This window comes from Kitasatospora sp. NPDC059577, from assembly GCF_042735475.1.
Taxonomy (GTDB): Bacteria; Actinomycetota; Actinomycetes; order Streptomycetales; family Streptomycetaceae; genus Kitasatospora.
Window position 1 is genome coordinate 272070 of record NZ_JBHWBZ010000002.1, and the last position, 57671, is coordinate 329740.

Annotated in this window: 24 protein-coding genes and 3 pseudogenes (1 of these 27 only partly in view); 10 read left to right on the plus strand and 17 right to left on the minus strand. The window is 73.9% G+C overall.

Translation table 11 applies throughout. The features are described from left to right. Positions 1–119 precede the first annotated feature (119 nt). Complete coding sequence (locus ACFV0O_RS03800) at positions 120–1274, minus strand: tyrosine-type recombinase/integrase (protein ID WP_380335899.1); 1155 nt, start codon at positions 1272–1274, stop codon at positions 120–122. A 95-nt stretch (positions 1275–1369) separates the two neighbouring features. Between ACFV0O_RS03800 and ACFV0O_RS03805 the strand changes: the two are divergent. The 3 genes and pseudogenes from ACFV0O_RS03805 to ACFV0O_RS03815 form a co-directional block, all read left to right on the plus strand. Next, positions 1370–1543, plus strand: a pseudogene (locus ACFV0O_RS03805) (pirin family protein); the annotation flags it as partial. Between the two features lie 469 nt (positions 1544–2012). Continuing rightward, entirely contained in the window at positions 2013–3095 is a 1083-nt protein-coding gene (locus ACFV0O_RS03810; protein ID WP_380335902.1) for a site-specific integrase, read from the plus strand. A gap of 824 nt (positions 3096–3919) precedes the next feature. Beyond that, positions 3920–6865 carry a tetratricopeptide repeat protein gene (locus tag ACFV0O_RS03815; protein WP_380335906.1) on the plus strand — a complete coding sequence of 982 codons (2946 nt, stop codon included), beginning with the start codon at positions 3920–3922 and terminating at the stop codon, positions 6863–6865. A 12-nt stretch (positions 6866–6877) separates the two neighbouring features. Here ACFV0O_RS03815 and ACFV0O_RS03820 read toward each other — a convergent pair whose 3' ends face one another. From ACFV0O_RS03820 to ACFV0O_RS03830, 3 genes and pseudogenes are all read right to left on the minus strand, one after another. After that, the gene (locus ACFV0O_RS03820) at positions 6878–7336 is read right to left on the minus strand and encodes a hypothetical protein (protein ID WP_380336035.1); all 459 of its coding nucleotides are present in this window, start codon (positions 7334–7336) and stop codon (positions 6878–6880) included. Between the two features lie 374 nt (positions 7337–7710). Continuing rightward, positions 7711–8133, minus strand: a pseudogene (locus tag ACFV0O_RS03825) (transposase family protein); the annotation flags it as partial. Between the two features lie 309 nt (positions 8134–8442). After that, on the minus strand, positions 8443–8982 hold the full coding sequence (locus tag ACFV0O_RS03830; RefSeq protein ID WP_380335908.1) for a GNAT family N-acetyltransferase: 540 nt from the start codon (positions 8980–8982) through the stop codon (positions 8443–8445). A gap of 491 nt (positions 8983–9473) precedes the next feature. Here ACFV0O_RS03830 and ACFV0O_RS03835 point away from each other — a divergent pair, with 491 nt between their 5' ends. Continuing rightward, positions 9474–9812 (plus strand): hypothetical protein, encoded by a 339-nt coding sequence (locus tag ACFV0O_RS03835; RefSeq protein WP_380335910.1) that lies wholly within the window; start codon positions 9474–9476, stop codon positions 9810–9812. 109 nt (positions 9813–9921) lie between these two features. Further along, positions 9922–10065 (plus strand): annotated as a pseudogene (locus ACFV0O_RS03840) (three-helix bundle dimerization domain-containing protein); the annotation flags it as partial. A gap of 194 nt (positions 10066–10259) precedes the next feature. Here the strand turns inward: ACFV0O_RS03840 and ACFV0O_RS03845 are convergent. The 3 genes from ACFV0O_RS03845 to ACFV0O_RS03855 form a co-directional block, all read right to left on the minus strand. Next, positions 10260–11042, minus strand: a complete 783-nt coding sequence (locus tag ACFV0O_RS03845) for an oxidoreductase (protein WP_380335912.1) — start codon at positions 11040–11042, stop codon at positions 10260–10262. A gap of 81 nt (positions 11043–11123) precedes the next feature. Beyond that, positions 11124–11567 (minus strand): SRPBCC family protein, encoded by a 444-nt coding sequence (locus ACFV0O_RS03850; RefSeq protein ID WP_380335915.1) that lies wholly within the window; start codon positions 11565–11567, stop codon positions 11124–11126. Positions 11568–12054: 487 nt separating this feature from the next. Continuing rightward, positions 12055–12537, minus strand: a complete 483-nt coding sequence (locus ACFV0O_RS03855; RefSeq protein ID WP_380335917.1) for a ribosome-inactivating family protein — start codon at positions 12535–12537, stop codon at positions 12055–12057. A gap of 336 nt (positions 12538–12873) precedes the next feature. On the opposite strand from ACFV0O_RS03855, the gene ACFV0O_RS03860 reads away from it, so the two are divergent. Beyond that, positions 12874–15642, plus strand: a complete 2769-nt coding sequence (locus ACFV0O_RS03860; RefSeq protein WP_380335919.1) for a BTAD domain-containing putative transcriptional regulator — start codon at positions 12874–12876, stop codon at positions 15640–15642. On the opposite strand, the gene ACFV0O_RS03865 is transcribed toward ACFV0O_RS03860, so the two are convergent. After that, entirely contained in the window at positions 15591–16280 is a 690-nt protein-coding gene (locus ACFV0O_RS03865; RefSeq protein WP_380335922.1) for a hypothetical protein, read from the minus strand. The genes ACFV0O_RS03860 and ACFV0O_RS03865 overlap by 52 nt on opposite strands. A 230-nt stretch (positions 16281–16510) precedes the next feature. Between ACFV0O_RS03865 and ACFV0O_RS03870 the strand changes: the two genes are divergently transcribed. Then, on the plus strand, positions 16511–16804 hold the full coding sequence (locus tag ACFV0O_RS03870; RefSeq protein ID WP_380335925.1) for a hypothetical protein: 294 nt from the start codon (positions 16511–16513) through the stop codon (positions 16802–16804). Next, on the plus strand, positions 16801–18030 hold the full coding sequence (locus tag ACFV0O_RS03875; protein WP_380335928.1) for a hypothetical protein: 1230 nt from the start codon (positions 16801–16803) through the stop codon (positions 18028–18030). Before ACFV0O_RS03870 ends, ACFV0O_RS03875 begins: the two co-directional genes overlap by 4 nt. 606 nt (positions 18031–18636) lie before the next feature. On the opposite strand, the gene ACFV0O_RS03880 is transcribed toward ACFV0O_RS03875, so the two are convergent. Both ACFV0O_RS03880 and ACFV0O_RS03885 read right to left on the minus strand, forming a co-directional pair. Then, the gene (locus ACFV0O_RS03880; protein ID WP_380335931.1) at positions 18637–20613 is read right to left on the minus strand and encodes a hypothetical protein; all 1977 of its coding nucleotides are present in this window, start codon (positions 20611–20613) and stop codon (positions 18637–18639) included. 216 nt (positions 20614–20829) lie between these two features. Next, positions 20830–23235 carry a BTAD domain-containing putative transcriptional regulator gene (locus ACFV0O_RS03885; RefSeq protein ID WP_380335934.1) on the minus strand — a complete coding sequence of 802 codons (2406 nt, stop codon included), beginning with the start codon at positions 23233–23235 and terminating at the stop codon, positions 20830–20832. A 439-nt stretch (positions 23236–23674) separates the two neighbouring features. Between ACFV0O_RS03885 and ACFV0O_RS03890 the strand changes: the two genes are divergently transcribed. Continuing rightward, positions 23675–26587, plus strand: a complete 2913-nt coding sequence (locus ACFV0O_RS03890; RefSeq protein ID WP_380335937.1) for a BTAD domain-containing putative transcriptional regulator — start codon at positions 23675–23677, stop codon at positions 26585–26587. On the opposite strand, the gene ACFV0O_RS03895 is transcribed toward ACFV0O_RS03890, so the two are convergent. The 5 genes from ACFV0O_RS03895 to ACFV0O_RS03915 all read right to left on the minus strand — a co-directional run bounded on the left by ACFV0O_RS03895 (position 26524) and on the right by ACFV0O_RS03915 (position 33838). Then, positions 26524–27114 (minus strand): sigma-70 family RNA polymerase sigma factor, encoded by a 591-nt coding sequence (locus ACFV0O_RS03895; RefSeq protein WP_380335940.1) that lies wholly within the window; start codon positions 27112–27114, stop codon positions 26524–26526. The two genes, ACFV0O_RS03890 and ACFV0O_RS03895, sit on opposite strands and share 64 nt — an antisense overlap. Positions 27115–27333: 219 nt before the next feature. Continuing rightward, positions 27334–27732, minus strand: coding sequence for a hypothetical protein (locus tag ACFV0O_RS03900; protein WP_380335943.1), 399 nt, complete (start codon positions 27730–27732; stop codon positions 27334–27336). Between the two features lie 216 nt (positions 27733–27948). Further along, positions 27949–29154, minus strand: a complete 1206-nt coding sequence (locus tag ACFV0O_RS03905) for a S8 family serine peptidase (protein WP_380335946.1) — start codon at positions 29152–29154, stop codon at positions 27949–27951. Continuing rightward, entirely contained in the window at positions 29151–32504 is a 3354-nt protein-coding gene (locus ACFV0O_RS03910; RefSeq protein WP_380335949.1) for a right-handed parallel beta-helix repeat-containing protein, read from the minus strand. Before ACFV0O_RS03910 ends, ACFV0O_RS03905 begins: the two co-directional genes overlap by 4 nt. Before the next feature lie 62 nt (positions 32505–32566). Next, on the minus strand, positions 32567–33838 hold the full coding sequence (locus ACFV0O_RS03915) for a hypothetical protein (RefSeq protein ID WP_380335951.1): 1272 nt from the start codon (positions 33836–33838) through the stop codon (positions 32567–32569). Positions 33839–34575: 737 nt separating this feature from the next. Here ACFV0O_RS03915 and ACFV0O_RS03920 point away from each other — a divergent pair. Continuing rightward, entirely contained in the window at positions 34576–36528 is a 1953-nt protein-coding gene (locus ACFV0O_RS03920; protein WP_380335954.1) for a hypothetical protein, read from the plus strand. 221 nt (positions 36529–36749) lie between these two features. Here the strand turns inward: ACFV0O_RS03920 and ACFV0O_RS03925 are convergent, their stop codons facing one another. Together ACFV0O_RS03925 and ACFV0O_RS03930 are read right to left on the minus strand one after the other, a co-directional pair. Beyond that, positions 36750–37184, minus strand: a complete 435-nt coding sequence (locus tag ACFV0O_RS03925; RefSeq protein ID WP_380335957.1) for a hypothetical protein — start codon at positions 37182–37184, stop codon at positions 36750–36752. Further along, positions 37181–57671, minus strand: the 3' portion of a protein-coding gene (locus ACFV0O_RS03930) for a toxin glutamine deamidase domain-containing protein (RefSeq protein ID WP_380335960.1). Its footprint extends 932 nt past the window's final position; the window shows 20491 of its 21423 coding nt (coding positions 933–21423); its start codon lies beyond the right edge, outside the window; its stop codon occupies positions 37181–37183. Before ACFV0O_RS03930 ends, ACFV0O_RS03925 begins: the two co-directional genes overlap by 4 nt.

Here is a 57671-nt window from a genome sequence, read left to right on the forward strand (position 1 = left end):
GCCCCCCCCGAGATATCCCCCTCTCTTGGCGTCGGCCGGGTCTTTGGTTTATAACAGACTGTGGGGGGGGGGATAACGTGGGGGGCCCCTGTTCGGCGACGAACAGGGCCCCACGTGTTTCAGGCTGCGAGGCCGAGGTCGAGGACCTGGGCGGCGTGGCCGATCGAGCCGGGCATGAGATGGCGGTAGATCTTGAAGGTGACGTCGATGCTCTTGTGGCCCATCCACTCGGCGACGTCCGTGATCGGGATGTTGTGGCTGAGGCAGTTCGAGGCGAAGAAGTGCCGCAGGCCGTAGAGCGTCATGCCTTCGGGGATGTCGATGTCGCCAGCCCGCTTGATCCGGTCCCACTGGTTCTGCAGGTAGTAGGACGGGTACGGCTTCGCGATGTCCAGCGGGTGGCGGAGGAGGTAGCCGTCGATGGTGCCGAAGGTGTCCGCGTACGAGAGCAGGATGAGTCGCGTACGGGTCGGCAACGGGACGTCCCGGTAGACGCCCCCCTTGCGGTGCTTGAGCGGCGCGTAGTCCTTGGTCGTCTGGTTGACCTGCTCGGTGACGCGGTAGACGTCGTCGGCCACGATGTTGTTGACGTTGACGGCGAGAGCCTCGCCGTTGCGCAGCCCGCAGCCGCTCATGAGCTCGGCGACGAGGTTGAAGGTCTCGTCGCCGGCTTCGCGTATCCCCCGGAGCTGGAGCGGGGCCGGGATGACCGCGCGTTTTGGGTCGTACTGGGGCGGGGTGACGCCGTCGAGCGGGTTCTCCGGGTAGAGGCCGAGGCGGTGGGCGTCGAGCAGGATCGACTTGAGCTTGTCGAAGGCGTTGGACTGGGTGGCCAGGCCGACGCCGTTGCGTTCCATGGTCCGGATGAAAGCGTCGACGACCTTGTGGTCGAAGGTGGCCATCCGGCGGCTGTGGAAGGCGGGGTAGAGGTGGTGCTCCAGCAGGGATTCGAGGTGCCGCAGCGAAGCCGGGGCGAGCGAGCGCTGACCGGCCTTCCACTCTTCGGTGTAGGCGCCGAAGTTCATCGCGCCGTACTTGCGGTTGCGCTCGGCCTTGCTCTGGCCCCAGGGTTTCTCGCGCTTGGCCCGGTAGATCTCGGTGAGTCGGTCGATCGCCTTGTCCTGGGTGGCGAAGCCGGACTCCTCGGTCTGCCGCCCGGAGGCGTTGCGGAACCGGATCACGTAAGTGTGCGGACACTTCGACCACCGCGACTGCGGGTGCTCACAGGTCTTGAAGAAGGTGCCCATGCCGCGGGCCAGGGTCCTGAGGGCCATCGTCTGCGGTCTCCATCCCGTCCGATGCTGACGTTCTGCTGAGCGCAGATGGTCCGCCACACCTCTGACCTGGGAAGAAACGCAAATCACGTGGTATGTGGTGGAACTTCATCGGGCGGTCCCACGAAGACATCACCCGAGCCCGCGAGGAGTGGATGAGCTCCGCGAACCCCGACCGCTTCGGCGCCGTCGAGGGCTACCCGGGCGACCGCCTGCCCGCCCCGGAGCTCCCGGGAATCCCCCTCAAGCCCCGCGGACGCACCCGCTGACCTGCGCGTTACGCAATCGGGGGTGCGGCGACCAGGTCCGCCGCACCCCCGAGGCGGAGCCCCCCTGCGCTCAGCCCAAAGTCCCCCTGTCGGCACTCGCTTCCGCACTCGACGTATGACACCGTTCGACCATCCCCGACAGCGTCTGACAGAACCAATGCTGACCCAATGCCGAGTTTACTGACGCTCCATCAGAACCGACCGCGGCACTCACGGAGCCCGGGCAGTCATCGCCGGGCGCCGCCGCGAGAACCGGCGGATGCCCGGCACGGCCCCCTTGCCGGCTGCCGAAGGACGGTCACCACCCGAGCGGCGCGGGCCGGAGAAGACAGCCACCATGCCGTCCGCTGCCCTCACCGGCGATCCTGCTTCAAGCCAGTTATTAGATCCGAGCCCTGCGAGATCTTCCGAGCCGCCCCTGCCGGCAAGAGCCCACCGTACGGCCCCGAGTCGGCGCTAGGGTGACCTCATGGCGGACGCCCCGACGACAGCAGCACCCTCGGTCGAGGCGCTGGACGCCCTGGTCGAGCGTGCCTGCGAACCGCCGACCGGCACGTCCCGGGCGAAGCAACTGCGCTGGGTCGCCGGCGAACTGCGCACCGCCCTGGAGCGCGGCGCGATCGTGCCCACGGCCGCCGGCTCACTCGCCCTGCTCTTCGCGCCGAACACCCTCGCCGACTACCTCACCGCCGCTGAGCGGGGCCTGCTGCGGCGCAAGCCCGCCGCACGACCGGGCCGAGCCTCACCCGCCTCCATGCGCGTCCGGGAGGACTGCCTCCGCATCCTCGGCGCCCTGGCCGGCATCACCGTCACGCTCCCGGACCGCAACCCGCCGCCGGTCGAGCTCCGGCCCGTGGTCGCCGCCCGACCGCGCAGCATCCTGCTCGGCCACCTGGAACACCCAGCCCGCCCCGGCCGGTCCGAATCCCGCAGCCGGATCCTCGCGATCATCGGCACCGTGCTGGACACCGGCTGCCGCGCCGGCGAACTCTGCGCCCTGCGCACGCACGACGTCGACCTGCACCGCGGCACAATCCGCCTCACCCGCCTCCCCCAGCACCGCAACCCGCACACCACGCCCACCACCATGACGGTCGGCCTGTCCGCCCCCACCCGGGCCGCGATGCGCCACTGGCTCACCGTCCGCAGCCACCTCGTCGCACGCGACACCACCCAACCCGTCGGCCCGGGCAACGAGACCACCGACGCCCTGTGGGTGAGCATCGCCCCCAGCGGCCACCCCCGCCCCGGCCTGCCCCTGCACTTCCGCGGCCTGGCCCGCGCCTACGCCCGCGCGATCAACGACCTCAACACCGAGATGGCCGCAGAACCCGGCTGGCACCCCCTGCCCCGACGCATGGAACAGCTACGCCGCGCCATCGAGCTCGAACCGGCCGACCCCAACGGTACGACTCCCCTCCTCCGCACCCGCGCGCCTGCAGGCAACCCCGAAGCAGCGGCACCGGACAGTCGGGTCGGCCCAATGAACCGGCCCTATCCCGTAATGCGGGTGGGAACCACGGTTTCCGCGGCACCTGCGCAGAACCGGTGAGCCAGTTGGTCTCCTGCCCTGGTACGGGCACGACGCCCGGCACGAGGGCGCCGGACTTCTCGGCCAGGTAGGCGAGCGGATCGCCGAGCCCGCACGCACCATGGTGAGCAGCGAGGCTGGGACGGTGGCCCGGCGCTGGACCGAGCCGGGTCCGGCGTCGGCGGCAGGGCCGCGCGGTCGGCAGGCTACCGATCAGACCGTCGAAGCCTCCAGCCGTTCGAGCCGGCTACCGGCGAGGACAGCTTCGCCAACCACCCCGCGCGCATTGTGTCCGAGGCCTTCCTCACCGCGTGGAGCCGACAGAAACTCGGCAGAATGGCGACGCAAGATGGACTCACTCCAGGCCGCCGCGACCGGACTGATCACGTTGCAAGCCCTCCAGGGCTGATCACGACCCGAGGGTAAAGCCCCAGGTCAAGCTCCACCAACCTGCCACCATCGCCCACATCAGCTGTCCGCGCGGGCGCCCCGACGCCGACTGTGCCCTTCAGGCCGCCGGGCGGGTCGTCGCAGGGGCCGTATCCACCGCTCACAGCGAGCTGCTGGAGGCGGCAGGGCGTCCGGGCGACGGCATCCATCATCGACCCCAGCAGGCCGGGTCGAAGCCGCACGAGCCCGCTCGGCGGGCGCTCCCTCACCGACCATGGCCGGCCGGACCAGGGACCGGGATCGGGCGGGCGACGGACGGCGGGCGTCGGGCAGTAACCAGCAAGCAGCGGAGCAGACTTGTCCGCTGCCCTCCCCGCACCAGGCCCGGCCCGCTAGGGTCTATCCGACTTCCCATCACATGCCGGGTGGGCATACCGAGCAGGGGCAGGTGCCTCGTGAGCGACGCCGACCGCAACTCCGACGACTCGCAGCCGCTGTACGTCCAGAACGTGATCGCCGTCAGCGGCTTCGCGTTCGGCACGATCGGGGCCGACATCCACGTTCACGGCGCCAGCGGGCTCCCGCTCTACCTCCTCGGCGCCTGGCAGGACACGGCGGACACCGACCGGGACTGGCTCCGCAAGCTGCCCAGCCGGATGCTCAACGCCCGCCGCGCCGTGGTGCCGTTCACCGGCCGACACGAGGAGCTCGACGAGCTGCGGGAGTGGCGGGACGGCGGTGGGCGACTCAGCGTCCGGTGGCTGTACGGGCCGGGCGGTCAGGGCAAGAGCCGGCTCGCCGCGCGGTTCGCGGACGAGTCCGCCGAGGCCGGCTGGAAGGTCGCCGTCGCCGTCCACGGCCCCGATGCCGACCCGATCGAGCCCGGAAGCCAGGACCTGCGGCCCGACGGAACGGCCGGCCTGCTGCTGATCGTCGACTACGCCGACCGGTGGCTCACCACCAACCTGACCTGGCTGCTGAAGAACGCCCTGCTGCACCGGACCGGCGTGGCCACCCGGGTGCTGATGCTGGGACGCACGATGAACGAACTGCCGCAGCTCCGCGGCATTCTGGACACCTACCAGGCCGACGTCTCCGTCCAGCCCCTGGAGTCCCTGCCACCCGGCGGGGAGGCACGCGACGCGATGTTCACCGCCGCCCGCGACGCCTTCGCCGGCATCTACCGGTTCCGCGACACGACCGCGATTCAGCCGCCCCCGACGCTGGAGGGAGCGGAGTTCGGGCTGACCCTGGCCGTCCACATGGCCGCCCTGGTCGCCGTCGACGTCCACGCGGCGGGCGCGGGGTTAGCGGCCGACTCCAGCTGCGGCTCCGAGGGCGAAACGGCGGCGGAACCCACACCGCGCGCCGAGGTGCCGACCGACCGACCGGGCCTGACCATGTACCTCCTCGACCGCGAGCGGCTGCACTGGGCGCGGCTGTACGGCGACGGTGCCAACGCCGGTCAGGACGGGAACGGCTTCCGAACGCCGCCCGAGATCATGAACCGGACCGTGTACGCCGCCGTCCTCACCGGAACGCTCTCCCACGGCGCCGGCAGGACGGTCCTCGGCCGGCTCCGGGTGCCCGACGCCCCCGAGGCGCTGGACGACCACAGGTCCTGCTACCCGCCGGCCGAAACCGGTGCCGACCTGGTCCTGGAGCCTCTCTACCCGGACCGCCTCGCCGAGGACTTCCTCGCCCTGACCATGCCGGGCCACCGGTTCGCCTACCCGGACCAGCCGTGGGCGGCCGCCGCCGCCTCAGCCCTGCTCGAACGTTCCGACGACGGGCCCGGCGCCGAGCGCGTCCCCGCGCCCTGGACCGCCCGCGCGGTCACCTTCCTTCTGTCCGCCGCCCAGCACTGGAACCACCTCGGCCCGCAGTACGTGCACCCACTGCTGCTGACGGACCCCCGGCTGGCGGTCGACGCCGGGAGCGCAGCCCTCACCATCCTCGCCGGCCTGCCCGACATCGTCCCCGTCCTCGAAGCCGTGGAGGCTCACTTCCCGGAGGGGCAGCACACCGACCTGGACCCCGGCATGGCCGCGGTGACCGCGATCCTGACCACTCACCGCCTCGGCCTCACCCGGGACCCGGCCGAACGCTCGCTCCTCTACGCCGCCCTGGCGACCCGCCAGTCCCACGCCGGCCTCGACCGCGAGGCGCTCGACACCAGTGAGCGGGCGGTCGAGTGTGTGCGCGGCCCGGCCGCCGAGGACCCCGCGCGGCACCTGCCCAACCTGTCCGGCGCCCTGGCCAACCTCGGCGTCTGCCTGTCAGCGATGAGACGGCTCCCCGAGTCGCTGGCCGTCACCGAGGAGGCCGTACGCCTGGCCCGCCGCCACGCCGCCGAGTACCCCGACGCGCCACCGGCCAACCTGGCCCGCCCCCTGAGCAACCTGGTCCATCAGCTCCTGGAGGCGGACCGCCTTCAGGAGGCCGTGGATGCCGCCCTGGAAGCGGCGCACCTGTACGGCGAGCTGTCTGACGTAGACCCCGACGGCTACCGGCCCGACCTGGCCCGCGCCCTGGTCAACGCCGGGATCGCGCTGTTCCAGCTGGGGCGCCGGGCCTTCGCCGTCGAGGTCGGGCTCGCCGCGCTCACCGTCTTCCGGGAGCTGGCCGCCGCCGATCCCGACCGGTACGAACCCAGGTACGCGACCTCACTGACCACCGTCGCCAACCACCTGTGGGGCATGGGACGCAGTGAGGAGGCCTGCGACGCCGCCACCATGGCCGTGGACATCCGCCGTCGGCTGGCCACCGTCAACCCGGACGCCTTCCGGGCTGCCCTCGCCCGGTCACTGATCGGCCTCGGCGTCTACCAGTGGGCAGCGGGCCGCGCCGCCGAGGCGCTGGAGACCAGCCAAGAGGCCGTGGCCCAATGGCGCGAACTGACCGCGGTCAACCCCGTCCTGCACGAGGAGTTCCTGGCCGGCGCTTTGTCCAACCTCGGCAACCGCCTCGCCGCCCTCGACCGGCCGGTGGCGGCGCTGGCGGCCACCGACGAGGCCGTGGACATCTACCGCAGGCAGGCCGCGAGCGGCAAGGACGTCGACCGGGACAGCGTGGGCCAGGCGTTGAACAACCTCGGCAACCGGCTCGCCACGGTGGGCCGCACGGAGGACGCCCTGAGGATGTCCGACGCCGCCGTGGGCATCTACCGCGCCCTGGCCGACGAGCACCCGTCGGCGTACCGGCCTGCGCTGGCCCGCGCACTCGCGAACCACGCCATCCACTGGGCCCAGACCGGCTTCGTCCGCAAGGGGTTGGCGATGACCGAGGAGGCCATCGAGATCATGCAGGAGTCGGCCCTGGCAAACCCCGGGGCGTTCACGGCCGACCTGAGGCGCTTCGAGGCCCTCCGGGACATGCTGCGCGCGGAGCTCGCCGGCTGACCGGACCGGACGTCAGCCAGTGACTCCCTCCGGGCTGCTGCCGCCCTGCCCCTTGCCCTCGTGGTAGATCAGGTTCCCGTCCTGGACACCGAAGGCTCGTCCGTTGCCGTGGGCGACGTTGGTCTGCTTGTAGACCCGGGTCCGCGCCTCCGCGGGCAGCGACGGAGTCAGCACGTCGTCCAGTACCCGCTCCAGCTCCCCGGCAAGTTCGGGCTGCCGGCGTAGAAGCTCGGACAGCCGCTGCTGCCAGTCCGCGGCGAGCGCCTCCCGCAGGGGCTCGTCATCCTGCTCCTCGGCCACCAGCACCTCCCGGCGCAGCTCGGCCAGGTCCTCGCCGACCAGCTCCGCACGGTCCGGACGGAACCGACGCCAGACGGCGACCACCCCGTCCCGCGCGTGCTCCCAGGCGTCGGTGGCCATCGCTCCGACGAGTGACGAACCCGCGAGGGCCGCGAGCGCGGCTGGATCCATGGAAACCCCTCCTCCCGCCCCGTCGAACCGAACGCCTTCGGTGAACCGCCGGAGCACTCCCAGGTGTGGCGTACCGCCCAGCGCGTTCCTGCCCCTCCCCGCGCGACCGGTAAACCCATCGGACCGGGCCGCGACTCGGCGCGCTGCCGTGGCGATGAAGCGTCGCAGGGCGCCTGGCCGGGCGGGACCCAGGTCGGGGGGGCGCCCCCGGGGGGGGGCGGGGGGCGGGGGGGGGGGCCCCCCCCGCCCCCCCCCCGGGCGGGGCGCCCCCCCCCGCGCCGGACTGGGTGACCGCCCCCGGCGTCCGCCGCTGGCTTCTTCGGCGGGGTGCTGACCCGGCCGGGGAAGTCGCGGGCCAGGCCGGCATAGCCGGAATCGACTTCGGCTTTCACGTTCGGGTGCAGCCGCAACTGCTCCTCGATGCCCTCGGTGCGTACTGCGGTGACATCGTGCATCCGGCCCGGGCGGATCGCCCCGAGCCACAGCTCCCGACCCTGTTCGTCGCTGATCATTGTGGCTTTCTCGGTGTTCTGCTTCTTCTTGCCCGACACGAACGCCTTACGGCCCGGCCGCCCCGCCTTCGGGCGGCGTACCTGCACCTCGGTACCATCGATCCGCAGCGTGATCCCCTCGGCCTGGGCATGGGCGAACACGTCCGCAAGGGTCCTGAGCCTGATCCCGGGCCGATCCGGCACCGCGAAACCGCGAGCGGCCAGCAACGGGCGCACCTCGTCGACCGCCCGGTCGATCGTGGAGGGCGAGACTCCGAACAGCGCCGCGAGCACCCTGTGCGACAGCGCCCAGCGCAACACCACCAAGGTCACCAACACCCGGTCCACGAAGACCAGCTGGTGATCCGGCCCAGCCCCGGCTGCCCGCAATCGGCCATGGCCACGCCGTTTGGCCAGCTCAGAGTCGCGGGCTGCGGTCCACGGCCCGGCCAACTCGGTGATCAGCGCACCCAGGTGTTCCTTCGAGATCCCGCACAGGCAGAATCAGAGCAGGCCGCGCGGGCCCGACTCGACTTCACACTCCAGATGATCCCGCGCGGCTCTTTGCCTCCGGCACCAGGGCGACTGCCCTAGCCTGACCACCAATGCCCCCGATCATTCAGGCCCGGGCCGGTGCGCCCATTCCTGGTCGAGGATGCTGAAGACTTCGGAGTCACGCCAGCCGTCCCGGATCAGCGCGGTGTGCCGGTGTCGGCCCTCGTGGGTCATGCCGATCTTGCCCAGCACCCGGGCCGATGCGACGTTGCGAGGATCGCAGGTCGCATGGATCCGGTGCAGTCCCATCAGCCCAAACCCTCTGCCGAGAAGTTCCCGGCCGATGGCTGTGCCCACGCCTCGACCCCACACCCGAGGATGCACGAGATAGGAGATCTCGCCCTGACGGTGGGCCAGACTACGAACCTTCAGCTCGCCCATACCGACGAGTTCACCGTCGAGGCAGGCCGCATACACGAATCTCACCTGTGGGGACCGCAGCCGGGCATCCACCGCGCTTTGGACGAAGTCCCGCGTCTGTTCCTCGGTGTTCGGCCCCCACGCCTGGTAGCGGCAAGCCTCCGGCAGGCTGGCGAAGGCATGTACAGCGTGGCAGTCACCGACAACGAGCTCGCGCATAGTCACCGAGGTTTTGATCACGAGCCGATCCTGTCAGGCCAGCATCGCCAAATACCAGCACCAAGTCGCGGGGCCCCGCACGATCAAGACCGCATCATTATCGTGCGGCAACTCGTTAACCCGGGGGTGCTGCCGGGTCCGTCGGCTCACTGATCCACGGTGCTCAGCCGACCGGTCCCGTCATCACGTGCGACCCGACCGCCGGTTCGAGGAGCGACAAGGTCCGCTGCCGGGTATCGAGGCCGACGCGGATCCCGAAGGGCGCACATCCGATTCCGGGACCCGGGCTTCATGAGGACGAGCCATCTGACGCGTCGAGCCATCCCGGTCATGTCATGTACAAGACGTCATGGTGCTTGTTCTCGGTCAGGAATCGGGCGGGAACCAGGGCAGGTCCCGGTACCGGCAGGCGGTCCGGTCCGGGCAGCCGGAGAATGCTGAATGCAGGGGCCGGCTGTCGGGTGGGCCGGCGGGTCGGCGCAAGGCAGGTGGATGGGAAGGGGTGTGAGCCGGTGCAGCTGGTTGCGGCTGAGGACTGGGCGACCGCCTGGGCCCGGTGGGCCAGGGAGCTTCCGACCGGGCGGATCGCGGCCGGGCTGCTGGTCGATCTCGTCGCCGACCCGAGACAGCACCTCGCCCGGACAGCGACGTTTCCGGTGACGGCCGCGGCCGTGGCCCTGCGCGTCGAACCGGGTCTCCTGCGGGAGGCGCTCCGCGACCTGGCCGACGCGGGCCTGCTCACCCTGACCTGCCACGAAGCCGCAGAGCCCGGGAGCGAGGTCGCCGTGGTGACCCTCACCCCGCCGGCGTCGCACCGCAAACCGATAGGCCCGCGCCATGCCGGCTGGTAAACCGAAACACGAACTGCCCGGGCGGCGGCGACTGCCCGACGACGCTCCCGGCCACCCCGGATCGGGTGCGGTGACCACGACCTGGGTTTCGCCGGAGGACGAGGAGGCGATGAGGCTGGTTGCCGCCCGGCTCAAGCCCGCCCGCCCCGAGGCCGACCCGGCCACCGTGGACGCTCTCGTCGTGGGTGCCTACGACGAACTACGCGACGCCAGGGTCCGGACGTTCGTCCCGATCCTGACGGAGCGACGCGCCAGGGCCCTGCTCGCGATGCCACCATCGGACAGCCCGCCCCTCCCCGGAGGGCTGACCGGCTGCGCGCTTGGGGCGGGCGTACCGGTCCCTGGGATTCCGGGCCCCGCACCGCGCGCACCCACACCGGGCCCGGCCGAGGCGAGCGGGATGAGGCTGCGATCCCTCGGCCCCCGCCTGCACGGGCCGAGCGGAGTTCAGAGCGTCTGGACCAGGCCGCCGTCGATGACGAAGTCGCTCCCGGTGACGTTTCCGGCCCGGTCGCCGGCCAGCAACACAACGAGGTCGGCGACCTCCTGCGGGCTGCTGAAACGACCGGTCGCCGACTGCGCGACGGCGCTGCGGGCGATCTCCGCCGGATCTCCGCCCGCCGCCTCAGCCAGCGTCGCGGCGACACCGTCGTCACCGAGCCACAGCGCTGTGGACACCGGCCCGGGGCTGACCGTGTTCACCCGCACACCGTGTGGCCCGACCTCCTTGGAGAGGGCCTTGCAGAAGTTGGAGAGCGCCGCCTTGGCCGCGCAGTAGTCGATGACCATCGGGTCGGGCAGGAACGCGTTGACCGAACTCACGGTCACGATCGAGGAGTTGCCACGCTCGATCAGATAGGGCAGGGCCGCTCGGGTGGTCCGGACGGCGGAGAGAAAGTTGATCGTCAGCCCGTGGAGCCAGTCGTCGTCGGTGACCGACAGGAAGCCGGTCGGCCGCGGGCGCACCGCGCCGACGTTGTTGACCAGGATGTCCAGTCCGCCGAACCGGGAGACCGCTTCGGCGACTGCGGCTGCGGGGCCGTCCGCCGTGGTGAGATCGGCCGACACCGGGTGCACCTGCGGGGCGAGGTCGGCCGGCGGACCGGTGGTGCCGCGCGCCACCGCGACGACGTGTGCGCCTTCGGCGGCGAGCGCCCGCGTCACGGCGAGTCCGATCCCCTTGCTGGCCCCGGTGACGAGGGCGGCCTTGCCCGCGAGGTGCAGGTCCATGGGCGACTCCTCGGGTGCGGGGCGCGGCCGCAGCACGACGGTGCTGCGCCGGAACGGCGATGCGGGTGCCCGGTGCCGCGGTCAGGATCGCTCGACGGCGGCTTTGATCCGGAGGCCGAAGCCGGGGGCGTCCTTGCGGGCCGCGTGCAGGGCCGGGCCGAGCAGGATCTTGCCGAGGCCGTGCCCTTCGAGCACGTTGAAGATCCGGACGCGTGTCCGGCCGTCCGGCAGTGGTTCGAGGTCGTAGCCACCCTCGGCGGTGATCAGGTTCTTGCTCTGCTCGCTCCACCGGACGCTGCGCGGCGCCTCCACGCCGGTGATGCGGAACTCGCGGGAGGACTTCATCCCGGCGTCCTTCACGGTGCTGCGGAAGACCGTTCCGACGGCGGTCGGGCCCTCCGGAGTCTTCGTGATCTCCAGGACCCGGGGGCTGAAGTCGGGGTCGTGGCGGCCGTCGGCGAGGTACGCGAAGACCTCCTCCACCGGGCGGTCGACCTCGACGCTCGCCTCGAACTGTCCGGACATGTCGGCTCCTCGCGGTGGGCCCGGCAGGCGCTTCACAGCCAGGATTCCAGAGAGTCCCGACTCACGCCTCCCGGCTGCGGGGGAGCGGGAGGGCGATCGGTCCGAAGCACCCCACCGACCACCTCTCCGACCACATCGGCGCCTGGGGCTCGGCGCCTGGGCCCGGTTTCCGGGACACCGACCCGGGTAGAGCCCTGCCCCTCGGGAGTGGATCATCGGCGGGCGTCGTTCACCGCGTCGCGTGCCTGGTCGAGGTCGACGACCTCGCCGTTGGGCCCGGTCGGGTGCAGGTCGCCGCCGGGCAGGGTCGGTTGCGAGCTTGCCGTCGCGGATGGGGTGCGATCTGCGGGATTTGCTCCCTCGTGGTGACCAGCCGGACTGCGAACACGACGGTGTCAGCGCCCTCGATCGCGTCCTGCCCGGAGGCGGCGTGTGCGAGCGGCCCGGGCCCGTCCGTGAGTTCCTCCGAGGGCGAGGTGACGTCGGGTCAGAGTTCGGAGTGGTTCCAGTCGCCCGTGGAGCTGACCTGGCTGGTGGTGCCGATCAGCATCGCCATCCAGCGCTGGACGTCGCCGTAGCTGTAGAACGTGCCGACGCCGGTGACGTTGACGGGCGGGGTGCTGGGGTTGTTGGTGACGTCGTAGGCGTATTGGGAGATCTGGTCCCAGGAGTTCTCCAGGTACTGCTGCGTCAGGGGCAGCCCGTTGTAGAACGGCGTGTTGCCGCCCTGGATGTCGCGGGTCACGCCGTAGACGTCCCAGAAGCGCGCGGCCTCGGAGGTGAACTGGATCATGAACATCAGTGACCTGGCGACGTTCTGCTGGTTGGCGCCGTAGGGGTAGCCGGTGGTCGCGAGATTGTCGATCGAACCCATGAGGTCGTACCAGCCGATGGGCATCGACTCCCGCCCCCGGCCCGCGGCCTGCCGCATCGCGTTGTCGGCACGAACCTTCGGCCGCGCGGAGCGCATCGGGGATCCGTGGATCTCGCGGGACCGGGAAGGCCACCTGGCCACCGCTCCCACCCCGCGCCGTTCGCAGGTCGCCCGTCGCCCGTCGCCCGTCGCCCGTGCGGTCGTGCGGTCGTTCCGGGCTTCCAGGCGTTCACACCGCCAGAAGGTCGTAGGGGCTGTGGATCCACGATCGTCGCCCCGTCGGGTCCCGAGGTTCATCGACACTTCATGGACAGCTGTCCATGAAGTCCGGTCGGTCTCGGACTCCGGCCCCGGACCGGCCCGGCACGCCCGCCACCGGCCCGATAGGGTGCGGCGCCGGGGGTCGGAGACGGACGAGAGCACAGGAGCGGCGTGCGGATTCTGCTGCTGGGACCGCTGGAGCTGCGGACCGCCATGGGGACGACCGTCCACGTCGGAGGCGCCCGGCGCCGTGCAGTACTGACCGCGCTCGCCCTGGAGGCCAACCGCATCGTGCCCGTCGAGCGGCTGCTCGACCTCGCCTGGGACCACGCCCCTCCGCCCACCGCGCGGGCCGCGCTGCAGGGCCACGTCGCCAGGCTGCGCGCTCTGCTGGGCGACGGCCTGCGCCTGGAGACCCGCGCCCCGGGCTACGCCCTGCGCGCCGACCCGGACCTGATCGACGCCCACCGGCTGGGCCGGCTGGTCGACCGCGCCCGCACCGAAGCCTCCGACGAGGCGGCCGTACCGCTGCTGCGCGAGGCGGTCGCACTCCGGCGGGGCCCCGCGCTGGCCGACTGCGGCTCCGCCGCCCTGCGCGCGGGCGCGGCCGTCCGGCTGGAGACCCTCCGGGTCGAGGCCCTGGAGCAGCTGGCCGAACGGCTGCTGCGCACCGGGCAGGGCCACACGGTGACCGCCGAGCTCACCGGGGCGCTGACCGAACACCCGCTTCGGGAGTCACTGGTCCGCCTCGCCATGCTCTGCCTGCACCAGGAAGGCAGGCCCGCCGAGGCCGTCGCCGTGTACGAGGCGACCCGGCGACGGCTGGCCGAGGAGACCGGGATCGATCCCGGTACCGCCCTCCAGGAGACCCTCGCCCGGATCCGGTCCACCCCGCAGGCCAAGCCCCCCGCCGCCCCGGCCCGACTGCCGCGTGAACCCGGCCGCTTCGTCGGACGGGAGGCCGAACTGGCCTGGCTGAGCCGACAGAGCGGCGCGGACCACGGACCGGGCCCGGACGCCCGCGGCGCGCACCGGCTGCTTCTGGTGACCGGCCCGGCCGGGGTCGGGAAGACAGCGCTCGTGCTGCGCTGGGCGCACCGGAACGCCGAGGCGTTCCCGGACGGGCGGATCGGCGTCAACCTCCGCGGCTTCGACGAGACCGAGCCGCTGAGTCCCGAGGAGGCGCTCACCGAGCTGCTGCGCGGCCTCGGTGCCGATGACGGAGCCCTCCCCGCCGACCGGGAGGAGCTGACCGCCGCCTACCGGACCCTGTTGACCGACCGCCGGGTGCTGCTCGTGCTGGAGAACGCGCGGGATGCCGAGCAGGTGCTCCCGCTGCTGCCCGCCGAGCCCGGCTGCGCCATGGTGGTGACCAGTCGGCACCGGCTCACCGGGCTGCTCCCGCTCGACGGCGCGCGGGCGTTGACCCTGGGGTCACTCGACGCCGAGAAGGCCTTCGAGGTGCTGGCCGGAGTCGCGGGCCGGCCGCGGCTGGAGGCCGAGCGGGCGGCAGCGGAACGGGTGATCGACCTGTGCGAGGGGCTGCCGCTGGCGCTGCGGATCGCGGGCTCGCGCCTGGCGACCCGGCCGCACTGGCGGGTCGCCACCCTGGCCGGCGAACTCGCCGACGAGCGCTCCCGGCTGGCCGTCCTGGCCACCCAGGGCACGCTGAGCGTCGCGGCGGCCATGGAACTGACGGTCCGTACCCTGCCCGAGCCGGCCGTCGCGTTGTTCCGGCTGCTCGGCACCCACCCGGGCCAGCAGGTCGACACCGCGGCGGCGGCCACCCTGGCCGGCACCGACCTGCGCACGGCCGCCGCCACGCTGGAGCTGCTGCACCTGGCGCACCTGGTCGAGGAGAGCGCACCGGGCCGCTTCGAGCGGCATGACCTGGTGCGGCTGCACGCCCGGCAGGCCGCTGAGGAACTGCCGGCCGCCACCCGGCAGGCGGCCCTGGAGCGGCTGTTCGACCACTACCTGGCCGCGACCGCCGCCGGGCTCGTGCTCGCCCGGCCGGAGGCGCGCCACCACCGCCCGGCCCACCGCCCGACCGGCGGCACCCCGGAGTTCGCCACGTCGGCGGACGCCCTGGCCTGGTTCCGGGCCGAGGAGCCGACCGTCCGCGCCCTGATCGCCCTGGCCTGCCAGTGGGGGGCCCACCGGCACGCCTGCCGGATGGTCGAGAACGCCGGCTACCTCTACCTCGACGCGGGGCTGTTCCGCGCCTGGGAGGAGGCCGCCCGGCAGGCCCTGACGGCCGCCGGGAGCGCCGGCACCGCCGCCGACTGGCCGCACCTGTATTCCAACCACAGCCTCTCGCTGGGCTGGCTGGGCCGGCGGCGGGAGGCGCTGGAGCAGTCCGAGCGCGCCGTCGCCGTCGCCGACCCGGAGAGCCGCCCGGTCATGCGACACCGGTACCTCAGCATGCGGACGAGCTTCGCCGACGACTACGGCGAGCCCGGCAAGGCCCTCGCGGGCTTCGCCGAGACGGTGGCCCACGCGCGGGAGCAGGGCGATCCCCGGCTGCTCTCCCAGGCGCTCAACAATCTGGCGCACACGCTGTTCCGGGCGGAGCGCTCCGAGGAGGCGCTCGCACCGATCGAGGAGTCGCTGGAGCTGTTGGCCGGGCGCGAGTCGGACCCGTACCTGGTGATCTCCACCAAGACCCACGCCCAGATCCTGCGCGCCCTGGGCCGCACCGACGAGGCCGTGGCACAGATCCACCGGGTGCTGGAACTCGGCCGGGCGCAGGGCAACCAGGCCCACGCGGAGTTCGACTTCGCCGACTTCATCGGCCAGGTGATGTACGACCGGGGGCTGGTGGCCGAGGCGCGCCGGAGCTGGGAGCGGGCCGTGGAACTCGCCGCCGAGCAAGGGCGGATGACCCGTCAGGTGGAGCTGGTGCAGGCCCGGCTGGCCCGCTGCTTCCCCGCGGAATAGCCGTCAGCCGCTCCACGAGGCGGTCGAGGTGGTCGGCCGGGCGGCACCTCCCGTGCCGGTGGTCCGGCCCGCCGGGGCGGCCGGCCGCAGGAAGTCAGGCTCGGAGCCCGCGGTGGTCGTCCGCGCGCCGGGAGCGATCGTCCGCGCGCCGGGAGCGGTGGTCGTGCCGCGCGCCGGGAGCGGTGGTTCCGCACGCCGGGCCGGCCGAGGTGCGCAGCGCGGCCGACCCGGTCGAGACCGCCGGGGCCCGGTGCTCGGCGGTGGTGCGGCGCGGCGGGGGTCGCGGTCGCCGGTGCGGGCTCGTCACCGTCCGGGGCGACCCACTCGATCCGCAGCACCAGGTTGCGGTCCTGGCGGTCGCCCGCCACATCGCGGTTGCGGTTGTGCACGGCCTGCGTCAGCACACCCCGGATCTCCTGGCAACGGCCCTGCACCGCACGGATGGTGGGGCACCACTCGCCCGCGTGACGGTGCTCCAGGTCGAGCTGCCGGCGCTCCGCCTGGACCAGGTGGACGGCGCCGACCTCACCGGGGATCTCCACAGGCCCGGCGCCCGCGACGGCCACCACCGCGCGATGCGGGACGCGCCCCTCCACCGCCGTCACCGTGATCCGGCTCGCCCCCTGGTACCAGGCCATCGTCTTCCTCCCCCGTCCGTGCTCGCGCCGACCGCCGGCCACCCACCGCCGACCGGCCTCGGCCGGTAGCACGGACGGCGCCCCCTCCCGGTTCGACCCGCCCGAACCCGATCTGAACCCTCGGCGGGCGGATTCCGTGCAACGGGACGAATCGACGGGGCCGACCCCGGCCCGCAGACCACTGCGGCCGCCCGGACCCGAACCGGCGACAGCTTCTGGGGGAGACGAACGTGAGCAGCACGGCGACACGGCGACGGACCGCACTGGTCTGCGCCGCAGCGGCCCTCGGCCTCGTCGCGGCGGGAGTCCTCGCGGTACGGGTCCCCCCGCCCGCGCGCGGCCCCGTCCAGGCGCACCCGGCGCAGCCGCCCCGGCCGGTGGCAGTGGCCGTGGCCGTGGCCGTGGTGTACGACCCCGCCCTGCGGCCGTCGGGCACCTCGCGCAGCGGGATCCGGGTGCTGCTGCCCGGAGCGGGCGCCCCGGCCGACGTGGCCCGGCTCGTGGACGGGCAGGCCCTGCGGTGACCGACCAGCACGGCGGTACGCCCGAGACCCCGCAGCCCGACAGCGCCCGGGCCACCGTCCTCCAACTGCCTTGGGTCAGTGCCGAACCCGTCGCCCCCTCCCGGCCGGGCGCCGCCGAGCGTCTGCGGACCGCCCTACGGCAAGCCCGCCACCGCGCCACCGCACTCGGCGGGGCGGCACGCGGGACGGCCACCCGGGCCGTCGCCGCCCGGCCACGGCCGGCCCGCGGCCGCCTCCGCCTCCCGGTGCGCCCGCTCGGGCGGGGCACCCGCAGGCCCTGGGACGCCCGGCGGATCACCATGGTGGCGGCGATGGGCTGCGGCGCCGTCCTGCTGCTGCTCGCCCCCTTCCTCAAGCCGGACGCCACCCCCCGCGACCCGGCCGCCGCCACGGCACCCGGCGGCATTTCACCGCAGGGCAGCCACGGCCGACGCCACCCGGCGGGCACCGAAGCGCCCACCGACCAGGCGTCGCCGGCGAGCGCCGCACCGTCGGAGACCCCCAGCCCCACGGCGACCGCCACCGAGTCGGCGACCGCCCCGCCCTCGGCCGAGCCCACGACGACCGCGCCGACCGCCCCCCGCTCCACCGCCGCCACCCAGGCGCCGTCCGCCTCGGCGGCGCCCGCGACGCCCGCGGCACCCGCCGCACCGCCAGCCGCACCGCCAGCCGCACCAGCGCTCCCCGCGCCCGCTCCGCCGGCCCCGCAGCCCGCCTTCCAGGCGGTGGCCGGATTCGGCTGCTCGGGCCCGGGAGGCCGCTTCCAGGAGGTCGGCGCGTTCCGTCAGGGCACCGACGGCTGGGTGACCGTCACCAGCGGCGGCGACACCGGCGACTCGTGCGACGGGCGCTACGAGGCGGTGCCGATGTCCGGCGACAGGAACAAGGACGACAACAGCACCTACGCCCTGTGGACCTTCGACGTCGGCGCCGGCTCGGCGAGCTGCGGCATCTCGGTGTACGCACCGTCCTCCGGCTCGATCCAGCAGGTCGGCGGCGCGCCCGCCTACTACACGGTGGCCGGAGGCTCCGGCGTCGACCTGGGCGCCTTCACCGTCGACCAGGTCGGCCACCGCGGCAGCTGGGTCGACACCGGCACCTTCCGCCCGGCGGGCGGCCCGCTGGTCGTGCGCCTCCACAACCGCGGCCAGGACTGGACCGGCTCCGGCCGGCCCACCCACGCCCACATCGCTGCCGCCCCCATCCGCGTCACCTGCGGCCCCTGACCACCCTCCCCCGCCCGGTCGGCCCGTCTCCCTGTCCCCACGGGCCGACCGGGCCCCCTCCATACGGGCCGGCCCGCCCCCGGGAAACCTGCCGACCAAGATCGCCGAGCGTAAGCCCACAGCTCGTCCCGCTCGGAAGCGATCAGTCGGAGCCTCGGATCACGTCCCCCCGCCGGTCGGTCGGCCAGGGGATCTCCTGGAGAACGTCCTCAGGAGTCGGCACTGCGTCCGGGTAGTGCCGGCGGATCTCCCGGATCACCGAGGCGTCCGCAGTGCAGACCTCCCGACTCCCGCTGTCGAACTCCCGCTGTCGAACTCCCGCAGCACCACCCTCAGCTCATCGCCTGCCTACCCCGCGAAGTCCCCGTCGACGGCGCGACCAGGGCCGGGAGCGCCAGGGTGCCGATCCCGGCGCCGGAGCGGAATCCTTCCCGATCTCGGCGACCTGGTGACCGGATGGGCATCGTCGATCCGCACCTTCCAGGTGAGACCGAGCCCGAAGCTCCCGAGACGCACCAGGAGTTCCGCCAGCGTGGCGTAGTAACTGACGGAAGGCTCGATCCTGCCCGGGAGAACGGTCACGCCGTGCCGCGATCCGGTGCGGAGTCAGTTCGACTCCTCGGCGGCCCGGCGGCGACGGCTGCCGACCATCCCGAAGCCGCCGCCGATCAGCAGCAGCGCGCCGGCTCCGGCGACCACGACACTGGTGGCGCTGCCGCCCCCGGTGGAGGCGAGGGGCTGGCCGTTGGCGTCCGTGGCCGCGGTGGTGGTGGGAGCGGCGGCCGGGGCGGTGTGCTTCGTCGTCGGCGACGGGGTGGCGGTCGCCGTCGGCGTCGCGGTGGGGGTGACCACCGGGGCCGGGGCCTGGGTGGTGGGGGCCGGAGTCGCGGTGCGGCTCGGGGCCGGCTGCTGGGTCGGGCGCTCGGTGGTGGGCTTGGCAGTGGGCTCGGGTGTCGGCTCGGTGGTGGGCTGACCGGTGGACGTCGAGGTCGCCGTGGCGCCCGGGCTCCCGGCCGGGGTGGTCGGGGTGGTCGGGGTGACCACCGGGTCGGCCGTGGTGGCGCAGTCGGTGGTGGGGGTCTGGGCAGGGGTGACGGGTGCGGTGCTCGTGGTGGCCGTCGGGGAGGTCCGGTGCTTCGAGGGCGTGGCCGTCGGCGGACCCGATTCCGGCGAGGCCGACGCGGTGGTGGGCTTGGAGGCGCCCTTCTTGGGCTTGTCGGGCTTCGCGCTCTGCGTGGGATCGGCCGGCTCGGCGGTGTTCTTCGGCTTCGTGTTCTCGTCCCCGGAGTCCCCGGAGTCCCCGGTGTCCCCGGAGTCGTCCGAATCATCCGGGGAGGCCGTCGGGGAGGCCGTCTTCCCGCGCTTGGCCTCCGTCGCCGTCTGCAGCTTGGTCGGCGAGCCGGAGGCGCTGGGCCCGGGGGCGAGCGTTCCGACGGGTCGGCCGCTCCGGGCGGCGGCCGTGGTCTCGGCCTCGGCCGGGGCCGAGGCGGTCGTGAGGACGGTGACCTCCGGCGAGGGGCTGACCGTCGGGCCGGGGCAGTGCGTGGCCGTGCCCGAGGACGTGGAGTCGACGTGGTAGCCGGCCACGATCTTGGTGAACTCGTACGGGCTCTGCTGGATCCCGCCGCACTTCGAGGCGGTGTCCGCGGTGAAGGCCCCGGCGCAGGCGCGGTCCCGGTTGACGGCCCAGAAGGTGAAGCGGGCGAGGTGGTGGGCGGCGGCGAAGTCCCGCATGGCCTGGAAATCCGCCGGGGAGACCACTTCGTCCGGGGAGTCGCTGTGCCCGTTGATCGAGGACAGGCCGGCGTGCCGCCAGGCGGTGTCCTGGTCGTAGCCGTAGGCCTTGACGAGGGTCTGCTGGAGCCCGGTGAGGGCGGACTTGGTGGCGTCGACCATGGTGCCCTGGTGGCGGTCGAAGTCGAACGGCATGACGACCCAGCCGTCCGCCTCCAGGCCGGCCTTGGCGGCCGTCGTGATGAGGTCGGTGCCGTCGGCGTCGGGGCCGTTCTCCTCGGTGCTGAAGGTGACGTAGATCCTCAGGCCGGGGTTTTTCGCCTTGACCGCTTTGAGCGCGTCGACGACCCGGTGACGGGATTCGGCTCCGGTCAGCTCGGTGCTCTCGATGTCGATGTCGATCGCCTTCAGCTGGTAGGCGTCGATCACCTTCTGGTAGGCGGCGGCGAGCTGGGCCGCGTCGGTGCACTTCTCGCCGAGCTTGGCGCCGTCCCAGCCGCCGAAGGAGGCCACGACGTCGCCGCCGGCGGCGCGGATCGCCTTGATCTTCGCTTCTTCGTCGCTGCCGGTCAGCCGGCGCGTGCCGTCCCAGGCCGGCTCGCAGCCCTGGTTGGCGAGCAGGAAGGCCAGGGTGAACTGCCGGATGCCGGTCGCCTTCATCACCTCGACCGGGTCCTGGGCGTCACCCGAGTCGCCCCAGCCCAGGTACTCGTAGACGGAGTTGAGGCCGACCGGGTCGGTGGCGGCGGCCGGAGCGTCGTTCTGCGCGACGATCAGGACGCCGCCGGCGGCGAGCGCGGTGGCGGCGGCGGCGATCCGCCGACGGCGGCTGAGCCGGTGTTTGGACATGGCTGGGATCTCCTCGGCTGGGGAAGGGGGCGAGGCCGTCCCCGCCGCCGCGGCGCCCTGGCGCGGGCGGACTCGGGGCACCGGCCCGGTCCTGCCGGGCCGCGCGGACGGGATCCGGTTCGAGGTGGCACCGTGTCCGGCCGGGGCACGGTCCTCGGGGTCACCGCCGCACGCAGGGGTCCTCAGCGAGGGACACGGAACGGGACCGCCCCCGGTTCACCGGGTCGGCGATCCGCCCGGCGGACCGTCGACTGCTCTGCCGGCGTGCGGCTCCGGCCCGGTCGTCCGGCCCCGCTCGGCCTCGGTCGGCGCCGGCGCCGGCTCTCCGGGCCCCGCGGGTGGCGGAGCGGTCCGCGCGTCCGCGGCGGGCCTCGGGTGGGATCCTTCGGGCCGCGCCGCCCTCGGCTCCACTGGGGCACCGCGCACCAGTTCGTCCAACAGCCGCTCCAGCCGGTCGGGCGCGGCGTGGTCCGCCGCCGTCCCTGCCGGGACCGTCCCCACGGCGACCGCACGCTCCGGAGCCGCACGCTCGGGAACCGCCGGCTCCCCCGACGTACGCTCCGACCCGGCGCCCTCGGGAGCCCCCGGCCGGTCGCCCCGGCCGTTCCCCGGTCGCTCCTCCCGGTAGCCGTCGAGGGTGCGGCTCAGCCGGTCGACCAGCCGGGCACGCCCGGAGTCGGCGGCCTGCTCGGGGGCGGTCGGTTCGGGCACCTGACGGACCAGTTCGCCGACGAGCCGGCGGGCCAGCTCCAGGGCCTGCTCGGCGGTCTGCAGCGCGCGGGCGGAGACGCCCTGCGCCGGGACGACGCCGGTCACGCACTTCAGTGCCTCGCCCGCCGCGTTCACCACGTGGTCGAGCAGCCGCCGGGTGGCGGCCACCCGCTCCGGGCAGGGCAGTTCGGCGGCCAGCTCCACGGCGTAGAGCCGGGCGAGGCGGTCGACCTGGAAGAGCCCCGGCAGGGCCTCCAGCACGAGGTGGGCCGCGTCCAGTTCGGCGAGCAGTTCGCGGGCGCGGGCCGGCGAGGCGCCGGTGAGCGCCGCGGCGTCGCCGCTGTCGAGGGTCTCGCCGGGGTGCAGTCCGGAGAGGGCGAACAGGCGTCGCGCCTCCTCGGGCAGCACCCGGACGCTGCGGCCGAGCGCCGTCGCCATGCCGAGTGCGCCGCCGGTGGCGAGGGCGGCCAGGCCGGTGCGCTGGTCGGACATCTCCTCCGCCAGGTCGGTCAGCGACCAGGCGGGCCGGGACGCGAGGCGGGCTCCGGCGACCCGCAGGGCCAGCGGCAGCCGGTCGCAGAGCGCGGCCAGCCGACGGGCCGCGCCCGGCTCGGCAGCGATGCGCTCCGGTCCGGCGACCCGGCCGAGGAGTTCGACGGCTTCCTCCTCGGGCAGGCCCGCGACCGGCAGCGGGATCGCGGCCTCGCGAACCACCAGATCGGTCAGCCGGGAGCGGCTGGTGACGACGACGACCGGCTCGGGCGCGGCGGGCAGCAACGGTTCGACCTGCTCGGCGGAGCGGGCGCCGTCGAGGACGAGCAGCAGCCTGCGTCCCTCCGTCAGGGCGCGGAACAGCGCGGCGGCCTGGGCGGGTTCGCCGGGCACCTCGGCGGCCGGGACGCCCAGCCAGCCGAGCACCGCGGCGAGGGCTTCGGCCGGGGTGAGCGGCTCCTCCTCGCCGAAGCCCCGCAGGTTCAGGTGGATCCGGCCGTCGGGGAAGCGGTCGGCGTGGGTGTGCGCCCAGTGCAGGACCAGGCTGCTCTTGCCGGCCCCGGCGACCCCGGTGACCAGCACCGGCCGGCCCTCGGCGCGCAGCGTCGCGTCGTCCAGCTGCCGCAGTTCGGCCGCGCGGCCGACCAGGCCGACGTTCATCCGCGGCAGCGCACCGCCGGTCCGTGCGACGGCAGTCGGCGTGACGGCGGCCGGAGCGCCGCCGATCGGCGCGACGGCGGCCGGAGCGGCGGTGCCGTTCTCGGTGTGGCCGAGGGCCGTGCCCGCCGCGCGCAGTAGCGGGCCCGGGGTCAGGCCGTGGGCGGCGAGCCTCGTCCGGGCCCGCTCGTGGGCGAGCCTGGCATCGGCGGCCCGGCCGGCCTGGTGGAGGCAACGGGTCAGCAGGGCGGCGGCCGACCCCCGTAGCGGGTCGGCGGTGACGACGGCCTGCAGGTCGGGGAGGGCTTGGGCGCCGCGGCCCAGCGCCAGCAGGCGTTCGGCCAGCGCTTCGGCGGCCAGGACTCGGGCGGTGTCCAGCCGACGGCCGGTGGTCTCGGTGAGGGTGCGTGAGCCACAGTCCGTCAGGGCCGGCCCGTCCCAGAGGTCGAGGGCCTCGCGCAGCAGGCCGACGGCACGTTCGGCGTCGGCGGCCTCCTCGGCGCCGGCCGTCAGGCGTTCGAAGCGCGTGGCGTCGACCAGCTCCGGCTTGCCGACCAGGACGTAACCCTCGGGCCTGGTCAGCAGGCACAGGCCTTCGCCGAGTCCGCGCCGGACGGCGGAGACGTGGCCCTGGAGGGCGGCCCGGGCGGTCGGCGGCGGCGCGCCGTCCCACACCGTGTCGAGCAGCCGCTCGACCGGGACGGGGTGGTTCAACTCGCTTGCGAGCAGGGCGAGCACGGCCCGACGGCGGGCGCCGGCCACGACGACCGGGCGCCCTTGTTCACAGCGGACTTCGACTCGGCCGAGCAGCCGGACGCGCACACTCTCTCCTGAGCGCCTGGGGGACGGGACGGGGACGGGTTGGAACGGGGACGGGTTGGAACGGGGACGGGCCGGAACGGGCTGGACTGGGTGGGACGGGCCGAGGATATGGAGGCGGTCGATCTTCGTCCAAGCCCCCGCCGGGAATGGTAAGGAAACCCAACTGGCATACTTCGCTTCGGATTTGGCCTGCCCGAGCACCGATCTGCGATACCCAAGCTTCGTGCGGAGTTCACCTGCCGATCACCATGGACACGGCATCTCCGTCACCCCGAAGGCCGTCGGCCACCTCTTGTGACGCGCGTAGAGTCGCTCTGCGCAAGGAATGATTGAATGGCTGCCCGGCAGAACTGCCGGACGCCGAACCCATGGGGAGCACATGCGCATCCGGCTGCTCGGGCCGACCGAGCTCAGGGCCGCCGACGACCGGACCATCCCGGTCCAGGGGGCCAAGCGCCGAGGCGTACTGGCCCTGCTGGCCCTGGAGTTCGGCCGGTGCGTGCGGATCGAGCGGTTCTACGACCTGCTGTGGGACGAAACGCCCCCGGCGCAGGCGAAGGCCGTACTGCAAGGCCACGTCGCCGCACTGCGCAAGCACCTGAACGGCACCTCCCTCACCCTGGAGACCCAGTCGCCGGGCTACCTCCTCGACGGTGACGCGGCGTCGGTCGACGTCCACCGCTTCCGCGCGCTCGCCGCCCGCGCCGGCGAGGAGCCGGACGACGCGACGGCGGCCGACCTCTTCGGCGAAGCCCTCCGGCTCTGGGAGGGCGACGCGCTCGCCGATCTGCCCGACACCGAACGGCGGCACGAGCTGGCGGGCCGACTGGAGCGCGCCCACGAACAGGCCGTGCACGACTGGGCCGAACGGCTGCTGCGCACCGGCCGGGGCAGCACGGCCCTCCCCGTCCTCGAACGACTCCTGCACACCGAATGGCTCCAGGAGCCGACCGCCGCCCTGCTGGTGCGCTGCCTGCACCAGGCCGGGCGCCCGGCCGAGGCGCTGCAGCTCTACCACCGCGCACGCACCGGCCTCGCCACCCAGCTCGGCCTGCGCCCCGGCGCGGCACTGCAGGCCGCCCTGACGGCCGTCCTCGCCGACGAGCGTTCCCCGGCGGATCCGGGCGGCACCCCGGACCGAGCGGAGCCCGCCGCCGTACCGGACCGGCCCTCACCCCTCCCCCGGCAGGCCGCCGGCGCAGCCGCCCGGCCCGCGACGGGCTCGCTGCCCCGCCGCACGCCCGGCTTCGTCGGCCGGTCCGCGGAACTGGACTGGCTCGACCAGGCCTGCGGCGCCGACCGCCCCGACCACGCGCTGGCCGTGGTGGTGGGCGCGGCCGGCGCCGGGAAGACCGCCACCGTGGTGTGCTGGGCCCACGCCGCCGCCGACGGGTTCCGCGACGGGCACCTGCACCACGACCTGCGGGGCTTCGACCCGGCCTGCCCCAGCGACCCCGGCGAGGTGCTGGGCCGGTTCCTGCGGGCGCTCGGGCTCGCCGAGGCCGAGATCCCCGAGGACCGCGCCCGGCGGGGGGATCTCTACCGGACACTCACCGCCGACCGCGAACTGCTGGTCCTGCTCGACAACGTGCGCAGCGCCGCCGACGTCACCGAGCTGCTTCCGGCCGGCCCGCGCAGCGCGACGGTCGTGACCAGTCGCAACACCCTGGAGGACCTGGTCGTCTCCGAGGGGGCCGCACTGCTGCGACTGGAGGCGCTGCCCGAGGCCGACGCGCTCGGTCTGCTCGCCCAGGTCCTCGGTGCGGAGCGGCTCGCCGCCGAGCCGGCGGCCGCCCGACGGCTGGCCGAGCTGTGCGACCGCCTCCCGCTCGCGCTGCGGATCGCCGCGGCCCGGCTCGCCGCCCAGCCGGCCTGGACGGTCGGCGCCCTCGTCGCCGAGGTCGAGGACGAGCGCACCCGGCTGCCCGCGCTGGATGCCCACGGCGGCGTGAGCGTGCGCTCGGCGCTCAACCTGACGCTGCGTCGGCTGCCGCCGGCCGCCGGCCGGCTGGTCGCCCTGCTGGCGGTGACCCCCGCACCGGAGGTGGACGTACCGGCCGCCGCCGCGCTGCTGGCGGTCCCGGCCGGAGAGGCCCGGCGGGCACTCGGCGCCCTGACCGCCCACCACCTGCTCTGCGAGACCACCCCGGGCCGGTACGGGCGTCACGACCTGATCCGGCTGTACGGCCGGGAGCTGCTGGACGCCGGGCCGCCTGCGGGTCGGCACACGGCCCTGGTCCGGCTGCTCGACTACTACCTCGCCACCGCCACCGCGGGCGCCTGCCTGCTCCAGCCGCACCTGACGGAGTTCGAGCGGCCGGTCGAGTTCCCCCCGCCCGCGCTGCCCGACCTGCCGGACGTGCGTTCCGCGCTGGACTGGTTCCGCGCCGAGGAGCCCGCCGTACGGGCCCTGGTCGCCGCCGGGACGGAGGCGGGCGAGGACGACCGCGCCTGGCAACTGGCGTTCCTCGCCAACTGCCTCTACTTCGGGGCCGGTCGGCTCACCGACCGGCTGGACTGCCTCAGGCACGGGCTCGCCGCGGCCACCCGGACCGGGGATCCGATGGCGACGGCCCTGATGGAGGCCGCCACCGCGCGGGCGCTCAGCGGCAAGCGGCGTCCCACGGAGGCGCTGGCCATCGCCCGCCGGGCCGACGAACGCACCCGCGACCACGACGGCCCCGCACAGATCTACTCCATGGGCGTGCTGGCGGTGGCGCTCGCCGACCACGGCGATCTCGCCGAGGCCCGACGGCTCTCCGACACGACCGTGCGCCGGCTGGACGAACTCGGCCTGCACCAGGCCGGCGCGGCGGTCATGAGCACCGCAGCGACCCTGGCGAACCTGAGCGGCGACGGGCTGACGGCGCTGCGCCACGCCCGCGAGGCCCGGCGGCTGCTGGCCCCGCACCCGCACGCCACCTTCCACCTGCTCGCCCTCGCCGAGGAGGCCCAGGCACTGCGGCTGCTCGGCCTGGTGGAGGAGTCGGAGCTGGCCTGGGAGGAGGCGGCGGCCCGTTGCCGGGCCAGCGCGGCGCGCCACCTGGAGGCCACGGTCGAGCAGCGCTACGCCGACTTCCTGCTGTCCACCGGGCGTGCGGGCCCGGCGGTGGCGCGGCTGCGCACCGCGCTGCGGCTGCACGGGGAGCTCGGCGACACGGGCGGCGTCGCCGAGCTCGGGGCGCGGATCGCCGTGATCGACGGCGAACTCGCGGGTGAACTCGCCTCTCAGACCACGGCGACGGGGATCCCCCGGGCCGCCAGGATCGGCCGCAACGCCCGCACCGCGTAGAAGTTGCGGGACTTCACCGTCCCGACCGGGACGCCGAGCGACGACGCGACCTCGGCCGTCGAACGGCCCTTGAGGTGCAGCTCGACCAGCACGTCGCGGTGGTGCGGCTGGAGCTCCGCCAACGCCCCCGCCACGTCGCGGGCGGTGAGCACCTCGTCGTACGGGTCCTTGGTGGCGGCGTACTCGTCGGGCGACACGTCGCCGACCTCCCGGGCCCGCGCACTGGCGGTCCGGAAGTGGTCGATCGCGATCCGGCGGGCCACCGTGAACAGCCACGGACGGCTCTCCTCGATGCCGCGGTCGTGGGCGGCCGGGTTCTGCCAGGCCCGCAGGAAGGTCTCCTGCAGGATGTCCTCCGCCTTGCCCCGGTCACCGCTGGTGACCCGGAGCATGGCGCGCAGCAGGCCCGGGCCGTGCACCCGGTACAGCTCGGCGAGGGTGTCCTGGTCCAGGGTCGTGCGGCCCCCGGAGGGGTGTTCGGCGCGCTGCTCGGCGCCCGCTGGTGAGTCGACGGCTTCCTCGGCCACGGCTCTGTCCTTCGCTCCGGTACAACGGAATCGGCGGGCAGCCGCTGGGACGGTGTGTGATGAGCCCCGGTGCCTCGCCCTGACGGGAAAACCGTCCCAGCCGCCGCCAACGTCCGCCCAACGGCCCCGTCGGCCCCCGCGTTGGCGGACGTTGGATTCCGTCGGACTCCGTCGGACCCCTGCCGCGCCGCCGCGGGCCCGCCCACTCCCGAGGGGCCCTCAGCGGCCGACCGTGAGCGCGGCGGTGAGCTGCTGGACGCCGTCCTCCCCGAAGCGCCGCACCAGGACGGCGACCCAGCCGGTCAGTTCGACGCGTTCCTCCTCGGTCCAGGCCGCGGCCGAGGGGTGCTCGTCGACCATGAGGACGCGGGCCAGCAGCAGGTCGTCGGCACCGGGGGCGGGGCAGGCGCGTCCGGCCAGGCCGTCCAGGGCCAGTCGCCGGGCCGTGCCGACGACGTCCCGGGCGGGGGCCGGGGGTACGGTCCAGCCCGGCGGGAGCGTCCCGGCCGACCGGGCCGGGCCGGCCGGCGGTTCGGCCTCGCCCGCCAGCCAGGCGGCGATCAGCCGGCGCGCCGTCGCCTCGTCGTCCTGTCCGTTCCCGTCCCGACCGTCCGTCATGACCGTCAGTCTCCCACCGTCGGGGACCACCGCCGTGGTCGCCATCGGAGCCCACCTCACCCGTCTGCCGACCCATGGACGCGGGGCCGCTCGCCTGCCGTGTCTCGGCACCGTCGTGTGGTTGAACGTAAAACGGGCCCGGGTGTGTTCAATCCTGCCCGGCCTCGTTCCCCGGTGGCACCGGGCCGTGCCCGCACCCGCGCGCCGCGTCGGCCGTCAGCCCGCGGCGCGTTCCGTCCGTCGGCGGCCGACCCGTGCGGTCAGGGCGCCGAAACCCACCAGCAGGACCACGCCGGTGCTGGTGCCCGCCACCGCGAGGGCCCGCCAGGCCTCGGAACGGTCCGGCCCGGGACCGACCAGGACCGGGTCTCCCGACACGTCGGAGCGGGCCGCCTCAGGCCAGGAGCCGGTGACGGCGGCGACCGGATCGACCACCCCGAACCCCACCGCGGCGTCCGGCAGCCGGGTGCCCGGGTGGTAGGCGGTCGCCTCCAGCCGCCGGGTCAGCTGCTCCGCGGTCAGCTCGGGCCGCAGCGCGAGCACCAGGGCCGCCGTGCCGGCCGCGTAGGCGGTCGCGCAGCCCGGCCCCGAAGCGGTGAACAGGCCCCCACCGGGGCCGGTGCCCGTCACGAGCTCGCCGGGGGCGGCCAGGTCGACCCGCCCGCCCGGGCCGCCGCCGGAGGGACCGTTCGGCCCGGTGGAGGCCACCGCCAGCACGCCCGGGTAGGAGGCGGGGAACACCGGCGCGCTGCTGCTGCGACCGTCCGGGGCCGCCGGGGCGAGGATCAGCGCGCCGTGGGCCGCCGCGTACGCCACCGCGTCGCCGAGCGCGTCGCTCGGCCCGGGGACGGGCACCTCGACCGCGATCACCCGGGCACCCCCGTCGACGGCGGCGCGGATACCGCCGCCCAGCAGGTCCGGGGTGGTGGCCCCGGCATCGTCGGTGACCGCGACCGCCAGGACCCGTGCCTCGGGGGCGAGCCCGGCCGGGCCGGCGTCGCCGGTGCGTCGGCCGGCCACCAGGGCGGCCGCGAAGGTGCCGTACCCGACGCAGTCGCGGCCCGCATCGCCCGCGCCGACGAGCCGGGGCCCGAGCCGCAGCCGCCCGGACAGGGACGGCTGCGCGGCGTCCACCCCGGAGCCGACCACCGCGACCGTGACGCCGGCGCCCCGGCTCAGCGACCAGGCCTCCTCGGGGCGCAGCGCGGCCTGCGCCCAGCCCGCCGTGTCGGCCGGGCGCTCGGACGGTTTCACGCAGCCGTTCCTCTGCACGTCCGGACGGGTCTGGGCGATCAGCGGCGGTGGCACCGCGGTGGCCGGGGCGGTGGGTGCCGGTGCCGCCGCGGCCGGCGGGGCGGCAGCGGCCAGCAGGGCCCCGGCGACCGCGAGTCCCGCCGCGGCCCGTGCCCGACGCCCGGTCATACCGCGCTGCCCGACCGCGCCGGGGCGAGGTCCTGCGGCAGCAGCAGGCTGAGCTCGGCCAGGTCGGCGACGTCGAGCCGGCTCAGCCGCCCGGCCTGGCGGGTGATCATGCCCTCCAGGGTCTGCCGGGCGGTGCGGCCGTTGCCGAAGGTGCGGTCGCGGGGCATCGCGGCGAAGGCGCGGGTGAGCGCGTCCACGGTCTCCGGGGCCAGGACGTACCCTGCCTTCTCCGTGTGCATCCCGACGATGGTGACCAGTTCCTCGTCCGTGTAGTGCCCGAACTCGACCTGCCGGGAGAAGCGCGAGGCCAGTCCGGGATTGGAGGCGAGGAAGCCGCGCATCTCCTCCTCGTAGCCGGCCACGATCACCACCACCTCGTCGCGGTGGTCCTCCATCAGCTTCATCAGGGTGTCGACGGCCTCCTGCCCGAAGTCGTTGCCGGCCCCGCCGCGAGGGGTGAGGGTGTAGGCCTCGTCGACGAAGAGCACGCCGCCCCGGGCCCGGTCGAAGGCCTCCTTGGTGAGCTGCGCGGTGTGGCCGACGTACCGGCCGACCAGGTCGGCGCGGGCGGTCTCGACCAGCTGGCCCGAGGGCAGTACGCCCAGCTCGGCCAGCAGCCGCCCGTACAGCCGGGCGACGGTCGTCTTGCCGGTGCCGGGAGGGCCGGCGAAGACCAGGTGGTGGCTGATCGCGGCGGTCGGCAGCCCGGCCTCCTCCCGGCGGCGCACCTGGGTGATCAGGTTCACCAGGTCCTCGACCTGCTCCTTGGCCTCGGGCAGGCCGACCATGGCGCGCAGCTCGGCCAGGACGGCGGCGCTGTCCGCACCCCGCTGCGGCCCGGCGGCCTCCTGCCCGGTGTCCTCGGCCACCAGCACCGCCAGGTCCGCGTCGGTGATCTCGGGCAGCTGGGCGAGCCTGGTGGCCTGCCGGTCGACCATCTCCTCGAAGACCTTGCGGGCGGCCCGGCCGTTGCCGAAGTCCGCGCCCTTGGGCATCCGGTCGAACAGCGCGGTCAGCGCCTCCCGGGTGCCGTCGGCGAGTTCGTAGCCGTGTCCGCCGGCCGCCCGCTCGACGATGGTGACCAGCTCGTCCACCTCGTAGTTGGCGAACTCCACGGTCCGGCTGAACCGCGAGGCCAGTCCCGGGTTGCTGGCCAGGAAGTCGGTCATCTCGGCGGAGTAGCCGGCCACGATCACCACGATGTCGTCGCGGTGGTCCTCCATCAGCTTGACCAGGGTGTCGATCGCCTCGCGGCCGAAGTCCGGGCCGCTGCCGCCGGATCCGGCGGACAGCGCGTACGCCTCGTCGACGAACAGCACCCCGCCGAGCGCCTCGGTGAACACCTCGGTGGTCTTGATCGCGGTGCCGCCGATGATCGAGGCGACCAGGTCGGCGCGGGCGACCTCGGTCAGGTGGCCGCTGCGCAGCACCCCGAGGTCCGCCAGGATGCTGCCGTAGAGCCGGGCGACGGTCGTCTTGCCGGTGCCGGGCGGCCCGGCGAAGACCAGGTGCCGGCTCATCGGCAGGGCGGGCATGCCCGCGAGTTCGCGGCGCCGGGCCAGCTTGTTGAGGTTGACCAGGGTGGCGACCTGCTCCTTGACAGCGGTGAGGCCGACCAGGGAGGCCAGCACCTCCAGCGGCCCCTGCAGTCCGGGCTCCGGCGGCGCTGCGGGCTCGGCCGGCTCGCCCGGCCGGCCGGGGTCGACGGCGGTGGCCGCCGCGCCCGGGGCCCCGGGTGCGGCGCTCGCCGAGCCGTGCGCATCGGGGGTGCCGTTCTCCCGGCTGTGCAGGTTCTCCACCGAGAGCCGGGTACTGGGGACGGTCTGGCGCAGCCCGGAGCCCCGGTTGCCGGTGACCGTACAGCCGGTGACCCGGACCGCCTCGGCCGAGTCGACGCGGATCCCGTCCCCGGTGTTGTCCGATGCCTCGACCTGGGTCAGGACGACGCGGGCGCCGGCGCCGAGCCGGGCCCCGTGCCGTCGGTTTCCGCGCGCCCGCACCCGGGTGCAGGTGAGTTCGCCGTGGTCGACGGCCACGCCGTCCGAGGCCGAGTCGACGACCTCGCAGTCCCGCAGCACGGCCACCCCGGCCTCGCCGACGTGGACGCCCGCGCCCCGGGCCCCGCGGACCGTGGTGGCGCCGACGAAGGTGTTGGCGCCGTCCGCGATGAGCACGCCGGCCCCGCCCGCGGCCAGGACCTCGGAGTTCTCCAGCCTTCCGCGGCCGTCCCGGACCGCCTCCACCCCGTTGCCCCCGGCGTCGGTGACGGTGGCGCGGCGGATCAGCGGGTTGGCCCCCGCGCTGATCCGGACCCCGGCGCCGCGTACGTCGCGGACCTCCAGCCGGTCGAGCTCGGGGGCGCTGTCCCCGGTGAGGTCGACCCCGGTGTCGCCGCAGTCGCGCACGGCCAGCCTGGTCATGACCGGGCCGGCCGAGCCGTCGACGTGCACGCCGACCGTCTCGGCGCCGCCGACCTCGCAGTCCTCGAAGGTTCCGCGCGAGCGCGCGGTGACGTGGATGCCGTGGCCGCGGGTGCGGACGGTGCGGCAGCGGCGCAGCAGCGGGTCGGTGCCGCCGCCCAGCATGATGCCGTGGCCGGTGGTGGCGGTGAAACTGCAGTCCTCCAGCTGCACCCGGGAAGCGGAGCTGATGTAGACGCCGACGGGCGCGTCGCGGACGGCGGTGCGCAGCACCCGGGTGGTGCTGCGCTCCTCCAAGGCGATCGCGGGCTTGTCGGTGGTGGAGATCTCGCAGCCCTCGATGGTGCCCCGGGCCTCGCCGTTGGCGCACACGCCGTTGCCCCGGGCGTCGCGCATGACGCAGTTGCGGACGACGGGGTCGGCGTTCTCACCGATCACCAGCGCGGAGGTGCCGAGGTGCTCGATGACGCAGTCCTCGATGACGCTGGCCCCGGTGGAGGTCTCCACGATGCCCGCGCCCGCCGAGTTGACGACGCGGCAGCCGCGCATCGCCAGCGCGCCCTGCTGCCGGGTCAGCACCGCCGTCCAGGAGTTGCCGACCACCTCGCAGTCCTGGAGGGCGGCCTGGCCGCGGGGGACGTCCACGGCGGGCAGTTCCTCGTCCTGACCGTGCAGGACCAGGCCGGTGAGCTGCACGGCCTCGGCGACGACCTGGACCACGCAGCCGCGCCGCGGGGTGATCTGCACGGTGCCGCGGACGTCCTCGGCGGCGATGGTGACCATCTTGGTGATCACCAGGTTCTCCTCGTACCGCCCGGGGCGCACGGAGATCACCGCCCCGCTGCGGGCCGCTTCCAGGGCCTCGCCGATGGTGCGGTAGGCGCCGCCCGCCCTCTGTTCCTGGCACACCGTCAAGACGTGGCGCGACATGGCTCGGGTTGTTCCCTTCGTTCTGCTTGTGTGTCAGTCGCCCCGGTCCGCCGCGGGGCGGGTCATCCGGTGCAGTCGGCCTTCACGGTCGAGGCGGCCAGGTGGGCTCCGGCAGTGCTGCCCCAGTCGATGCCGCGGGTGTGGAGCACGACCGCGATCCGGTTGCCGCTCACCGGGTAGGTGCCGACGTTCACCCACCGCCCGAGGTTCTGCGGCTGGTTGATCGAGAACGAGCCGCTGGTGCTGCCGCCGTCCTGCACCGTGTAGTACGCGGGGGCGCCGCCGACCGCCTTGAGGTCGCCGCCGTTCGGGATGTAGACGGACAGTCGGCAGGTGCCCGTGGAGACCCGGCCGGTGGTGAAGGTCCACACCACCGAGTTCTCGTCGTCCTTGTTCCGGTCCCCGGACATCGGCACCGAGGTGAACTGGCCGCTGCAGCCCCCGCCGCCGTCGGAGCGGGTGACCCAGTCCTTGGAGCCGGAGGACCGGCCCTTCTCGGAGTAACCCGTGCCGTCGGAGGAGCAGCCGGGTCCGGCGTACGCGGCGTAGGACGGCGGTGCCGGCGGGGCCGGCGGGGCCGGCGGGGCCGGCGGCGTGACCGCCGTGGGCGGCTTCGGCGGCTGGGGCTGGGGCTGGGGGGCCGGCGGCTGGACCGGGCCGGGGGCGGGCGGGGGGACCGGGTTCTGCGGCGCGCCGCCGGTGGTCGGGCCGGCGCCCGTCCCGGCGCCGGTCCGCACCAGGGGCGGCGAGCCGACGGGCTGCTGGGCGACGGGCGCCCCGCCCGCCGGGACGGGGGCGGCGAGCGGCTGCTCGGGCATGCCGGGAACCGGCGTGCCGGGGGCCGGGGCCCCGGTGGCGGCCGGGTCGACCGGCGTCCCGGTGGGAGCCGCGGTCGGCGCGGCCTCGGCCGACGGCGTCCCGGTGGGGTCGCCGGCCGGGGTCCCGGACGCCTCCGGCTCCGGCACCGGCGCGTCGGGGCGGCTCGTCCCGGCGCCACCGAGCGCCTGGACCGGGTCCGCCCCGCCCTCTCCCCGGCCCATGACCAGCGGAAGGCCCATCAGCACCACTCCCACGGCGGCGGCCGCGACCGCCGGGCGGGGCAGCCCGCGCAGCCGGCCGCCCCGCTCGTCGGCGGCCGGCGCGAGGGCATCGGTGCCGGGAGCGAGCGGGGCGGCGGCCTCGGGACCGCAGGAGGCGGCGGCACCGAACGGGGCGACCGAGGCGAGAGTCCGCGCCGCGCGGGCCGGAGCCTGCACGAAGGCCCGTCGCAGCGCGTTCCGCCGGGCGGCACCGAAGGCGGTGGCCCGGACGGCCTCGGAGGCGGTCTCGGGCACGGGGGCGGGCAGCGCCACCGGGGTGCCGGGCCCGGACGCCGGCCCGGCAGCGGGCTGGGCGGCAGCGGGCCGTACGGTGCTCGGCTGCGCGGTGGCAGCAGCCTCCCTGCTGCGCCCGGTGGCGGGCGCCGGACCGAACCCGGTCGGACCGAACCCGGCCGTCCCACCGGCCGTGGCGGACCGGGAAGCAGCGGGCGCGGACGCGACCGGCCCCGGAACGACCGGCCCGGGAACCACAGGCCCGGGAACCACAGGTCCTGGAACGACGGGCCCGGGAACGGCGGGTACGGAAGCCGCCGGCCCCGCGGCAACGGGCCCCGCCACCGCGCCGACCGGAGCGGACGGGAACCGGGTACGCCGCACGGGCGCCGCCGGGCCCGGCTCGGGGTCGACCGCGGGCTCCGCCGGGCCGACCACGTCGCCGTCCTCCATCATCCAGGCGACCGCCGGCAGCTGGTACCCGGTCGATTCGCCGCCGCTCACGTTCTGGCCCGTGCCCACCACAGCTCCCTGGGTCCGATTGAGGTTTCCGCTTCCACGGGGCGCTCGACGACCTGCCGCCGAATCCACCCGCACACAGCACGGACGGACAGGGGGCAGGGTTCACCGCCGGAGCCGAATCCTCCGGCGGCGGACACCGCTCGCCACGTCCCGCTCCACCGTCGACGGTGAACCGCCGGACCGGAAGGGCGCGTTCACGCTGTCGAGCTTTTTCAGGTCTCGACCGAGGAGGGTCCATGTCCCATCACCGCGCCGGTCGGCGCACCACCCTGCGAGCCGCCGTCGCCGTGTCCGCGCTGGCCGGACTCGGCGCCGCCTGGGCGGCTCCGGCTGCCCTCGCGGCCGGCCCGCAGCCGAACCCGGGCAACGCCGCACCCGACTCGACGGACTGGCTGAAGTTCGCCAACGGACGGCTGGTGTACGGAAAGGACGGGCAGGGCAACCGGATCCCCGACTTCAGCTACGCCGGCTACCGCAACGGCAGCCGACCGCTGCCGACCGCCAAGGTCGCCGTCGCCTTGGAGCCGGCCGCGAACGGCGACGACAGCGACCGCATCCAGCAGGCCCTGGACAAGGTGGCCGCCCTGCCGCAGGGGTCGGACGGGCTGCGCGGGGCCGTCCTGCTGAACGCCGGCACGTACCGGGTGGGCAAGCCGCTGCGGATCAAGGCCTCCGGGGTGGTGCTGCGCGGTGCGGGCAGCGGCGCGAACGGCACCAAGCTGGTGGCTTCGGGCGAGCCGCGCCCGCTGGTGGAACTGTCCGGCGAGGGCACGCCGCAGAAGAGCGGCGCCGAGCACGCCGTCACCGACGCGTACGTCCCGGTGGGGGCGACCACGCTGACCCTGGACTCGGCCGCCGGGCTCAAGGTCGGTCAGAACATCGTCGTCCAGCGGCCCCAGGAGGACGCCTGGATCAAGGCCGTCGGCATGGACCACATCCCGCCCCGTCCTGACGGCACCCCGTCGAAGCCGTGGACCGCCAACGACGGCCTCCAGTTCCAGCGCACCGTCACCGCGATCGACGGCAACAGGATCACTCTGGACATCCCGCTGACCAACGCCCTGGAGAAGGAGTACACCCACGCCAAGGTGTGGGCGTACGACTACCCCGGCCGGATCAGCGAGGTCGGCGTGGAGGGCTTCAGCGCCGACGGCTCCGCCTTCGTCGGCGCCCCGGGGTACGACGAGCACGGGTACTTCGCCAGCCGTTTCGCGCACTTCGCCGCCGTCCAGGACGCCTGGGCGCGCGACATCGCCGCGGACCGCTTCGGCGCCGGCGTCGGCTCGATCGGCAGCACCGCCTCCCGGGTCACCGTCGCCGACACCTCGGCGACCGGCATGGAGAAGGCCATCCCGCAGCGCGCCCCGTTCGCCCAGCCCGGCGCCTACAGCATCGACGGCCAGCAGAGCCTGGTGATCGACTGCAAGGTGTCCGGCAGCAACCTGCACGCCTGGCTGACCGGGGCCCGGGTGGCCGGGCCGAACGTGTTCTCGCACTGCACCTCGGACAACGTCGGTGGCTTCCGCCTGGACGCCGGCCCGCACCAGCGCTGGGCGACCGGCACGCTGTACGACGACATCACGATGCTGCACTCCCGCGGCCCCAACGACGACCTCGCGCTGACCAACCGCGCGAACGCGGGCTCCGGCCAGGGCTGGGCCGGGGCGAACCAGGTGATGTGGAACGCCAACGTCGGCTACTACGGCGTGGAGAACCCGCCCACCGCGCACAACTGGGCCTTCGGCACCCGCGGCACCCCGGTGGAGGGCAAGCAGACCGGCGTCCAGGTCTCCACCGGCACCCCGGTGCAGCCCGAGAGCCTGTACGCCCAGCAGCTCGCCGAGCGCGGCGGCGCCGCACCCAAGCCGGCCCCGTCGACGGCTCCGGCCACCACCCCGGCGGCGAGCCCGACCGGCAGCCCGACCGCCAAGGCGACCGGCAGCCCGACCGCCAAGCCGACCGCCGCACCGACGACCACCGCGGCGGGCACCGGCACGCCCTCCGCCACCCGCAGCACCGCCGCGGCGGCCGCCACCGCCACCTCCGCCGAGCCGCCCGGCAGCAGCCTGGCCGCCACCGGCTCCGGCGACCTGTCCACCGCGCTGACCATCGCCGGCGGCACGCTGATCGCGGGCGGTCTCGCGGTCGGCCTGGCCCGCGAGCGCCGCCGCGGCCGGCACACCGGCTGACCGGGGCCCCTTCCGCCAGGGGCCCGGCGCAGCGGACGGCCCCCGGCCGGTGGGATCCCACCGGCCCCCGCCCCCGCGGCGCCGCGGGGCGGGCGCCGCCCCCCCCGCGCGGCGCCGCCCCGGGGCGGGGGGCCGTCCGGCGTCGCGGCCTCAAGCTTCGCGACTCAAGCTTCGCAACTCGGGCTTCGCGACTCGGGCTTCGCGACTCGGGCTTCGCGGCCTCAGGCTTCGTCGATCTCCCAGACCGTCTCCTGCCCGGCGGCGGCCGGGGCCAACAGGAAGTCCACCACGCGCTCCCGCACCTCCGACGCGAGCGGCGCGGGCGCCTCGCCCGCGGCGAGGCGCTCCCGAACGTACGCGAGCAGGCCCGGCTCGGGCGCCAGACCGTAGCGGTCCAGGTAGTAGGTGACGGTGTCGGTCCAGATCCACCGGCCGTCGCAGCGGTAGTTCATCGGCACACCGCCCGGGCGCTCCGGGTCGAGGACGTCCGCCATCAGGCTCGGGGTCATCAGCACGACGACGGCCGAGGCCAGGTACGCCGCCAGTGCCTCCCGCTCGCCCTCGTCCCCGATCACCGGGTGGTCCTCGTGGAAGGCCGGCCCGGTCAGCGGGTCGACCAGGTCGAAGACGGGGGCGACGATGAACTCCGCGGTCACTTCAACAGCTCCTGGAAAATCTGGTCGGCCAGCCCGGTGCCGGGGTGGTCGCCGTCGAACGGAATGGCGCCCGGGATGGGCCGCTTGACGTCGAACTCGTCGTCCTTGACACCGAGGTAGTTCTCCGGCCGGGGCGCCGAGTCGCCGGTCGGCGGGAGGTAGGCCCCGAGCTTCTCGATGACCGGGACGAGCGTACCGTCCGTCGGCCGGTCGAAGCGGTACCAGCTCCCACCGGCGGAGATGCCGGGCCGGGCGCTCGTCGTCATGCCGACCTGCTTGGCCACGACCAGGTCCCCGCGCCGTCCGAAGTCCGGTACGCCGTGCTCGTCGACCTTGGGCACGAACCAGACCGCCCCGTCGCCCGCGTAGGCCGGCGCCACGATCCGAGGGTCGAGCGCCCACAGCTTGGACATCGTCGCCGCCACGAAGCTCGACTCGATCCCGGCGCCCAGGTTGCACGCCACGAACTGCAGCGGCTTCTCGCCGTCCCAGCCGCCCGACAGCAACGCCTGGTGCAGCCCTGCGGCCACCTCGTCGGGCGAGAGCAGGTGGTTCACGTAGACCGGGAACCCGCCGTCGGTGTGCATCGCCACGGTGAAGAAGCGGTCGTCGAGCGGGAAGTGCTGCATCGCCGCCATCTTCTGGTGGTGCAGCTCCAGGGTGGGGGCCGCGCCGAAGACGGCGACGGGCTGGCGCCGCAGGTCCCCGGGGGGATTGTGCCCGCCGGGTTGTTCGACCTGGTGTCCGGTCGGCGTCAGCGGCGTGGTCGGGGTGTTCGGCATGGCCGGCGTCAGGTGGCCGCCCGGGGTCCCCGGGGTGCGGGGGGTGCCGAGTGCCGACAGCGGTGTCCAGGCCTTCTCGACGTCGGACGGCGAGACGTGCAGGCCCTGCTTCTTGAGCGAGTTGACGAGCTTCAGCAGCCGGTGGCGGTCGAGCGGCACGACCTGCGCGGCGTCGTCGGCCTTGTTCAGGCGCCTCAGGTAGCCGTCCACCTCCGCCCTGGTCACGGGCTGCTCGGAGTTCAGACCGAGCGCCTCCCGCACCACGTCGGCCATCCGGCGAACGCCCCGGAGCCGTTCGACGTCCACGTGCCCCGTGCCGCCGTGGAGGTCCGCCGTGAGGGCGCCGATGTGCCAGGTCTTCTCGCCCAGGACCTCCTTGGCCCTCTCGCCGGGGAAGACGTTCGCCGCCGACCAGCCGCGGAGGCCTTCCGCGTTCGAGACGCCGATCTCCTTGCCCAGGGCCCAGAGGTCCTTGTGGTCCTTGACCCCCCGCATGCCGGAGATGTCGGCGAGGTGCTCCTGCAGGTCCTCCCTGGCCCGGCGCAGGGCGGCCGCCGAGGTCGGCGTGCCCGGCGTACCGGGAGTACCCAGCATGGGGAACGAGGTGGAGGAGTTGGCCTCCTTCACGTTGATGAAGAGCTTGTTGTCCCGCCTGCGCCGCTCGATCACCGTGTAGGTGCTCCCCGGCTTGCCCAGAACCTCCTTCTCCTGCATCTCGACCGAGAAGACGGAGATGTCCTTGGCCGCCCCGCCGCCGGTCAGCTCCATGGTGACCAGCAGCGGCTCGGTGCCCGGAATCCTCCGGCGGGTGTCCCGGAACTTGAGCGCGACGGACTCCTGGCGGCTGGCGCTGGCGAAGTCGCTGCTCCGGACGTGCGAGCCGCCGTACGACGGGGACAGCCCGGTGAAGCCCTTGAAGGAGATGGCGGCCGTGCCGCGGTAGACCTTGCCCTCGGCCGCCGGAAGCTCCTCCAACGCCGAGTCCAGCATCCGGACGTGCTCGCGCATCTCCGCCTTGAGCCCCGGCAGGACGTCCGTCCGGACGATCTCCATGATCTTCCGGCGGTTCGCCATCTCCACCGACTTGATGCCGGAGTGCACCCGGAGCAGGTCCTTGATGGCGGGGTGGAGGGACAGCGAGGTGGGCGTCGCACCAGAGCCCCAGAGCAGGTTCTTGATCTGGACCAGCATCGCCTTGTCGAGCGAATCGCCGAACCTCATCATCACGTTGATGAGCGGGAACGCCGGCCCGGTGTAGACCGCCAGGGCGTAGAAGTGGGCCGGGGTCAGCTTGCTCAGGACCTCCTGGGCGGTCATGTGGTTGGTCGCCAGCCAGGCGTTGAGGCCGTCGACGACGTCCGTGTCCGCGTGCGGGTCCATCACGCCCTCGGCGATCTGCTCGAAGAGCGACCTCCGCTCCTCGATCACGGTCCGGTGCGGGCCGGAGGGCTCGGAGAAGCCGCCGTTCTGCTCCTTGATCCTCGAGAGGTAGACCTGCTCGTGCGGCAGCATGTGGTCCGGGGACAGCTCCCGTCGCACCTGGTCGAGCGGGATGCCCGGCAGGTTGCGGTACATGGACTCGGCGGACTTCAGCGTGTCCTCGCCCAGCGGCCTGGTCGCGCCGGACATCTCGACGCCCTTGAGGATCTCGTAGACCGAGTGGTCGCCGGTGGGCAGCATCCAGCCGAACAGCGCCTTCACCATGTGGTCGGGGCTGACGCCGTCCACGTTCAGCAGCCTGAACGCCGTCATCAGCTTGGCCGAGGTGGCCGAGATGCCCGCCACCAGCCGCATGCCCAGGTCGCCGTTGGCCTCCTTGTACCAGGAGGAGTCCGGGCTGAGCGTGTGGACCGCCTCGCCGGTGCGCCAGCTGATCGGCTTGTCGGGACCGATCTCACCGGGGCCGACCTCCGGGTTGGGCCGGTGCTCCACCAGCTTGTACACCTCCTGGCCGCCGGGCCCCCGCTCCGTGACCACGTCGTGGACACCGGGCCGGCTCTTGAGCGCCTCCAGGTCGTACGAGCCGTCCGCCTTGCGCGGAACGTCCTCCCACAGCACCCGCTCCAGGCGGAGCCCGACGATGTCCCAGGCCAACGGGTTGACCTTCAGGAAGGCCAACTCCCGCTCGCTCAGCTTCGTCCCGGCGATGTCCAGGTCCAGCGCCGACGGCGCCTGCACCTCCCCGGTCGGCCGCGGCCGGCGGGCGGTCAGGCTCGCCAGGTAGCCCTTGCCGTCGGAGAACCAGCTCTCCGACTGGGCCAGCACGTTCCCGGTGCCGAACACGTCGTGCTCGAACATGGTGGCGTGCTTGGGGCTGACCCTGCTCAGGCTCTCGTGGAGGCCCTTGCGCACCGGGCCCTCCAGGAACGCGTGGTGCTCCTTGAGCGCCGCCACGTTCAGACCGAGCTCCTCCGCCCGCTCCCAGCTCTCTCCCTCGATGAGGGAGTTGAGCAACTTCTTGAGGTTCAGATCGGAGTCGTTGAAGTAAGCCCCGTTGAAGAACGCCGTCATCAGCTCACGGGTGTTGCCGGTCTTCAGGAGCCCGGCGATCTGCTCCGGGGTGAGGTCGGTGCCGACCTGCCCGGCGGACGTCGGATCGTCCTTGAGGAGGGTCTTGAACCGGTCCAGCGCCGACACCTCGGGGTTGGCCTTCTGGATCACGTACAGCAGCTTGGCCACCGTTCTGCGGGCGGCGTCCTCCGCCTCCTTCAGGTTGTGGCAGTAGGCGCCGAGCCGCTTCTCGAACTCGGCGGTCGCCGCCGCGTATTCGGGCGCGTCGTAGAGCGGGCGCTTCCCGAAGACGGTCGCGCCCGGCATCTCGTGCGCCACGGCCGACGGGGAGTCCGCCCAGTGCAGGCCCTCCGGCAGTCCCTCGTGGGACGCCGGGACGGACAGGTCCGCCGGCAGGTGCGCCCCGAGCTCCTCCACGTGCGGGACGGGCCCGTGCGGCGCCGGCTGCGGGTGCTCCGGGTTCTCCGGGTGCTCCACGTGCGGCGGGTTCTCCGGGTGCGGCGGGTGCTCGCCGCCGGTCTCCGGCAGTGACACCTTCAGCCACGTGCCGCCCGGGACCACGACCGGCAGGCCGTTGGCGTCGAAGCCGACCGTCTTGGCCACCACCAGGTGGCCCAGGCCCTCCGGCTCCACGGTGAAGGCGCCGGTGGGCTTCGGCACGAACCAGAGCTTGCCCTCGGGGACGTACGCCTCCAGCGGGCCGCTCACCTTGCCCCGCAGCGCGCGCAGCACGTCGGCCGCGTACGAGGACGCCTTGCCGGTGCCGAACTCGCAGGCGGGGAACTGCAGCGGCTTGCCCTCCGCCCAGATGCCCCGGGCACGCAACTCGACCAGGACGGCGGCCAGTTCCTCGGGGCCCACCCGTTCGCCGTGCCAGGTCGGCGAGCCGTCGGCGTGCTCCGAGTGGAAGGCGACCGAGAAGAAACGCGGGTCCTTGGGGAACCGGGCGACGGCGCCGCCGGTCTCCTGCCGCTGCCCGACCGGGCTGTCCGGATCCGCCAGCCAGCGCACGTCGGAGCCCGCGCGGGCATCGACCAGGGCGTCCACCATCTCGTGCACGCGCTCGGGCCGTTGCTCGGGCTGCTGCTGCGGCTCCGGCTCCGGACGGTGCTCCGGCTGCGGGTGCTGCGCCGGCGGCGCGCCCAGGTCCGGCCCGGTGCCGCCCCGGTGCACGGAGAGGTCGGACTCGACCGGGTCGATCGGCTTGGAGCGCGGGTCCCTCGGCACCGGCGACGCGGTGCCGGAGTCCGACGCGGCCGGGCTCGGGGTGAAGGGCGGACGGGGCGTGGGCGTCGCGGTGATGTCACTGCTGCCCGAGCCCGACCGCTTGAGCTGCGGACGTGCGGTGTCCGGAGCGTCGGGCAGGCTCTCGTCGGATCCGTCGACCCGGTAGTGGGTGACCTTCTTGCCCTCCTCCACCCAGAGCACCTTGCCCGGAGCCTGTCCGGTGGCGTGCTCGATCAGGGCCGGCAGCGAGGTGTTCCAGAGCAGGCCGTCGACCGCTACGGTCCGCGCCTTGGCCGAGGCCGCGAACGTCGAGGCGAGGTCCTTCTGCGAGGCGAAGCAGCGGGCGAGCAGGACGTCGACGTGCTGCTTGCGCTCGGCGCCGCTGCCCAGCGAGTTGACGTCGGCGTTGGAGAAGCTGGCGCGCCGGCGGACGGTCCGCCCCAGTGCCTCGCCCTCCATCCGGGCCGTCACCGAGAAGGTGCCCGGCGTGTGGGTACCCACCTCCATCAGGGCGGTGGAGCCCAGTCCGTGCCCCTGGTCGACGTACGGGCGGGCGCCGAGGTCCCACTTGATCTCGGAGCCCTTGAACACGCCGACGCTGCCGTACTCCTGGTGGAAGACGCGGCTGTTCGGCAGGACTTCCCGCCCGGGCTTCTCGATGACCCCGATGTGCGGCACGTCCATCGGGACGGCCTGGTCGAAGCTCCAGAACTTCCACTGGTCCGGGACGTTCCAGGTGGTCCGGCCGACGTGCTCGCCCGGCTGGTCACCGACCGGCCGCGAGTACAGCGGGTAGGACACCGTGGAGCGGTCCGGCAGCGGGATCTTCAGGGGCAGGACGGGCCCCTTGCTCCCGCCCAGGCTGTGGGTGACGAAGAAGCCGCTCTCCTTGAACTTCTCGGTGTCGAAGTCCGACGGAGAGGTCCGGTAGTCGCGCGGCGGCAGGTCGTGGTCGTGCCGGGCCGTCACGGCGAGCGTGGTGGCGCCGTTCGGGCCCCCCGACAGCGGCTCCGTGCGCACCGGATTGGCCTTGAAGTGCACGGTCCGGCCGGTCTCGGCGGCGATCCAGCGCGCCAGCTGCTCCATGTGCGGGCCCTCGGCGAGGTCGCCGTGCAGGCCGACCAGGCCGATCTCGCCGTTCGCCGGGAACTTGCTCTCCTTGAGAACGTGCCCGATCAGGCTCGCACCGTCGCGCCAGGGCAGGGTGACCGTCCCGCCGTCCTTCGTGGTGACGGTCAGGCCGCCGCGCCGGTCGTCGACGACCACCACCGCGACCTTCTTCGGGCTCCCGTCGGGGAGCTTCTCGCGCATGGCGGACGCCCACGGCAGGTCGGCGTCACCGTGCTTGGTCGGCAAGCCCGTCCGGCTCTGCTGGGTGTAGTCGAGGTACTCCCGGTTCCCGTCGAGGTTGCGGAAGCCGTCGATCGCCGCCGCGTCCAGGTCGGCGAAGACGAACCCGAGCTTGTCCCGGGTCATCTCCACCTCGACCGCGACCTCGCCGCTCAGGTAGGTCCTCCGCTGGCCACCGCCGTCGAGCCCGTCGCCCGTCCAGGAGCGCGCTTGCGGCTCCTGGACATGACCCTCCGCCACCAGCTTGCCGTCCTGGTAGCGGGCCACCCGCTCGTCCCCGAGTGCGATCCGGACCTCGATGTGCGTGCCGGTGCCGCCCAGTTCGGCGCTGAGGTCCTTGGCGAAGGTCCTGCGGTCCCGGTCGTCGACCGTGCCGTCCTCGCCGGTGATCACCACGGCGAGGGCCGGGGTGTGGGGCTTGTCGCCGTTCGCCGAGAGGATCCTGGCGGCCTCGGCGGGCGTCAGGGGTGCTCCGGTGTGGTCGACGAAGCCGCCGCCCTGCGCGGAGAGCACGAGCAGCTTCGAGTCGGCCAGCCCCGGGAGCTTCTCCAGGTTGTGGATGAGCCCGCGGTCGACGACCTTTCCGGGGACGAGCACCCCGGCCGTGGTGTACTGCGGCAGGTGCGCGTCGGTCCGCTTGCCGCCGGACAGGTCGGTCCGCACCCGGGCGTCCAGCTGGGCCGAGGCGTGGTCGACCAGCTTCTGCCGGACGTCATCCGTCGGCGCCTGACCGGAGAAGTGGAGGGTGACCGTGTCGCCCCTGGTCACGCCGAGCTTGGTCAGGGCCTCACTGAAGGCCTCCGGAGTCAGCTGCCGGACCTCGCCGTGCTCCGTGGTGAACACCGGACCGTGCGGGCCCGACTCCACGGTGACGATCCGCTCGCCCGGGACGTTCGGGGCCAGCAGCAGCGCGTCCTTGTAGGCGGTGGAGTCAACGCCCAGCTTGGGCCCGCGGATCACCGCGGTGTCGGGGCGCGTCGTCGGGATCACCGGCGCCGACTCGCCGGGCTTCGGCACCTCCGGCGGGGGCGTCACGCCCGGATCCGGTTCCGGGTAGAGCGGGCTGCTCGTGCTCGTGTCCCGCGCGTGGTGGACCGCCTGCTCCGTCTGCTCCGGGGTACGCCCCTTGAACAGGTCCTGCACCGAGGCGCCCGGGTACTTGGCCGCCTCCAGCTTGCGGCTCGCCTCCACCTCGGCGGCGTGCGCCTTGTCCGCGGCGAGGAACGCGTCCCGGAACTTCGCGTCGTCCCCGAGGACGTCCAGCAGTGCCTGGCGACGCTCGCCGATCCCGCTGAAGGGGTCGAAGAACAGCTCGCCGGAGTCGTGCCTCATCCCGGGCGGGACGACGCCGGCCCCGGCCTTGGCCATGCGCTTCACCTGGTCGAACATCAGCAGGTGGCGCAGGTCCTGGCGGATCGCCCCGATGACCGCCGGCGTCAGGGTGCCGTCGTTCAGTGCGGGGATCTCGGCCAGCTCCCGGGAGAGTTCCGTGATCGCCCGCAGGGTCTCGCCGAGCCCCTGGTCCGGCTTGCCCGCGTGGTGCCCGTCGAGGTACTCGGCGAGCGACCGCGGAGCGGGGACCTTACCCGCGGCCCCGGTCAGCACGGCGACCCGGGAGAGCTGGCGGGGCGTCAACTCATCGTTCGCGACGAGCAGCCCCGACAGGACGTTCGGGTTGTGCGTGGCCTCGGCGGACAACACCAGACCCACCGCATAGCTGCTGAGCGTACGGCTGCCGAGCAGGTCCTCCACCGCGTGGTCGGCCGCGTAGTCCTGGAGGGCCTTCACCAGCTCGACCGCGCCCTGCGGACGGGCCTGGAGCGGCTCCTTCAGCGACGCGCCGATCTTGTCGACCAGTTCCTCGGCCGACGTCTTCTTCGGCGTCTCCCAGAGGTCGACGAGCTCGTTCACCGCCTTCTTCTGGCGGATCTCCAGCTGTTCGTCGGCCACCTGGGGGTGGACCGGGTCCGGCAGCTGTCCGGGCAGCGGCAGCTCCTGCAGGCCGGCCTGCAGCTTCTGGCCCTCCTTCAGGGCGTTCGTCACGTGGTCGGCCGCGTCGATCCAGTCGGCCACCTGGCGCATCCGGTGGTCGGACTGCGTGATCCACCGGCCCAGCCTGGCGTTGTACTGCCTCTTGGCCAACGCCGGATCGGGCAGGTCGACGCCCCCGTGGTCCGTCAGGAAGGCCTTCAGCTCGGTGACCCGCTGGTCCAGGCCCTTGCTCGCGGCGACGTCGACGTCCAGCAGCGCGTGACCGGTGCGCTTGTCCGTCTGCTGGAGGAACTGGTTCCAGGTGGCGACGTGCTGGGCCCACTCGGCCCGCAGGTCGGAAACCTTCCGAAGGTGCGCGGCGACCTCCGCCGGGCTCGTCAACTCCTGCTTGGGGTAGGGGTTCTCGTGGTCCTTCCAGGTACGGACGGCACCCGCCGGCAGCCCTCCTCCGGGCGCCGAGGAGTCGCCGCCGGAGCGGTGGTGCCACTCGTCCCCGCCGAAGTGCTGGAGCGAGGCCCCCACCGCGTGCTGCAGGGCACTCGACAGCACCTCGCGGTCCGCGCGCACCACGTTCGCTTCGGTGAGCGAGAAGGCGGGGGTGACGTGCCCCTCCTTGCCGCCTCCGGCCGCGATGCTCAGGTCGACCGCGACCGAGCGGTCCACCAGGACCGAGGAGATCTTCGAACGGCTCAGGTCACCGCCGGTGAGACCGGTCGCGACACGCACGGCGGTGTCCTCGCTGCCGATGACCAGCAGCGAGTGCTCGTCCCCGGTGTACAGCTCCAGCGAGCCGCCGTCGTGCAGACCGAGCGGCAGGGCGTCCCCGGAGGACACCAGGTACAGCCGGACGAAGCCCTGGCCGCCGATCGACGTCTCCTCGACGTCACCGCGGTGGACCAGGTTGCCGTCGGCGTCCTTGGAGGAGGGCAGGAACGGTGCCAGGTAGGAGGCGCCGTCCTTCCACAGCTCCGGGTGCACCGACGGGCCGTCACCGCTCTCCCAGACCGTGTCGAGGGACATGGCGGACCCCTCGGAGCCGGCGTCCGACTCGGAGTCCGACTCCCGCAGGGAGCTCAGACCGCCCGACGACTCGTCCAGGCTCATGAGCCGGTCCGCCAGGAGCCGCTGCGAGGGCCGCAGGTTCGGTGACGCGTCGTGCGCCGTGTCATGGGCGGGCTGGTCGGCGGAGAAGTGGAAGGGGTCCTGACCGCTGGTCGAGGGGCGCGGCCGACGCCATCGGTCGTCCATGGAGTGGCTGGGGCTGGGGCCGGAGTGCTTCAGCCGCCGGTACCGGCTCGACGAGCTGGGGCTGAGCGTCTGCGGCGGCCCGTCGCCGCCCGGCCGGCCCTTCGCACCGGCACCCTTGCCTCCGTCCTTGTCACCGGGGCCGCGCGGGGCCTCGGACGGCTCGGGGTGGATCTCGGGCGCGATCGGCCTCGGCTCGCCGCGCGGGGCGAGGGCGGCCTGCGACCACTGGTCGGTGGCCGCGGGGTGCTCGGGGTGCTCGGGCCCCGGGTGCGTTCCGGGCTGGGGGGGCAGGTCGACGTGCGGCGTCGACTCCGACTCCAGGTGTGGCTCCGGCTTCGGCTCGGAGTGCGACGGCGCGTCGGCGCCCGGGTGGGGGGTCACCCCCGAGTGGTCGACCTCCAGGTGCACGTTCTCGTAGGGGAAGCCGTCGTTCCTGAAGCGCGTCAGGTGCACCCCGCCATCCGCGTCGGCGATCAACAGGTCGACCGGCGCCATGAACGTGTCCGCCACCCGGCGCGCCGCCGCGTGCGGATCCGTCAACAACCCGTCCTCCGCCCGCAACACGACCCGGAACGACCCCATGTCCTTCGACATCAGCTGCGGCATCAGGGCCTCCTCCACCCCCGCCGGATCCAGCCGAGCCCCGCCCGACAGCTCACGCACCTCGAACGGCGCCGGCTCCAGACCGTCCTGCGGCGACTCGTACCGCACCGACTCCCAGGAGAAGGCCCCCGTGGCGGAGCCGGTGGGGACCGGGGCGGTCGGCGGCTCGTCGACCACCCCGCGCATCAACCTGCGCTCGGCTTCGGTCAGCCCTTCGGCCTCGATGGTGGGCAGGTGGTCGCGAATGTCGGCCTCGGTGAGCGGCAGGCCCTCCTTGGTCGTCCGCTCGATCGCCTCGGCGGTGCCGCGCAGGTGCTCCCAGCTCACGCCCTGCTCGTCGGGCTCGTACAGGTGGTGGGCGTACATGGCCACGGCCGTCCCGGTCGGATGGCCGGGGAACATCGCGTGGGCAAGGTCCGACAGGTCCCGGGTCGTCCTGAGGTGTTCCACTCCGGACGCGCCGAAGGAGGGCACACCGCTGCCGTAGAGCGAACGCCCGAGCCGGACCAGGTCGAGCACCCGGTGGTGGTGGACCGCCGCGTCGCCCGGGCCGGTGCCGGCCCGCAGGCCGACGGCGTCGCCGACCTGGGTGATCAGGGTGTGGTCGGCGGGCCCGGCGGCCGTGTTGAACTGGTCACCGAGCCCGTCGGCGACGTACTGGTCGAACCGCTGCATGCCCTCGACCAGGTGGTCGGCGATCTCGTGCGTGCTGTAGCCGCCGAGGAAGAGCTCGAAGGAGTTGGTCAGCACGGAGGGCCTGAAGCCCTGCTCCAGCAGGAACTTCTGCATCAGCACGCTGACGTTCACGCGGCTGTTCGCGTCGGAGAACGGCTGGATGATCTGCAGGGCCCGGGTCACCTTGGCGATCGCGAGCAGCTTGGAACGGTCGTCCGTGGCAGCGGCGACCTCACCGTAGTAACGGTCCAGGACGGCCTGGACGTGGCCGGGCGCCTCACCGTGGACGTAGCTGATCGAGATCATGCCCTCGCCCTTCTGCCCGCGGGAGAACGCGACCAGTGGCAGCCCGACGCCCGTCGTGGAACCGGACTTGGCCGTGATGTCGCCAAGCAGCCGGCGACCGTTGACGAGGTCGTCGGCGAGGTCGGCAGCCAGGGTGGTCCGTCCGGTACCGCGCATGGTGGTGTGCAGGCGGGCGCCCTTGGTCCCGGACCACTCCGTGGCGACGTTCCGGCCGGACCCCTCGACCAGGTGCCGGGTGGCCAGGTCGTGCAGTTTCTCGTACGCGTGGACGTCGATCCGCGACCAGTCGCGGCCGGACCCGGTGTGCCCGTCCAGCACCTCGCGGAACAGCTCGGTCATGCTCCGGCGGAAACCGGGGTACTTCGTCCGGTCCAGGTGGTTCGCGGCGTCGGACGGCGACCCGACGAGCGCGTCCTGGTGGACGTTGGCGTCGATGAACAACCGCCACCAGGACGACTCGGGGATGAGGTCCGAGAGCTTCGGGTGGCCCGGGGCCGACACCGGTACGGAGCCGGGCTCGGGCCGGAGGGAGTCGAACACGTCCTCGGCCGCCTTGACGACCGGGTCCGGCTTCACCTCCGGCTCGGTGCGCGGCGCGGGGTCGGGCTCGGTGCGCGGCGCGGGGTCGGGCTCGGTGCGCGGCGCGGGGTCGGGCTCCGCCTCCGGCTTCGCCGCGGGGGCCGCCTCCGGCTCAGGCTTGGGCGACGCCTCCGGCTTCGGTGCGGCTTCCGGCTTCGCCTCGGGAGCCGCTTCCGGCTCCGGCTTGGGCCCGGCCTCCGGCTTCGGAGCGGCCTCGGGCTTCGGGGCCTTCTCCGCCTCCGGCTTGGTTGTCGCCTCCGGCTTCGGGGCCGCGGCCGGGTCGGCGGGCGGCGTGGCATCCGGGGTGGCGGCAGGCTTCACCGGCGGGTGCTTGGGCATGGCGAGCCCGTCCGGGTTGTCCTCGCTGAACGTCAGGTAGTGGTCGCTCATCACCTTCGCGTCGACCGTCTCCCGCTCGGGGATGTCGACGGTGATCGGGATGACGCCCTTCTCCACCACCTCCTTGTCGCCCTTGAAGAAGACGACCTCGACCTCCGCGAAGCCCTCGTAGCGCGCCATCGGCGTGTTGAACTTCGCGTGCGAGACGACCTGGCCGGAGCTTCCGGCCGACACACCCTCCCGGCTGCGGTGGGACCCGCCGACGCCGACCTGGAAGGTGCCCTCGGCCGCGCCGACATCGGTCTTCACCCCGCCCTGCACCTGGCCGCCCCAGAGCGACCAGTCGAGCCGGGTCTTGGTGGAGGTGGTGGAGGTCGCGTTGGAGGGGCTGAGCTCGACCTTTCCGTCGGTCCGGTCGTACTCCAGCTGTAGGACCTTGAGGTTCACCTTCACGCCGCCGTCCGACACCAGCAGCCGCCGCCCGGGCGAGGGCGTGCTCAGCGGCTCGCCGCGGGTGGCGGAGCCGAAGTGGCTGGCGAGCTGGGCGTGGTCGGTGGTGTTGCGGGCGAGGCTCTCCATCCGGTCCCACGTGCGGGAGCCGAAGAACTCGCGACCGCGCAGCCGCAGGATGTCCTGCACGCCACCGGCGTCGCCGAGCCAGCGCATGACGTCGATGTCGCGCAGGCCCTCGTTCCAGACCCGGGCCGGCGGCGCCTTGACCACCTTCTCCACGGCCGGCTCGGTCGGCGCCGGGGCGGGAGCCTGCCCGGTACGGTGCTCGGGCGCCTCGAACGGCGTGGGCTTCGGCCCCTTGGCGGGGCGCCCCTCCCCCGCCTCGACCGAGACCTCGAAGCCGACCTTCGCGGTGTCGATGCCGTGCACCGTGGTGCCGAGCTTCCGGACCTCGCGCCAGGCCTGCCCGGCGGCCGACTTGACGTGCTCGAAGGCCGCCCCGGGCACCTGGGTGCCACCGTCCGGCACCAGCCGGTTCGGGTCCCCGAGGGAGATCAGCGGCCGCCGCTCCATCCGGAAGTACAGGATCGCCTCACCGGTGTAGGCGCTGCCGGCGAGCTTGGTCTTGGTCGCGGCACCCGCGGTGCTGCGCTGCGCCTGGACGTCGAGCTGGTCGTGGCCCCAGGAGTGGGTGACGGAGCCGCCGCCGGTGACGGCCGGGCCGACCGGCAGCGGGCTGCTGGTGCCCTGGACGGACACCGTGACGACGTTGCCGCGCCCGGCGCCGTAGCTGGTGACGCCGTCCGAGCCGGCCATGGACTTCTGCACCTGGGTGCCGGTGTTGAACTCGGTCTGCGCGGTCTCACCGGTGTGCTCCAGCCGGGACACTCCGGCCGTGATCCGGACGGTGCTGCGGCCGTGCTTCACCACGATCTCGTGGCCGGACATCATCGACTTCAGCTGCGGCTGCAGCTTGGTGACGTCGAGTTCGCCCCGGATCTGCTCCTTCATCCCGGCCCAGTCCGAGCCGAGCACCTTCGCTCCGCGCCGGTCCAGGCCGGAGACCGCGGAGTCGCCGACGGACGGGCGTTCCTCGGTGCCCGCCGGGTGCGGGCCGGTGCCGGTACCGGCGCCGCCGCCGCGCGGGCGCAGCGGGTAGACGTCGGTGACGACGTCGGAGGAGCCCAGACGGTGGGTCTTCTCGACCCGGACGGGCGGGTCGAGCGGCTTCTTCAGCGGTGCGGTCTCGGTGGATCCGTGCAGCGGGGCGTCGCGCAGCGGGACGGCGACGGTGGTGTCGACCGGTACGTGGACGTCCGGCGCGGTGACCTTCTGGCCGAGCTTCTTCGCCTCGATGTGGACGGTGAACTCGGCGGTGCCGCTGAAGAGTCCGGCCGGCTCGACGGTCTTGCCCTTGCTGACGGTGGCGCCGGTGCTGTCGATGGCGGAGCCGTGCACGAAGTCGTTGCGGCGGGAGACGTTGAGGCCGAGGTCGACGTGCGGCAGCTTGAAGCGGAAGGGCGCCGTGAAGACGTCCCGGACCCGCCGGTCCTTGCTGACGCCGGTCGTCACCCGGGTCTGGGTACCCAGCTCGAACTCGAACTTGTCGACCGTGTCGGTGTGCGTGAAGTCCTTGCGCAGGCCGGCCTTGACGGTGACGGTGGTGTCCCAGCCGTGGATCGTGACGTGCTCGGTGAGCTTGCCGCCGCGGGTGAGCTTGGACAGCTGCGGTTTGAGGGCGATCGGGTCGAAGCGGCTCTTGATCTTGCTCAGGACGTCGTCGGGGACGTGGCCGAACTCCTTCTGCAGGGTGGTCTCGATGCCGTTCAGGACGGCGGTGTCGCCGTTGCCGAAGCTGTGCACCACGTCGGAGGCGCTCAGCGCGCCGCGGTCGGTGATGCGACGGGGCGGGTCGTGCGGCTCGGCGGGCCCCTGGTGGGTGACGGGGGTGCCGGTGCCCGGTCCGGTGAACAGCGCGCGGCCGTCGGCGCCGACGGTGTGGCGGCCGGTCTCCTTGGCGTCCACGCTGACCTCGGCCCGGATCGGGACGGTGACGGTGTGGTCCTTGCCGTCCACGGTGATCCTGACCTCGACGCCGATGCCGGCGTCGTAGATCTCCTGCGGGCGGGCGTACTTGCCGTTGGCGTACACCTTCTGCGCGTTGCCGTCGCGCCAGCCGTCCCGGTTGCGGACCTGGCGGGAGTAGCCGCCGCCGACGTCCATACCGATCTTGTCGGGCAGCGGGACGGTGCCACCGGCCGCGCCCTGGCCGGACTTGGTGTCCGAGAGCAGCGTGCGACCGGCGCTGAACGACGAGGTCTCGTCGACCGGGTTGAGCTCCGCCTTGGCGTTGGGCCGCTTGTACTCCAACTCCGTGATGTGCGCGGTGGCGGAGACCTTGACGCCGTGCTTGAGCAGGGCAGCGGCGATCTGCTCGGGCAGTTCCAGCCGGGTGCCGCGGGTCATCGCGGTCAGGTGGGAGGCGACCATCGGGTGGCTGAACAGCTGCTGGACGTCGCGCTTGACGTCCTTCCAGGCGCCGCCGAGCACCTCCTCGCCCAACCGCTCGACACCCTCGTGCAGCGGCTCGACGGTGGGCAGGTCGCGGACCGTGGTGGTGTCGCCGAAGCCGCCGCCGGTGCCGTCGGGCTTGCGCCAGACGCCGTCGGGCGGGCTGGGGACGGTGCTGCCGGGCTCGAAGGTCCTGGGCTGGTGGGGCTCGGGGGTGTCGGCCGCGACGAAGAGGGTCGGGTCGCCCGCGCCGGTGTCCTGGACGCTGCGGGCCTCCGCCTGCTCGATCAGGGCCCGGAAGTCGACGGAGGTCGTCGCGGTGTCGCCGGACTTCCCGAGCGGCGTGTCCTTCGCGAACGTCAGGCTGAGCTCGGCCCGGCCGTCGTAGACCACGCCGGGGCCCTTGGTCTTGGTGGTGAGAAGCGTCTCCTGGCTGTTGCCGGAGATCTGCACGGTGTCCTTGATCAGCTGGAGCCCGCCGCCGCCGGAACCGGTCGACTTGTCGATCGCGCTGCCGGAAACCACACCGGGAAGCGGCAGTTGGACGCCGTCACCGGCGCCGCGCTGCTCGGTGCGCACGCGCTGGACACCGGTGCCGACGTTGAACTCGGTCTGCGGGGTGTTGCCGTGCTGCCAGATGGCCTTGACGGAGGCGGCGATCTCCACCGAGCCGGTGACGAGGCCGGTCCTGTCGACCACCTCGATCCGGGTGGGCTCGCCGGACATCATGCTCTTGAGGTCCTGCTGGAGGCGGGTGGTGTCGAGTTCCGCGCTCAGCTTGTCGCGCAGCGACGGCCACAGGTCGCCGAGCACCTCCTCGGCGGTCTTCTCCACACCGTCGAGGATCTCCTGCATCGGGTGGTCGGCGTCCGGCCGACCGTGCCGGTGGGTGGAGACGTCGAGCACGATGTCGGAGCCGCCCAGTCGCCGGCCCTCGACCACGCGCTGCGGCGGGGCGAAGAGCTTGTCCTTGGCCGGCGGCACCGGGGCGCCGTAGACGTCCAGGGTGTCCCGGACGGGGATGCCGACGGTGACGCCGATCTCCAGCCGCCGCACCCGGTCGCCGGGCGCCTCGAACACCGGCTCGCCGTGGTGGGTGAGTTCGGTGAAGTCGAGGGCCAGATGGAGCTTCCCCGCGAACAGGGCGCCCGGCTCGACGGTCTTGCCGCGCGCGATGGACCGGCCGACCTCGACCGAGCTGCTGCCCTTCACCGAGTCGTGCTGGTAGCCGAAGGTCTCGGTGACCTCGGCCTTGCCCAGCTTGAACTTGGCCTGCGCGGAGGCGTTGAAGCGGTTCAGGGTGTCGTCCCGCAGGCCGACGGAGGCGTGCCGGTCGGAGCCGTTCTCGAACTCGACGCTGGGCGCGGTGTCCTGGTGCACCAGGCCGTCCACGTCCACCCGGACCGAGATCTTGCCGGACCAGCCGTCGGTCTCGAACGGCGCCTCCCAGACGTCGCCCCGGGAGAGGGCGGTCAGCCTGGGGCGCAGCGTGTCCGGGTCGAAGAAGTCCTTGGCGAGCGTACGGGCGGCGGGCAGGTCCTTCGGGAAGGCCGACTCGAAGAGCTTGACGATCTGATGGTGGACGGCGGTGTCGCCGTGGTGCAGGCCGACGACGAGGTCGGAGGCGGACAGCCGTCGGTGGTTGGTGATCCGGGTCGGCGGCAGGCGCAGCTCGTCCGGGCCGAGCGGCTTCTTGGGGGTGAACGCGGGGTCGTTCGGGCCGTGGCCGTCGCCGGACTCCGTCGAGAACACGGACATGGCGAGCACGGACGCCGGCGGGGAGGGCGGCGCGGGGTGGGCGAGCGGGTCGTGGTCGGCCTCGGTGATGACGATGGTCGGGATGTCCGACCGGTGCGGCGCCGAGACCTCGGGCTTGGGCGTGGTGTCGGTCGCGGGCTTGGTTCCCGCCCCGGACTCGGCCTTCGGCGCGGTGTCCACCGAGGCCTCGGCCGTGGGCTTGGACACGGTGTCGGTCGCGGGCTTGGATCCCGGCTCGGTCACGGGCTTCGGCGTCAGGTCCGACTCCGTCTTGACCACGGGCTTCGGCGCGGGCTTCGCCTCGGGCTTCGGCGCGATGTCGCCCACCGACTCGGGCCCCGGCTTCGGCGTGTCCGCCGACGCGCCGGGCCGGTCGTGTCCGCTGACGGTGGGCACGCTGTGCGGGGCGGGCGGGAGCACCGGGCCGTCGTGCCCGGCCGGGTGCGTCGGCGGCGCGGAGCTCACCGACGGCGCCCCCACGGGCGGGCGGCTGGCGTCGTAGTGGTTGGAGCCGTTGTAGTAGACCGTCACCTGGTGGCCCTCCGGCGGGCCGTACCGCAGGTACTCGGTGTGGCCGCCGTGGCCGTCCGGGCCGAGGATGCGCAGGCGCAGGCCGAGGGCGTCGGCCAGCAGCGGCGGGAAGGTCTCGCCGTACCCCTGCCACCAGGAGCGTTCCCAGTTCCTGACGGCGTCCTGGAGGCCGGCGAACTCCCCGGGCGAGAGCGGCGCGTCCGAGATGGTCCGGTGCCAGACCTGGAGGTCGGCGAGCTCGGCGTCGGAGAGGTCGTGCAGCCCGATCTGCTCGGGGCGGCCGCGCAGGAACTCGAACTGCTCCTCGGGGTGGGTGGAGCCGTCGGCGAAGTTCCAGCCGACCTCGTGCTCGACGGTGCCCCGGTCCTCACCCCGGGCGACCCGCTCGTCGACGTACTGCCGGCGCAGGTCGTGCGGGTCGGTCGCGGGCTCCAGGCCGCGGTCGCGCAGGTACGTCTCGGCGGCCCGCTGCTCCTCCGGGCTCTTGAACTTCCACCTGACGCTCTGTTCGGCCTGCGCCCGGGCTGCGGCCGGATCGCCGCCGGAGCCGCCGAGTTCGTGGGCGAGCGCGGTGACGTAGCGCTCGCGGAGCAGCGGCGCGGGGACGACCTCGTGGGTGGCGACGCCGCCGACGCCGAGGTCCAGCAGTCCGTTGAGCAGTTCGGGACGGCTCTGCCCGGCGAGCTGCTTGCCGAGCTCCTGGGTGACGATCTTGCGGTAGCCGCGGGCGACCTCGGGCGGCAGCTTCTCCGGGCCCTGCGTGAGCAGGTGCTCGGTCACCGCGCGCTTCATCGCCTCGGGCGTCGACGGCAGCGGGGCGCGCGAGCCGGAGCCGGTGGCGCCGCGCTCGGTCAGCACCTGGTGCACGGCGTCGGGCCGGCTGGTGGCGACGGAGTTGAGCAGGCAGAGGCCGTCGCCGTCGACGCGGACCCGGTCGCCGGGCGGTGGGAAGGCCTCGACGACGGTCTCGGTGCTGTGCGGGGTGGCGGCCCCGGTGGCGCGGGGGGCCGGGTGCGAGGGACCGTCCGCGCCCGTGAAGGCTTCGGCCGGGGTCGGCCGGGCGGTGTGCTCGTCGGGGTGCAGGGCGGCCGCGTTGAAGCCGCCGTCGCCGTGGATGGGGCGGTTCTCCGGGTCGAGGGTGATCGCCCAGACGCGGGTGACGTCCTGCGGGAGCGGACGGCCGCCCGGGGCGTGCAGGCCCTGCTGGGCGTCGACCCAGACCAGGCCCTCGCCGGGGACGTTGACCAGGTTCCAGGCGTGGCCCTTGCCGTCCTCGGTCCAGGCGAAGACCAGCGCGGCCGAGCCGGGGCCGCCCTCGGTGACCCGGCGGGCGACCTCGATCAGCCCGGTGCTGCCGAGGCCGAGGTACTCGGCCGGCCGGCCGGTCCAGTGCTGGGCGTCGCCGACCGCGCCGAGGTGGCGCTCGTTCAGGGTGAGGGCGACCTGCGGGTCACCGTGGAAGGTGGCGTGGAAGGCCATCGCGGCCGCCACGCAGTTGACGTCGCCGAGCAGGCTGCCGTCGCCGTCCGCGGGGTTGACCAGGTCGACGAACTCCTGCGGGTGGGCGAACTTCTTCGGGCCGTCCGGTCCGGCCAGCGCCTGCTCCAGGGCGTGCCGGGCGGCCGGTCCGGGCGTGTCGTAGCCGCCGTCGGAGAACTCCCGCAGGAAGGAGTCCAGCGGGCGCAGCAGCCGGGGCGCGCCGTCCTCCTGGTCGAAGGGGCGGCGGCCGTCGGGGGTGTGGTCCAGGTCGGGCCGGGGGCGCTTGGCGGCCGGTTCCGGGCCCGTCGCCGGGGCGTCCGGGGCCGGGTCGCCGTGGTCGGTCGGGTGGTCGTTCTCGTACTCGTCCCGGCCGCGGCGGCGGGACGGCTGCTGCGGCTGGTCGGTGGAGCCGTGGTCGCGGTCGGGCCGCGTGCCGCGGGCGTCCGGGCCGGGCTGCGCGGCGGGGTCGCCCTGGTGCGGGGCAGGGTCGCCCTGGTGCGGGGGCGGCGGGGTGCCGTGCTCGGGGCGCGGGGTGTCGGCACCGCCGAGGTAGCGGATCTGCCAGACCTTGCCGTCCTCGACGCCGATGGCCAGCCGGACGCCGTCCACGGTGCCCTCGTGCAGGATCAGCGCGCCGCTGGGGCGTTCGGGGTCGGGGTAGCTGCGGTCGGGGCGCTGGAGGATCCGGTGGGCGGCGTCCGTGAAGTCGTGGTCCGTCCAGTGCGGCAGCGCGCCCTCGGGGAAGTCGGCCTTGATCCACCAGGGCGCCGGCCACTCGTCGGTGGCGGCCGGCTCGCTGCCGTGCTCCGGCCGGGCGGGCTCGCCGCCGGGCTCGGGGCGCGGCGTGCGGGCGTCCGGGCCGGGCGCGGCGCCGTGCTCCGGGCGCGGCGCGGTGTGCCCGTCCGGGGTGTCGCCGGAGGTGCGGGGCGGGGTCGGCGGCTCGGGGTTCGGGCCGGCCGAGCCGGTGGCGCCGGCGTGTTCGGTCTTCTCGCTGCCCCCGGTGCCCCCGGTGCCCCCGGTGCCCCCGCCGACGGTCCGGCCCGGGCGGGCGGGGCCGACCGGTTCGTCGCCGAGGGTGGTGCCGCTCCAGCCGGTGTCGGTGCGGACGGGTGCGGGGCGCCCCGGGGCGGGCTTGCCCCCCTCGGTCTGCACCGGGCTCGGGCGGTCGGCCTTGCCGCCGACGGATGTGTCGGGCCGTCCGGAGCCCGTCGCTGGGTCGTGCTTGCCGGAGGTCGTGCCGCCGCCCGACGTGGTCGGTACGGGCTTGGGCGTGGGGTCGGCGAACAGGCTCGCCAGATCCGCCTGGCCGAAGGCCTTGGCGAACAGCGCCGCGTACTCGACGTCCGGCGCCTCGCCCGTGCCGCGCGAGTAGCCGAGGACGTGACCCATCGTCACTTCCTCGTGGTGCGGCCCGAGTCGGGGCACCGGGAAGGGCGCAGGGTGGCCGGCCAGGTTGCTGAGCAGCGACAGCGCGGTCATCGGGTGCAGGGGCCCGAAGTACGCGCCCTTGCCGGCCTCGACCTCCTTGAACTGGACGCTCTGGACGTACGAGGTCCACTTGTCGCCGATGCCGAACTTGTGGAACGCGGCGTGCAGTCCCTTGCCGAGCAGGCCCATGCCCATGCCGGCGCCGAAGGTGGCGGCGCTGGTGGTGAACGTGTGGCTGTCGTCGAAGATGAGGTTGTAGAAGCCCTCGGAGAGGTTGCCCTGCACGCCCTCCATCAGCTGGGAGCCGACCGCGAAGCCCAGCCGGTAGAGCTTGTTCCCCTCGCCCATGGCGGCGGCCAGCTTGGGCAGGTGTTCGGCGAGGGCGGTGACCCCGTGCTCGCCGAGTTCCGAGCCGCCGTGTTCCAGGACGGAGCGCAGCACGACCCCGAGCGACTCGTTGCCCGCGCCGTGCTTGGTCCAGCCGGCGACGAAGGCCTCGGCGTACTCCTGGCCGAGCTTCCTCGCCTCGGTCTTGCCCAGCTGGGTGCCGAGGTGCTTCTCGAAGGAGCCCGCCAGGTTCTCGGTGAAGCGCTCGGCGACGCTGCCGGCGCCCGCCTTGCCGAAGCCCTGCTTCAGCCACGGCTCGACCTCCTGCATCCGGCGGCCGAGGGACTGCGAGAAGGCCTTGGCCTCCTCGTCGGTCAGCAGCTTGCGG

Excerpts from the sequence above, each read along its gene's own strand:
- ACFV0O_RS03900 (WP_380335943.1), bottom strand. The coding sequence starts at position 27,732 with ATGACGGACGGTCGGGACGGGAACGGACAGGACGACGAGGCGACGGCG.
- ACFV0O_RS03905 (WP_380335946.1), bottom strand. The coding sequence starts at position 29,154 with ATGACCGGGCGTCGGGCACGGGCCGCGGCGGGACTCGCGGTCGCCGGG.
- ACFV0O_RS03845 (WP_380335912.1), bottom strand. The coding sequence starts at position 11,042 with ATGGACCTGCACCTCGCGGGCAAGGCCGCCCTCGTCACCGGGGCCAGC.
- ACFV0O_RS03920 (WP_380335954.1), top strand. The coding sequence starts at position 34,576 with ATGTCCCATCACCGCGCCGGTCGGCGCACCACCCTGCGAGCCGCCGTC.
- ACFV0O_RS03855 (WP_380335917.1), bottom strand. The coding sequence starts at position 12,537 with ATGCGCTCCGCGCGGCCGAAGGTTCGTGCCGACAACGCGATGCGGCAG.
- ACFV0O_RS03820 (WP_380336035.1), bottom strand. The coding sequence starts at position 7,336 with ATGGATCCAGCCGCGCTCGCGGCCCTCGCGGGTTCGTCACTCGTCGGA.
- ACFV0O_RS03890 (WP_380335937.1), top strand. The coding sequence starts at position 23,675 with ATGCGCATCCGGCTGCTCGGGCCGACCGAGCTCAGGGCCGCCGACGAC.
- ACFV0O_RS03810 (WP_380335902.1), top strand. The coding sequence starts at position 2,013 with ATGGCGGACGCCCCGACGACAGCAGCACCCTCGGTCGAGGCGCTGGAC.
- ACFV0O_RS03850 (WP_380335915.1), bottom strand. The coding sequence starts at position 11,567 with ATGTCCGGACAGTTCGAGGCGAGCGTCGAGGTCGACCGCCCGGTGGAG.
- ACFV0O_RS03865 (WP_380335922.1), bottom strand. The coding sequence starts at position 16,280 with ATGGCCTGGTACCAGGGGGCGAGCCGGATCACGGTGACGGCGGTGGAG.
- ACFV0O_RS03800 (WP_380335899.1), bottom strand. The coding sequence starts at position 1,274 with ATGGCCCTCAGGACCCTGGCCCGCGGCATGGGCACCTTCTTCAAGACC.
- ACFV0O_RS03880 (WP_380335931.1), bottom strand. The coding sequence starts at position 20,613 with ATGTCCAAACACCGGCTCAGCCGCCGTCGGCGGATCGCCGCCGCCGCC.
- ACFV0O_RS03910 (WP_380335949.1), bottom strand. The coding sequence starts at position 32,504 with ATGTCGCGCCACGTCTTGACGGTGTGCCAGGAACAGAGGGCGGGCGGC.